The following is a 57671-nucleotide window of genomic DNA, read 5'->3' as shown; positions in this document are numbered from 1 at the left end:
CGTACGGATCGGCTCCAGTGTCGCTTCGCCCGGTAGCCAACGTCGGGAAGATCAACTCCATGTATGGAGTACACATCATGCCTCGACGCAGCATAGCCAGCGCGTCGCCGTACACCAGATCCTGAGCGCTGACGAACCTCTGCAAATTATATTGGTCGTCCATCTCGACTCAGACCTTTTTTGCAAAACAGCTGTATTCGTGCCTGATCACCCTGCAACGACATCCGTGTATTCCGGATGCCTGGCGACGAAGCCGCTCATGAAGGGACACTTCAAGACAGCTTTGCGGCCGGTTTTGCGGAGCAATTCGAAGGTGCCTTGCGCCAACCGCGACGCGATCCCCTGTCCGGAAAATTCCGAAGGCACTTCGGTATGTATCAGCGCAACCTTGCCGTCTTGGAGCGTATAGTAGGCCACTGCGAAGGCTTGACCGGTGACCGGGAGCTCGAACCGATGCTGCCGAATGTTCTCTGTGACCTTTGCATCCATCTCTATCTCTCGATGTGCGTTGCGTGAGGCTGGACGTAGCTTGCCCGATCGCTATCGCATCGCGGGCAACCGTAGCCTGACGGTGGTGCCTGTCCCGGGCGCGCTCTGAATGTCGATGCTTCCGCCTGACTCTTCGGCAAAGCGCTTCACCATCGGCAGGCCGACGCCGCCGAGGCCCTCCGTTTTTGTGGTGAAGAAGGGATCGAATGCGAAGGCAATCGTCTCGGCGGTCATCCCCACACCGTTGTCGGCGGTGGTGATATCCACCTGAGCGGCTGAGGTGCCATCAAAGACCACTGCGGTATCTATCGAGATCAGGCCCCCATTGGGGGATGCGTCGCGCGCGTTGAATACCAGGTTCAGAATCGCGTTCTGCAAACCCAGGCGATTGCACCTCACTGACGGCAAGTCCGGCCTCACTCGAACCTCGAGACGAATCTTGGGGTCCCACGCGCTTCGAATGAGGGTCTCGATTTCAGCCAGGCAGGCGCCGACATTTGCATATTCGCTTTCTCTGCGGCTCTCTCGGGCAGAACTGATAGTCTGGCGGACAAGCGCGCCAGCTCGTTCCAAGGCCGTTCTAGCGCCCGAAATTGCAAGCCCAAGCGTTGGAGCCGCTGAGACGCTCGGGTCACGGGCCAGGTGATTCAACGCTGACGACGCGACCTGGATGAGATTGCCAAGGTCATGAACGATGCCGGCGGTCGCCATCTGGATGGGCAGGCCATCTCGGGGAATCTCGGGCGCGATGTCGAAGACATCCACTTTCACTTCCGAACGAGACATTATAACCCTCATGTTTGCTCAGGCAGAATTCAGTTGCTTGAAGATGGTACAATAGAGGACGGGAGTGGTCGATTAGATCGAGTAAGAAGCCGAACCATACCGCAGTATATGTCCCGCGATCTGCGAACCATCGCCAGTGCGGGACCAACATCTCGCGAGACGGATCTCCCTCTTTCGTGCTCATCGCACCGTCGCGAGATTCTCCTCTATTGGTAGCCAATGCCCCCGATATAGTTGGCGAGCAGCCGCTCCTGGAGTTCTTCCTGTTGGAAGAGCGCCTTCATCGCGTCGCGGATATCAAGGACGCCTATCGGCTTAGCGCCGGCGCCGAGCACCGGTAGGTTCTGGAGCCGCTGTGTTGTCATGGTCTGCCAGACCGAATGCAGGTCGTCATCGGGCCCACAGGATACGAAAGACCGGCTCATCAGCGTGGATACCGGCGCTTCCGCCGGTCCCGAATTCGCCAGATGACGAACAAGGTCGGACTTGCTCAGCACGCCTGCCGCCTCGCCACTGCCATGGCATACGACAACCAGGCCTATGGCCGGCTTGGACAGCCATAGCGCAGCTGCCCGCAGCGACGTGTCGAGGTCGACCGCCGCAAGGCGCGCCGATGTTTCTGGATGTAGACTGTCAATTCGCATGGTGGCCTCCTGAGGCGTCTCGCGGCCGCGGCCGGAGAGATCAGATTCGATGTTTCGCCTACTCTTCGAAGGGAGTGTTCATCACAAAATCGACGGAAGACGGCGCCTTGTAGCCGGCCACAAAGCGCTCACCGAAATCCCGGGCAAAGTTGTCGTAGGTCGTTTCCGGGTTCACCTTGGCGATGTGGCAAAAGCATCGCGTCATCCGCCGCTTCATTTGAAGACGCGGAAATTCGCCGACGATCCTGGCTATCTCGGCGGAAGAGATGAGACTGTATTGCAGGCCGACGACATCAAGGCAGATGCCGGCTGTGCACAGCGCCACCTCGGCTTCCTTGTAGAGGCCAATCGACGGCGTCGAATTGAGAGCGACGCTGTCCCATGTCAACTGAGCACGACGCTCGTCGAAGCCGCCTTGCCGGACGAAGGCGCGGGCCAGATCGGCGCCTTCCACCTCGAAACGGCGCGGCCCGGCGAAGGTCTCGTTGAGCGTGACGTCGTGCAACAGGGTTCCGATGGCAACGACTTCACCGTCGTGCTCGATGTTCTGGACCTGTGCGATGCGGACGGCGAAAAGCCATGATCGAACCACGTGGTTGAACAAATACGGTTCACATAGCTGGCGGGCATGTTCGATCGCCCGGCCGACAAGCGGGGTATCGGGGACCGAAACCCCTGCAAGCGTGCGCCTGGCGATCGCATCCATGTCAGTGCCTTTCCTGCGCCGATTGTGTGTCGGTTTGACGCCCTTACCTTGGCAAGGGCGTTACCAGTTCATTTCGCGTAGGTCGTCAGGTTGGTCTCGTTGGTATCGACGACGAAGACCGCAAGCAGGCGAGCGCGTTCCGTTTTGCTGGCGTTTTCACTGACGGCGTGATGGTCGCCCGGAAATTCCGAGAAGCTTTCGCCTGCACGGTACGTCTTCACGGGCCCACCGTTGACCTGGCTTCGGATCGCCCCCTCCAGCACCGTGGCATAGATGAACGCGGAACTGGGATGGGTATGCGCCGGCGATGTCCCGCCCGGACCGTACACGACGAGCACGGCTTTCAAGCTCTTGCCGGGCACATTTGGAAGGGCGTGGTCGTAGACGAGCTTCACGCTGTCCGCGTCTTTGGCCATTGCTGCGGTGACGGATGCGGCGGCGAGCGCTGCACAGAGGAGTTTCCTGATCATGTCCGATATCCTTGTTGGAATGAGAGCTAGGGAATGCTGGTCTGATGGGTCGCGAACCGGCGTTCAGTTGCTTACGCCGGTGGCGTGTATCGGCTGAGCCAGTCGTCGAAGTGGACGGCGCCGATACGCGCGTTCTCGCCGGGGACAAGCGTTTGATCGTCGATTGCCACTTGACCGTAGTAGAGAGCGCCAGGATCCGAGACGATTTTGCGCGGATCGTTGGTGGCCTTCAGGAAGTGTCCGACTAGTTCGCTCATACGAACGCGATCGGGGCCGGCAATTTCGATCGTGCCGTTCACTGGCGCTGCTAGGGAGACGTCCGCCATCGCATCGGCAACGTCGTCGGCTGCCATTGGTTGGAAGTACGCCGGTGACATGTGGACGGTATCCCCTACGGCGCCGGTGTTTGCGATGGCGGCGGTGAACTCGAAGAACTGTGTGGCGTGCACGATCGTGTAGGGGATAGCGGACTCCTTGATCAGCTTTTCCTGAAGCAGTTTGCCGCGAAAATACCCCATGTCCTGCAGCCGGTCGGTGCCGACCACAGACAGCGCGACGTGATGGCGGACGCCGGCGGCCGCTTCGGCTGCAAGAAGATTACGCCCGGATGCCGCGAAAAATTCGAGCGCGGCCTTTTCCTCGAACGACGGCGAGTTCGCGAGATCGACGACAACCTGTGCCCCGGCAAGAGCGACGGCCAGCCCTTCTCCGGTGACGGTGTTCACTCCCGAATTCGGTGACGCCGCGAGCACGTCGTGTCCCTTCTTGCGCAGTCTTTCCACAGTCTTTGAACCGATCAGCCCGGTTCCGCCGATGACGACGATCTTCATTTCCAATCTCCTTGTTGAGGGTGTTGATTTGCGGGTGTTGGTCGGATGTCAGCTTTACGGCGAGCTACTCGCTGGCCGATGCGGCGTCCTCGATAAGTGAGGTGACCTCGTCGGGGTGCGAGACCATGAGCGCGTGGGAAGCACCCTTGATGACGACTGTCTTCACGGCGTGCGCGCGCTTGGCCATGAAGCTCATGACGGCTGCCGGGATATTTCGGTCATCGGTGCCGTAGATCATGTAAGACGGCAGCGTTTTCCATGAAGCTACGCCCGAGGGCTCGGCCAGGGCTGCCTGCGCGATCGGGCGTTGGGTGGCGGCCATCAGCGACGACTGCTCTTCGGGAACGTCGGCCGCGAACTGGGCTCGGAATTTGTCCGGCTGGATGAAGAGATCCTGGCCGCCGTTCGGCGACGCGACTGGAGCAAGCGCGCTTGCCAAAGTGCTGCCGGGAAACATGCTGGACAACGTGGCGCTCGATTCGCCGGTATCCGGCGCGAATCCGGCCACGTATACCAAGGCCTTCACATTGGGATTGCCGTTGGCGGCTTCGGTGATCACGGGTCCGCCGTAGGAATGCCCCACCAGCACGATCGGTCCGGGAACCGACCGGATGATGGCCGAGACCGCCGCTGCATCGCTGGCGACGCTGCGGAGGGGATTGGCTGCCGCCTTCGCCACATAGCCGTCCCCGCCGAGTTTGGTTATGACCGCGTCCCAACTCGACGATTCGGCGAAGGCCCCGTGCACCAGCACGATCGTCGGCTTGGGCTTCGCTCCGGCCGCCTGCGCCGTTGCGCCACCCGCGACGGCAAGCGCGGCGGCCAGCGCCAGGATTCCAGTGACATTTCGCATTTGCTTTCTCCTTTGTCGGCCTTGCGTTTGACCAATGTGGAGAAGGATGCGCCGATCCGGGGCGCTGACCTATTGTGCGGAATGGTCGGTCATACGATGCCAAGGTGCAGGGTGGGTCATCGCTGCGATCAGGTGACCTGGGTATTCCGCACGCGGATCGCCGGCAGCGCACGAGTTCGTGACCAATACAAATCCATGGAGCTGCTGCCTCCAAACACCACTGCAGCCCCGGCGTAACGGCAAGACTCCCACCGCGAACGACATTGCCCCTGACCTTAGGCCTTCACAGCCCATGCTTTCGTATGGATCAAACAGCCACATCGTCTGATCGTTCCGCAATGGCGCGGCATTTATATTGTTATTGTGAATACGATCCAATATTAACCATGGAGTTACCAAAATGAAGAAGACATCTCTTGCTGCCGCAATCCTTCTCGTTGCAGCAGGAAACGCCGTCGCCGGAAGCGATCACTACGGATCAAACTCGGTCCAGCAACCCGCAACTTCTTCCGGGAGCATGCACACCTCCTCGATCAGGAAGACGGGCAACGATGCCGGCGTGCAGGAGACCGTGCGCAAGCCGAATGCTCCCAGCAAGGACCCGGGCCAGGGCATCTGGGGTCACTAGCACCCGAAAATTGTGGAAGCTGGAAGGATCGGGGCGCCGCCTCGGTCCTCTCCACGCTTTGCAATAACTTTGAACGTCGCGTCGAGCCGCCTGCCACAGGATCTGAGAGCCTGGGAATTTGTAAAACGCCCTTTCACCCTTGGACCTGGCCCGGTGAGATGGCGCTCGACGCTCGACAATCAAACGGCTGCAGCGACTTGGTTACCCCGCTCAAAGCAATGCCATTCCGCCGTCGACCCGCAGATTGACACCTGTGACAAAGCTGCTTGCGTCCGATGCCAGGAACAGAGCGGCTTTTGCCAGTTCTTCCGGCTGGCCCATTCGACCAAGGGGAATTGCTTCCGCCATGGACTTCTCGAAGGATCCACGCATTTCGGCCGGTACACCCAATTTGTCGAGAATAGCCGTATCGACGGGGCCGGGGCTGAGCACGTTGACGCGTATGCGACGCGATTTCAGTTCTATCGCCCAACTGCGCGCGAAGGCGCCGATGGCTGCCTTGGAGCCTGCATAAACGGCATGGCCTTCCAAGACCTTCTCGCTGGCGATTGATCCCGTCAGTATGACTGCGCCGCCATCGCGCATCAGCGGGATTAGTTTCTGCACACCAAAGAAGACGCCGCGCGCATTGATAGAGAACTGCGCATCGTACTCATCTTCGGAAACTGCCGACGAATGCGTGATGGTGTTCACGCCGGCGTTCGCCATATAGATATCGAACGCCCCAAACCTCTGATGGATCTGTCGCGCGACATCCTCGTGGTGCGCCACGTCGGCTACATCACCCTGAATGCCCAGTGCGCCGGCTCCGATCTCGGAGACTGCCTCCTCGACGGCACGCTGTCTCCGGCCGGTGATTACGACCTGCGCCCCCTCCGACGCGAAAGCTTTCGCCGCCGATAGCCCAATCCCACTGTTTCCGCCGGTGATCAACGCGGTCTTTCCTGAAAGTGTACCCATTTGAATTGCCTCTGATGATATTCACGAAAGCCGCTGCAGCTGCCAACCGCAGTTCTCAGCGCGAACTCGGACAGCTGAAACGAGAAAGCACCTGCCAGCAGCTATCGATTCGAGTTTCAGAACCAGGCCGGCCGCACCGGTATGGTGCGGCCGGCCATGATCGCCGCTTGAGAGCACTAGCCTTTGATGAAGGCGAGCAGATCGGCGTTGACCTGGTCCTGGTGCGTGGCCGTGATCCCGTGGGGCGCCCCGGGGTAATATATGGCCTTTGCACTCTTGATCAGCCGCGCCGACTTGACTGACGAATCCTTGACCGGGACGATCTGGTCGTCCTCGCCATGCAGGATCAAGGTCGGTATATCGAATTTCTTGAGGTCCTCGGTGAAGTCGGTTTCGGAGAACGCTTTGACGCATTCATATGCATTCACGAGACCGACCTGCATGCTCCAGAGCCAGAACTGATTCAGAACCCCCTGGGAGACCGTGGCGCCTGGCCTGTTTGCACCATAAAACGACTGTGCGAGGTCCAGATAGTGCTGCGAGCGATCCTTGAGGAGGCCAGCCCTTATGCCGTCGAACACTTCGATCGGCAGACCTTCCGGATTGGCCGGCGTTTTCACCATGATCGGCGGAACAGCGGCGATAAGAACAGCCTTGGCCACGCGTTCCGTCCCGTGCCGTCCGATATAGCGAGCGACCTCCCCTCCCCCGGTTGAATGCCCGACCAGCGTGGCGTCCCGGAGATCCAGCGCCTCGATCACGGCTGCAAGATCGTCCGCGTAGCCATCCATGTCGTTGCCGGAGGTGGCCTGGCTGGAGCGGCCATGGCCCCGCCGGTCATGAGCAACCACGCGGAAGCCATTATGGGCCAGAAAGAGCATCTGAGCATCCCAGGCGTCGGAATTCAACGGCCAGCCGTGTGAGAAGGTTATTGGCGGGCCCCTACCCCAGTCCTTGTAATAGATTTCCGTACCGTCCTTGGTTGTGATGGTGCTCATTGTTTTGCGTCCTGATTGAGGGGTGGGAACATGTGGGTTTTGCTGGGCGCCGGATGACGAAGCGACTGGCAGTCCGGCTATGACCGCCGCTGAAAAACTGGCCAACAGGACGTCGCGGCGGGTTGCACCGAGGGTGAAAAGTCCATCCATACTCATCGTGTCCATCCTTGGTGAGCGGCTTCTCGGGTCGGCTCACCATCACGATCACCGGGTCGACCTGCACCGTCGCTTTCGGGGGGAGGAGCGGGCGAAGGAGCGGCGACGCCCGATGATCGTGATGGCTTGCGAGGAGAAGATGCGCCGATCCGCCCCGCGAACCTATTCTACGCAAGCATCTGTCGTACGATGCCAAGGTGCAGGGTAGGTACGCCGAGGTGCTGGAACTGTCGCTGAGATGGGGCAAATGATGCGATGACGTTGGTTCGTGCGCGACGTGCCGCGTGCGGCTGTCACAAACACGACCTATCAAGCCGTATGAGGATTCTTCTCAAAACGAGGAGGGGCTGATCGCGAGCAAGTCACCGCCCGAACGGACCGCGATAGGTTTCGCCTACGTGGTCTCATGTTGAGTAATCAACTCACCGCCGGCCAGAGCGCAATATGCTTAGGTGTACAACGCGTTATTATAACGACGAATATTTTAAAGCTTTAGCCGTATAGAAATTGCACGGCATTTGCCGCTCTTGGAGGACTTTGGCATCACAACTCCGGAGTGCTTTATGCGCCTTAGCTTTCTTTCTGGTTTCCTCATTGCGGTTCTTGCTGCCGGGCCATCGACTTCTGCCAACGCACCGCACTCCGGCGTGCCGCTCGGGCAATCGACCGACCTGTCGGCACGTATCGTCGACGGCAAGGCCGACGTTAACGGTGTGGCCTATCACTATTTGCTGGCGGCAGGCGGCCCGAAAACCGTCGTGTTGTTGCATGGTTGGGGCACGACCTCATACATGTGGCGCTTTGTAATGCCACAATTGGTGGCGCGCGGTTACACGGTACTTGCGCCCGATTTGCGCGGTTTGGGGGACACCGCCAAGCCTGCGGCCGGCTACGAAAAGGCGGCGATTGCCGAGGATATTCGCGCACTCGTCAATCAGCTGAACCTTGGTCCCGTCGTCAATCTTGTCGGCCACGACATGGGTGGCATGGTCGTTTATTCCTATGCGGCGCAGCACCCGGGGGAAGTCACCACACTGACAATCGTTGACGTCCCGCTGCCAGGGATCGAACCGTGGAACGAATTGATCCAAGGCCCTCGCACTTGGCATTTTCGCTTCCATTCCGTACGCGACGTACCGGAAATGCTCATTGCCGGTCGCGAGCTTGAGTATTTGAAGTGGTTTCACAATGCAGAGGGGGTAAATACTCGCGCGTTCGACACCGAAGCCGACGAAGTCTACGGCCGTTCCTATGCCCAGCCTGGCGCATTGCGCGCAGGCTTCGAGTACTACCGGGCTTTCCCGCGTGACGAAGAACAGAATAAAGCCTTTGCGAAACACAAGCTGACGATGCCGGTACTCGGTATAAGCGGTTCGGGTGGCCTGGGATCGATGTACGAAGGCCATCTCCGCCACGTCGCCGAAAACGTACGCGCCGTAGTAGTCGAAGGCTCAGGCCATTGGGTTCCGGAGGAGCAGCCGGCCGCCGTCACAAAGGCCCTGATCGAGTTCCTGCCACCAGCATACTAAGCTTCGCGGCTGGCTGAAGCACAACATTAGCGATAGTCGCCGCGATGGAGATACGCCGCTCCAAAGCTTTCCCAATGCGCCGCCGTTAGCTGGCGATGCGCGGCACGAGCTTGGCAGTGTAGCCTCAACACCGGGTTACACGCGGCGATTATCGCTCTAAACTTGATAAAATTTGTCTGAGTCCGGATCGTCCCGGGCAGGCTACTCTTGACGGAGAAGCGCCAGCCGTTGACCGATCCTATCGGACGGAGGCGAGGTTCACCCTTTCGAAAGTCCTGGCCGCGCCGGCCTCGCGCATCGCCGGGGGCAGCGTTTCCCAGGCCCGGATCAGCTCACCGATGGAACCAGCTTCCATCTTGCGCATGACATTGCCGCGGTGAAGCTTGACGGTCACTTCACTGATGCCGAGGTCGAAAGCGATCTGTTTGTTGAGGCGCCCGCGCGCCACCTCATGCAGCACCTCGCGCTCGCGCGGGGTCAGCGTCTCGACACGCTCGATGTTGCGCTTGACGACCACCGCATCCGCCCGCCGCTTGGCATCCACCGCAATGCCCGCGATCACGGCGTCAAGGAGCGTTTGGTCGCGCACCGGTTTGGTGAGAAAATCCACGGCGCCCGCCTTCATCGCCTGGACAGTCATCGGTATGTCGCCATGCCCGGTCAGGAAGATGATGGGCTTGGGATTGCCGTTTGTCGCAAGATGGTGCTGTAGATCGAGACCGCTTGCCCCTGGCATGCGCACGTCGAGGATCAAGCATCCGGGGCTGTTCAAGACGTCCGCGTCGAGCAATTCGCGGGTCGAGGCAAAGCAGACCGGCTCAAAGCCCATCGACAGGATCAACTCCGACAGTGCTTCGCGAACAGACGCATCGTCATCGACAATGATGACGAGCGGCTGCTGCGGCTCAGCCTTCCGCTGCCGTGACACCGGCGCCGATCTCTGCAAGAGTGGTTGGTCAACTCTCATGTTCATCCCTCGGTTTCCTGGTTGGCTAAAGCGTTGGCCACCGCCGCAAGCAGGGCCTGGCCGTCGAATGGCTTGCGGAAAAACCCGCTGATGCCCTTGGCACGGTACTGATCCGCTATCTCGTGGCGGCCGGTGATCAGGAACACCGGTAGGTCCGCACGCGTCTTCTTGACCTGGTCACGAAGTTCAAAGCCGTCCGTTCCAGGCATCCCGATATCGGTAATGAGCAAGTCCACGTCGGAGAGCCCGCTGACGAGCAGTGATCCCGCCGACGAGAAGCTGCGGGGAGCATAGCCCGCAGACTCCAAAAGGTTCTCGAGCGACTCGAGCAATCTTGGGTCGTCATCGACAATCGCCACGACAGGTCGCACCTTGCTCACACTCCGTTCCCTCCCGTTCGTCGAGAGTGGCTGATCGGTATCTCCAACCGCTCCGCCATGCGCACGAGATCAGCGAGTGATGCCGCAACCATTTTCTGCATCACGTTCCGTCTATGGATTTGCAGCGTGACCTCGCTGATCCCCAACTCAGCCGCGGCCTGTTTGTTCAGCAGGCCACTCACAACGAGCGGCAGCACCTCGCGTTCTCGCTGCGTGAGCTCTTGATAGCGTTGCCTCAACACGGTGAGTTCGGCGCGCTCTGATCGCCTTTCCCGGTCCTGGGCGATCGCTGCCCGGATCGCGACCATGAGGTCCGTATCGCTGAAAGGCTTTGTCAGGAAGTCCACAGCGCCGTGCTTGATCGCACGCACAGAGGACGGGATGTCGCCATGCCCCGTTATGAAGACGATCGGCGGATGATCGCCCTCGGCGATCTGCTTCTGCAGATCTAGACCGTTGATGTCAGGCAATTCCACATCGAGGATCAGGCAGGCGGGGACGTCCGGCTTGTCGGCAAGGACATAGTCGCCGGCCGATCCGAACGCTACGGCGCGCATGCCATGGGACTCCAGAAGCTCACCAAGCGCTTCCCGAATACGCACGTCGTCATCGACGATGAAGACCATTTGATCGTGGGGCGTCATGCTGCCGCTTTCATTTCAACTGGCATCGTGAAGACGAACGCCGTTCCGTGCGGATCGTTCTTCTCCACCCACAACCGTCCGCCATGGGACTCGACGATCGAACGGCAGATCGCGAGTCCCATGCCCATGCCGTGCTCTTTCGTCGTAAAGAACGGCTCGAATATTCGGTCAGGAAACTCAATGCCCGGGCCACAATCGCTGATCTCGATCTGGATCGCGTCCCCTATCCGGCGCACGCGAAGTCCAAGAACCTTGTCGCCCGGAACAGAGTCCATCGCCTCGATCCCATTGCGGATGAGGTTCACCAGAACCTGCTGAATCTGCACCCGATCGAGCGCGACAATAGGAAGGTCGCTTTCGACATCGAGATCCAGACGAACACGGCGCCGCACCGCCTCCTCGGCGATGAGGTCGCGCGCTTCCGCTATGACGCTGTCGAGTGCTGTGTAAGCCATCGCGTCTGCAGATTGCTTGAATAAGGCGCGGATGCGGCTGACGACATCCGCGGCTGAGTTGGCATCACGGATAATACGCTCCACAGTCTTCTGCGCCCGCTCGATATTTGGCGGTTCGGCCGTGAGCCAACGCTGGCAGGCATATGAGTTGGCGACAACAGCCGCCAGAGGCTGGTTCACCTCATGCGCTATAGAGGCTGAAAGCTCGGCAAGACTCGCCGCCTGGCTCGCACGTGCAAGTCTCTCTTGCGCCAGGCGCAGTTCTTCTTGCACTCGAACTTCACCGTCGATGTCCAGACAGACGACGTTCCACTGAACAATCGCTCCCTCTGCGTTGCGCATCGGTGCCGCGCGCGTATCGACCCAGCAATATTCGCCGTCGAAGCGACGCAGACGGTGCCTGCGCGCATACGGTTCGCCAGTGGCCAACGAATGAGCATAGTTCGCTTTGACGGCCGCCAGGTCGTCAGGATGAACGCCTTCATCGAGTGTCCCGGACAGGCGGGATTTTCCCTTACCGTCCAATAACTCCAACTCATATCCGAGGAATTCGCGGAGCTGACGGCTTCGATATATCGGCTCACCGTTCGGTGCGGCGCAATCGATCATCACCGGCAGCGTTTCAACCAGCTGCCACAGCGAACGTTCTCTCTCGCGCAGCGCCACCTGTGCGCGCATCTCCTCGTCGATGTCGATGGAGACCTGGTACCAGTGAACGATGGCTCCGTCCCGATCGCGCAGAGGCTCGCAACGCCCTTCTATCCATCGATAGCTGCCGTCTTTCCAACGCCGGCGATACCGCATGATGAAGGACTCGCCAGTTTTGAGGCAGTTGGCTGACCTTTTGAGCACCTCGGGAGCATCTTCGGGATGAATCAGTTCTTGCGCCACCCTGGTGAACTCTTCGAAGTTCGCCCCGGAGATGCCGAGATCCTCCAAAGACCGCCTATTCACGTACGCAAGCTTGCCATCGGGCGTCCAGCTCCAGATGTGGACCGGCAAGGCATCGACAAGCTGCTGGAGCTCGCGCTCTCTTTCGCGCAAAGCCTCCTGCGCGCGCATCTCGTCTTCGATGTCGATTGAAGCCATATACCATTGAACGATCGCGCCATCGGTATCCCTTAACGGTTGCGCTCGTGCTTCTATCCAGCGGTAGACGCCATCCTTCTCGCGTCGACGAAAGCGGTTCATGAAAGGCTGGCCGGACGCAAAGCCATTCGACGCCCTCCGAAACATTGTCGGAAAGTCTTCAGGATGGGCCAGGTCCCGGGCCAGGGCATCGAAGTCATTGATGTGCGTCGGTGGCGAACCGACCTTCTCCAGGTATCGCTTGCTGGTGTAGGTGATCCTGCCTGAAGGGGCAAAGCTGAGGAGATTCACGGGCACGGCGTCAATCATTTGCTCCAGTTGCCGGTTGGCTTTCCGCAGCGCTTCTTCTGCCCTCACCTGGTCGTCGATGTCGTGCGAAAGACCGTACCACTGGACGACAGTCCCACACTCGTCTCGCATCGGTTCCGCACGGCCCGACATCCATCGGAAGACGCCGTCAGCACGACGCAGGCGATAGTTCAGGGAGAAGCTCTCGCCGGTGGTCACCGAGTGGTTGATCGCTGCTTCCAGCGTGGCGGCGTCATCGGGATGTACGACAGCCGCAATGGCCGCCCTCAGGCCATTTCCTCCCACATTCTCGTATCCTCCTACGTCGAGGCCGAGATACTCAACCATTCGCTTGCTGAAGAAGACCGGCTCGCCCGACGCAGACAGGCGCCAGAGGAAGCTCGGCACCATGTCGACCAGTTGCGAGAGTTCCCGCTCCCGGTCGCGCAACGCTTCCAGTGCGCGCATCTCGTCGTCGATGTCGATAGAGATCACATACCACTGAACAATCGCGCCGCTGTGATCACGCAGCGGCTCGCCGCGTCCATCCACCCAGCGGTACGCTCCGTCCGCACGGCGCATTCGATACTTCATGGAGTATGGTTCGCCGGTAGCCAGAGAGTGGCGGACGGTTTCCAGGAGGCGTGCCGCATCTTCGGGATAGACGAGGGACTGTATGGCCGCCGCCTGCCGGCTCATCCCCGGCTTGTCCAGATCCGCCACACCGTCGAGACCGAAGAAGTCAAGCAAACGTCTGTTGAAGAAGATCGGCTCGCCTTCAGGCGTCAGCCGTCTGATCTGGACTGGGACCATGTCGACGAGCTGAGAAAGTTCCCGCTCCCGACCGCGCAGCTCCGCCACGGTTTTCTTGTAGACATCGTTGTCGAGCGCGATGCCGTACCATCCTGTGATACGACCCTGGCTGTCGCGCGCGGGCCGCGCGGCGGTTCGAGCCCATACATAGGTGCCGTTTGCGCGCCGAAAGCGAAACTCGACATTGAAATGATCGCCGGTCCTCAGACAATGGCGCCAGGTAACCGCGATCTGCTCATAGTCGTCCGGATGCAGCAAGCGCTTCCAGGCGGTGTATCCCTCGTTCAATGGAGCGTTCAGATCCTCCAGCGTCACTCCTAGGGAGCTCAGCGCGAACGGATGCAGGTAGATCCATCTACCCGCCGCATCGAACGCCCATCCGTTCCCGAATATGCTTTCAACGATTTTCGCCGATCGAATTGGCCCGGCATTGTTCTCAACCAAGGGATCCAGATCCGCCCCGGAAAGCGGCTCCCCTTCTGTCACCAGATCATCAATGTCCACACTGACACTGTAGCCGGGCTCCGATCGGGTCTCGTTCCAGCGATAACTTCCGTCGGCCTGCAGTTGCCTGTGCCTCGTTACTTGGGGGACACCCGTCCAGAAGGCGCGGGCGACTGCGTGCGCCGCCGCTGTCCGGTCATCCGGATGGACCAGACTCAGAGAATGGTGAGCGTCGGAGGCGGCTTCCTTCTCGAGTGCCGCACTGATCACATCAGCGAATCGCTCTGTGGCTGCGGACGGCGCATCGCCTTCAATCAGTGTGCCATACCATGCAACGGCGTTACCTTGGCTATCGCACAGCGGCTGTCCGGAGATTCGGCTCCAACCGTAAGCACCGCTCGCGCGCAAAATGCGGTGCTCCACATTGTAGTGCTCACCTGTCTGCAGGCAGCGACGCCACTCGGCCACGGCTCGGTCATAGTCGTCTGGATGGATTAGCCGCTTCCAACCCGCGGAGCCATCTTCTGACGAAGTGTTGAACTCCTCCAGCGTCGTGCGGAGAAGCGATAGCGTGCTGGGAGTAACATAGCTGAATCTGCCGGCCGCGTCTGTCGCCCACCCATTGCCGACTACGCTTTCGATGAGCCGAGCCGCCCGCAACGCTTCCGCGTCGGGTTCGCCAAGCGAGTTGAACGCTGTCGTCATTGTCTTCTCCTGCCGGACAATGAAAGGCGGAGACTGTCAGCGCCTTCTTTAACTCTCATCGTTGACCATCTGCGCTCGCGAATTGGTTCATGATCTTAACCGGACCACGCAGTAGCCGCACCTCATGGAAATCCATGAGATGTGAGTGACCTAACTTTCGGGGGTGAGGCACCTGGACGTCCCGATTGAAGCTACAGCCCTCAAACAAGGCCTGGTCGGCTCCCTGTATAGCACTTGCTCTCAGCAGCTGGGATCTCGGCTGACGAACCATAAGCAGTGCCGCGCCCCAGCCGTACCTCATGGAAATCCATGAACCGCAGCGCGACGCGTCGCGACGGCCCCGCGTGTTCATCCCTGTCTGATCTGGTGGACGTGGCTCGGAAGCTATGACGATAAGGACATCTCTTCCAAAATGTAGGATGCTCATCCGGTTAGGTTCCCCCAGGGGACTTGGCGACTGAACAATTGCTTGGCGGCAATCAGGCAGGGCGCAGCAACCGCGAACAGCAACACGAGCGCGAAGAAAGCTTCGTCGAACGAGATCGTGGAGGCTTGCCTCTCGAGAGAGCGCTGCAACAATGGGAAAGCGATCCCGGGCGCCGCTAGAATGTCGGCATCGTTCGAAGAGAGAATGTTCGCAGCGGCCCTCAAGCGCTGGTCAAGGGCCGGATCGCCACCGACAAGGTGGCTGGACAACATCGTTCGGTTGAGAGCGTTCTGGTGATCGATATACGTTTGCAACAGCGCCGTGCCGATCAGACCACCAGCCTGCTTGCCGAGGTTGAACAGCCCTATTCCAAACGGTAGGATATCGGCAGCAAGTCCACGCAGCGTAACCAGCGTCAGTGCCACGAACAGAAGACCGAGACCCGATCCTCGCAGAAGCAGAGCCGGGGTCAGGTCGGGCGTGCCGCTACCGCTCGTCGAACCGGACAGGAGCCACATGGCTCCGGAAAAGAGCAGGACTCCAAACGGAACAAGGGCGATCGGGTGAACGCCGGCCTTTTCGATGAGGAGGCCGGAGAACAGAAGTCCCAGCGCCAGCATGGCTCCGCTGGGCAGCAGAAGCACTCCCGCGGCCGTGGCCGTAAAATCGAGAACGTTGAGGGCAAAAGCCGGGATGAGATAGGCGCTGCCCGAAAGGGCAAAGCCCGCGACGAGGCTGACAAGAAAGCCAAAGCGAAAGTCCGGATCGGCGAAAGGCGCGACCGCCTGAAGTGAGCCTGAGCGGAACCGGGCCTCCCGGACAACCACAAGGCCGGCGGCCGCCACACCGATGGTCGAAAGGCCGGTGATACCAATGTCGTCGAACCAATTGAACCTGCTGCCCTGCAGCAGCACGTATGTCAAAAGCGCGGTACTGATGCCGAGCACAATGACCTCGACGACGGGGAGCGTGGTTGCCCGCCAGTATGTCCGATTGCCATCCGCCGCCAGAAGGACAAGGGCGGCGATGCCGAGCGGGACATTGGCGAGGAATATCCAGTCCCAGGAGAGATGATCGACCAACCAGCCCTGCAGAGCCGGCGTAATCGTCGTCGGAGCCATTACGGCGCCCAGGGCAAAAACCGCTTGAACGACCGGTTGCTGGCGAGGCGGGAACCGAAGAAACAGCAGCGTCTGGCCAGCTACGAGAATTGTGCCGCCAGCCAGCCCCTGGACGACGCGGCAGATGTAAATCCAGACAAGATCCACCGAGAGCGTCATTGCCGCGCAGCCCAGCAGAAGTATCACGACCCCCGCGCGCAGGCAGGCGGTCGGCCTGGCGGCTGTGACAAGAAGCGGAGCGACAAGGAAGGCCGTCAGCTTGGCCGCGATGAAGGCGATGTCGACCATGGCCAGTTCATCCGGCGTTGCGTGGATGTCGCCGAGCATGTCGATCCGGCCGATGGACAGTGCGGTGGATGCCACTGCATCCATGAAGGCGGCCAACACAACACCAGTTGCTACTAGCCAGGCACACGGCAGGGTATCAGGATGGCGGAACGCTCTTTTTTCGGCTTCGGTGCGGTGCATCACTGTACCGGGCGTCCGTTGGCACTGTCGCCGGACCGCATTTCCAACGCCACCGCTGGAACGTCGCCCGCTCCGAGGGCGATGGCAACGCGGGCGGAGAGCCCCGGAACGAGGCGGCCAGGCAACGGGTTTCGTATCATCCTGATCTTCACCGGCACACGCTGGACAACGCGGATGAAGTTTCCGGTGGCATTGTCCGGCGGCAGCAGGCTGAACGCCGCGCCGCTGCCGGGAGCGAAGCTGTCGACAACACCGTCGATTTCTTGATCTGGATATTCGTCGACCGTGACGCGCACCCTTTGGCCAATCTTGACCAAGCTGAGCTGCGTTTCCTTGAAGTTGGCGACGATCCAGACATCGTCGACGGGAACGATATCCAAGGCCGCATTCCCTGGAGTGACATAACGGCCGACACGGATTTGCCGATTGCCGACGATCCCGTCGACCGGGGCTCTCACGACCGTGTTGTCGAGGTCGAGCATAGCCAGGTCGAGAGCGGCCTTCGCCTGTGACAGGGCCGCGTGCGAACCGGACAATTGTGCTTCCAAGACGCCGAGCTTCAGCCTTTGAGCCAGCAGATTGGCTTCTGCGCCGTCCAAGGACGCCTTTGCCTTGTCGTAGCTGGCTTGTGCATCCTGCAGTTTCTGATCGCTGGCGGTGCCGTTCTTCTGCAGTGTGACATAGCGGGTCAGGTTGGCACGGGCGAACTGGAGGTCTGCGGCGGCTGACTGTTTCTGCGCCTCGGCCTGCGCGATCAATGCATCTTGCAGTTTTTGGCTTGCCTCGATGTTGGCGATTTCCGCCCGCCGGGCGTCGACATTGGCCTTCGCCTGCTCCACCTTGGCCTTGTAGTCGCTGTCATCGATGCGAAACAGCACTGCGCCCTTCGAAACGCTAGCATTATCGTCCACGTCGACGTCGACGACATAGCCGGGCAGCTTGGGAGCGATACTGGTGATGTCTGCGCGCAGATAGGCGTTGTCGGTCGTTTCCTCGTAGCGACCAACCGTGAACCACTGCCAGCTCCATATAGCTGCCGATGGAATCACGACGAGCGCGACGACGGCGATTGCGATCCTGCGAGATGGGCTCATGATTGCTTCGACCTCAATTCGACGCGCCGCTATCGAGGAGGATTGTCGAGTTCCCGGGATCAAGATGATCGGCAAGCCTGCAAGTCGCGGTTACAGTAGGGGTTCACGAGAATGTTCCGGACCGCTGAAAACAGAAGTGCCGAATAGTCGCGGATTTCAGTGCGCCCGCGCCATCACGCGAACGAACATCTCGGCTCGCTCTGATCGGTAGTTCATACTGACCCTCGGCACAGGTAGATACCTGGCGCGACACCGCTGCATGTGTCGGCTTTCGGGCGACCGCAAAGTAGGTTCTGCGTCCGACTTTGGGCGCAAAACAGCCATCTCGTCAGGATAACACAGACCGCTCGTAGACGTTCTCTGGACAGATTCGAAGCGCTCCTGTCTTCACACGCCGCACTTGGATCAGTTGTTGAGCATTGCCTGACTCACGTTCTCAGCAGCCAGGTCCAAACAACTGGATTTCTAATTCAGCCCCCGGAAATACCCTCACTTAAGTGGGGTGTCGCGGACGTGCGACCAATCAGTGCTTGGTCAGAAACCAGGGGGTTCGAGTCTACGCGGTGGACCTCTTCTGAAAAACGAATAAAATCAAACGCTTAAACAGTCGTTTTGGTGGGCGCGGAGGATGTTTGGAAAGAATGGAAATTCAAAGTCTTAGAGATCAGTGGGACTACACTCCCTTGAAATGTCTTCTAATGTTTTCGATCTTTAGTCCCACCGTCTAAACTGCGACTCGACCCTACCAAACGCGCCTCAGTTATTGTCCACCTTCCTGCGAGATCGCCTGAGACCGCAGGTAATCAGCCGGGAGACAGGCTGGATCCTAGCAGCTCGTCCTCATTGGCTTTGCTTAATCTCGGGCATCTCAAAATGGCCCGCCCCCCAGTTGCCAGCGAATCTTTCTACTTCGACGAGGGCAGACTGAGCCGAGGGGCCCTGGCCGAGGAATGACGTTCCTTCGTCGCGCGTCAGCATGTTTGGGTTTCCATGAAGATCAAGCGCGCCCGGCGTCGCGTAAGCTTCAGGATGGTACCAGGCGCCTGACGCCAGCTGCACAACACCCTCCATGACGTCGCTCGACAGCACTGCGCCAGCCAGACATGCGCCGCGGTCATTAAAGACGCGCACGGTGTCGCCATTTTCGATCCGTCGGGAAGCAGCATCGATGCTGTTGATCAGAATCGGCTCACGTCCGGCCACTTTCGACTCGCGGCTCAGCTTTGCGTCGTCCAGCTGGCTGTGAAGTCGCGTCGAAGGCTGATTTGAGATGAGGTGAAGCGGAAACCGCTGTGCGGCTTTTGCCGAGTGCCATTCCTTCGGCGGCAACCAGACCGGATGGCCAGGGCAATTATCATAGCCGAAGCCCGCAATTGTCTCGCTGAAGATTTCTATCCGCCCTGATGGCGTTCGAAGCGGGTTGGCCACGGGGTCGGAACGGAAATCGCCGAACAGGATGAAGTCCTCCTCTGGCGGCGGCACCTCGACGAAGCCTTCCCTCCAGAAAGTTGAGAACTCAGGCAACTCTACATTGTGCACCCGAGCCTTCGCGCGACATCGGTCGTAAGCATGCTCGATCCACCCACGAATATCGCGGCCCTCCGTGAACTGCTCCTGGAAGCCAAGGTGGCCGGCAAGGTCACTGAAGATGTCGTAGTCGTTGCGCGCCTGGCCAACCGGTTCAATCAGTTGCGGCATCGCGACGATGAAGCGATCGCGGGGCGATGCTCCGACATCATCCCGTTCAAAGGTGGTCGTCGCCGGCAATACGATGTCCGCTTGGCGCGCCGTCGCCGTCCACCAGACCTCATGAACGATGATCGTCTCTGGCCTGTTCCAGGCTTCGACCAGGCGGTTGATGTCCTGATGGTGATGGAACGGATTGCCGCCCGCCCAATAAACGAGCTTGATGTCCGGGAAGGTTACCGTCTTGCCGTTGAAAGGGATTGTCCTGCCTGGCTGAAGCAGCAGATCCGCCATTCGGGCGACTGGAATTGCGAGCCCTAGCGGGTTCTTGCCAGACTCCATCGCCGGAGAGCTGGTCGGCCGGCGTGGCGTACCCATCCCGTTGATCGACCCATAGCCGAAGCCGAAGCCGCCGCCCGGCATTCCGATCTGGCCAAGCATCGCGGCCAGGGCGATGAGTGCCCAGTAAGGCTGTTCGCCATGATCGGCGCGCTGCAATGACCAAGTTGCTGAAAGCATCGTGCGGGCGTCGGCCATGCGCAGCGCCAGACCAGAAATCCTGTCCGCATCAATGCCGGTGAGGCCAGAGGCCCAGGCCGCGGATTTCGGCGTGCCATCCGTGAAGCCGAGGACATAGTCGCGGAAACGCTCGTAGCCGACAGTGTACTTGTCCATGAAGGCGAGGTCGACACGGTCATTGACAATCAAGGTGTGCGCGAACGCCAGCATGAGAGCGGTATCGGCGCCCGGCCTGACCGGCAGCCACTCGGCACCGAGCCAGTCACTACAGTCGCGTTTGAGAGGACTGATCGACACGAATTCGACGCCTGCGTCCCGGGCCTGTTTGAGCCAGCCCGGGCTCTCGTGATTACCGGCGCCTCCGGTGGTGATGAGCATGTTCTTTTCGGCCGCGCCGCCGAACAGAACCATGAGCTTCGTGTTCTTGATGATGCTCGGCCAGTCGGTGACAGGCCCTGCAACGGCTTCGATACCGCCTACGATGTGCGGCAGCAGCACTGCCGCCGCACCCCAGCTGTAATTGGTCACCTGATCGACGCAACCGCCGAACCCGTACAGGAAACGATGGACAAGCGTGCGGGCGTGATTGATCCGCCCTGCGCTCGACCATCCATACGAACCGCCGAAAATCGCCTTGTTGCCATGCTCTTCCTTCACGTCGCGCAGTTGCTGCGAGACCAGCTGAAGCGCCTCCTCCCAGCTTACCGGAACAAACGGCTCGGCTCCGCGCCGCCGGGACACGTCGCCCGGCCCTCGCAGCAGATAACCCTCGCGCACCATCGGCTGCGCTACGCGCGAGGCGGCATGCACGGCGCTCGGAACGGACTGGATCAGAGCCGATGGGTGGCTGTCATGGCCGAAGGGCGAGACAGAATCGATCCGGCCGTCCTTCAGGTTCGCTTCGAATGTTCCCCAATGCGCGTGGCTCAGCCTACGGCTCATTGCACCCGATCGCCTCCAGTGCCGAGCGCCACGACCTGGCTTCGGTAGAGTTCGTCACGGCGTGTATCCATGTGGCTCTGCACCATGGTGCGGGTCAGTGCCGAGTCAGGCCATTCCGCAAGGAGACAGTCGTCGCTGCTTGCCCCAGCCGGACCTGCCAGAAGCCGGCCATTGGGCCCGACGATGAAGCTTTGCCCTAGGAAACGTACGCCGCCCTCCTCGCCGGTGCGGTCAGCGCAGGCGATGGTGATTTCATTGCTGCAGGCGGCGGCCATCGCCAGGTGCATCGCCATCGGCGCAGCGTTTGGGGCATCCTGGGACTGACGTGGCGGGACGGACCAGTTGCTCGGTGAAGCGACAAGCGTTGCACCGCTTGCTGCCAGGGCGCGGGTCACCTCCGGAAACCAGAGATCGTAGCAGACTGCCAGTCCCACTCTCCCCCAGGGCGTGTCGATGCAGGCGAGTTGATCGCCGAGATCGAAAAGGCTCTTCTCGCGGCCAAAGACATGCGCCTTGCGATAGCGCGAAACAGCCCCGTCAGGGGTGGCGATGACGGCGGTGTTGTAAAGCTGTTCTCCATCCCGTTCCGCCATCCCGGCTATCAGATAGATGTTCAGGCGCAGGGCAATCTCGCACCACGCCTTGACGCTCGGGCCGTCGATGGTCTCGGCGATCGCGAGCAGCTGGGACCGGTCAGGAAACACCAGCCCCGTCGTGCAGCATTCCGGCAGGATCACGATCGAGGCGCCGCGCCGCGCCGCTTCATCGATCTTTACCAGGGACAAAGCGAGATTTGCGGCGACCGTGCCATGCACTGGCGCGTATTGGCTCACGGCAACGATCGGTCGCGTGCCGCTTCCTTCAGGCTGCGACATCTGTATCGCTCCATTCAGTAGCCAGGAAGGCGACGCGATCGCCCGAATGCACGACGGGGTCGCGCCTTACCGCGATCACCCAGCTGTCTGTCTCGACCGCGATGTCCTCGATGACGTCACCAAACAGGTTGCGGATGCTACCGATGCTACCGCCCGCTTTGACAGCGGTTCCAGGCAGTACCTTCGGTTCGAACAGACCGCCGGCCTTCGCCAGCCGGTGGGCGCGCCTGGTCACCCGCCTTATCTGGCGGGCGACCGGGTCCGACGATGCGGCCAGGATGCCGATCTTGCCGGCCAGCCGCATGAGACCGGCGACGCCATGTTCGACGTGATCCTCCTCCAGCCGGCCGCCGCCGCCAAGCTCGACCATGAAAGCGATCGCCCCCAGCGAAAGAGACTGGTAATCCAACGCGCCGCCAATGTTTCCCGGCAACTCGCCTGACGCATTGGCGACGGGCATGCGGCAGGCAATCGTGGGCTCGAAACACGCTATGTGCGCCAGCAATTCGGCTTCGGAGATCCTTGCTTCGGGATGGACCTTGTAGACGGCATAGGGCGCCGCATCGAATGGCGTGCCAAGAGTGTGGATGTTGATCACCACATCGGCGGACTTGCCGAAACGATCGAACAGGGCGGCCGCGGCGCGCTCGGTCGCGAAACCGTTCGCCCGGCCAGGAAAGCTCTGGTCCATGTCGATGCTGTCGACCAGCGTCGTCTTGCGCCGCTCGTCGAAGGCCAGCACGTTTGCAACCGGTGTGACCACGACGCTGCCGGTCATGACGGATGGGACGAGCCGGTCGAAAAACCGCTGTGCGGCGAACACGCCATTGATTTCGTCGCCGTGCACGGCGGCATTGACCCACAGACAGGGTCCGTCGCCCTGGCCGCGCTTGAGCAGATAGGGAATGCCGATCTCGCGCCCGCTTGCCGTGGTGCCGGCGTTGATGGTGCCGCGCTCGGCAAAGGACGCGGCCATGGGTTGCGACTGCGGGACACGCTCGTTCATGCTGTTTGATCCGTCCATCTCGCGGTTGTCAGAATGACGCGGCCGACTTTGCCGGAGCAGGCCTGGGTGAAATGCCGGCCGTTCCGAACGGGTAATCGGCGGCGCCGCACTTGATCGACAGCGTTCGCGCTTCTTCATGCAGCAACGCTGTCCACTCGTCCGTCTCCTCCTCCGCGAAGAAGCGGTCAGGAATGATGAGGCCGAGGGCAGCGACGGTATCGTTCGAGCGTCCCAGCACCGGAACGGCAATCGCTGACAGCCCAGGTGCACTCTCACCGCGGGTCAGCGAGACGCCGCTGCCTCTTGTCTCCTCGATCTGGCGCCGAAACACCTCGGGATCCGTCACGGTGAAAGGCGTGATCGGATCGAGGCGGCGATTGGCGACAAACGACTCGAAGCCAGCCGGTGTGAGCCCCGCCAGCAGGACCTTGCCGGCCGACGTCGCATGGAATGGCAGTCTGTTGCCGACGCGCCAGCGCCCGTCGATATAGTGCGGGCCTTCAACAGCGAGGATGTGCAAGATGAGATCGCCACGCATCACGCTGAGCGTTGTCGAATGGCCGGTTCGCTCGACGATCTGTCGCAACACAGGCAGGGCGGCGTGCGCCAGCGGCTGCGACTTGATGTAGTTGGAACCGAGCTCAAACGCGGCAAGGCCAACGCGATAGCGGCGCGTCTGTTCGTCCTGCTCCAGAAATCCGTTGGCGCGAAAATCGGCAAGCAGCCGCGATACCTTGCTTTTCGGCAGGGCCGTCGCTTCGGCGATTTCCGTCACGGAGAGCGTCTGTTCCTCAGTTTCGAACAGCTTGAGCAGTTTGAGCGCTGTATCGAGCGTTTTCATCTTTGATGGCTGCCTCTGGTTTCGAACATGCTGACGCTTTCAGTTCAGGATCTGGAACGCGGCGTCTGTGGGCATCTTGCCCGCGCCATTGACCGTCTGGATGTCCTGCGGGCAAGCCGAAATGACCATCAGCAGATCGGCCTTCACGTCGAAGAGAACATGGTCGCCCGGCCGTGAGACAGGAGGCTCGCGGGTGATTACGCCTGTGCCTGACACCGGAAAGTTCATGAACAGGTTGAGTGGTCCGGGCGTGAAGGCCAACTGCTTGCCCAGGCTGGCCAGCGCGGAGTGAAAGTTGTCGTTGCAATTGTCGTGGTAGCCTTCGTATTTCAGCCGCTCATAGGTCTTGCGGCTGCAGCAGCACATCAACGTGTCATGGATGCCCGGCGACGTGTCCTCGATCACCGTGAGCATCGGTGTGAACTGGTTGCTGACATAAGTGTCGCCAGTGGCCGGGATGATGCGGCTGGTTGCCGATCGCGTATGCTCCATCGACATGTACTCTTTCATGTCATCGAGAGCGAAGGCCCAGGTGTCGAGCACCTGCGACCCGTGAGTGTTGATGATCTTCAGCCGGCTTCCGCGGCGCACCTCGAAGGCAATGCCCTTGCGGGCCGGGATGACGGTCGTTTCAGGATAGTTCATGTCTCGCTCCGCGCTTTTCATATGTCTGCCGTCTCGACCACCGGCTCGCCGCCGAGGAAGGCAGCCTTGATGCGGGGATCATGCATGACGTCCCTGGCGGGGCCGTCGGCGAATTTGCGACCGAGCTCAAGGACGATCGCACGGTCCGAGATCATCAGCGATCCGAAGACATTCTGTTCGGCCATGATGACCGTCACACCTTTGCCGCGGATCGAATTGACCGTCTCGAACACCTCCGACTGCATCCGGGGTGAAAGGCCCAGGGACGGTTCGTCGAGCAGAAGCAGCCTGGGGCTGTTTTCGAGCACCATCGCCGTTTCCAGGATCTGCTGTTCGCCGCCGCTCAGATTGCCGGCAAGCTGGCGCCATTTGCGCCGCAGCATCGGGAAAAGCTCGGTCACGTTCTCGATGGCGGCCGAGGCCCGGCCCCTCGGCAGAAGATAGGCACCCATCTCCAGGTTCTCGTGAACGCTCATCTGCGGGAAGTTGCACCGCCCCTGCGGCACGATGCCGATACCGGACTTGAGCCTTGCCGCCGGCGACAGACCCTCGACGGCCCTGCCCTCGAAAGTCAATTTCCCGGAGAAGTGTTTGTTGAGCCCGAAAATGGACTTGAGCAGCGTCGATTTCCCTGCGCCATTGCCGCCTATCAGGCTGGTCACCGAACCCGTGGCAAAGACCGCCGAGAAATCACGCACGATGGGATGATCAAGATAGCCGACAGACCAGTCACTGATGTCGAGTGCGATGTCACTGGCCATGGAATGCTATCTCCATCGCTACGGCGTCGGCCTTGCCAAGATAGGCGTGCAGCACCCGCTCGTCCTCCTTGATGAGGGACGGCGGCCCTTCGGCTAGCTTTCGACCCTGCTCCATCACCACCACCCTGGAACAGTGCTCCATGATGAACTGGACGTTGTGCTCGACGATGATGAATGTCTGACCATTGCCGTTGAGTGACTGGATAAGGCCGGCGATCCTCCTGATGACCGTCGGGTTAACGCCAGCCAGCGGCTCGTCGAGAATGACGATCTTCGGATTGGACATCAGGGCCATTGCCAGCGCGAGCAGCTTTTTTTGCCCGTAGGACAGGAACGCGGCTGGGAAGGCCGCCATCGCTGCGAGCCCCACCAGATGGATCAGCTCGCGGCCGCGCTCGCTGGCCCCACGCTCGGCGGTGCGGCAGGCCTGCGTGGCGGCCAGCGCCTCCCACCACCGGACGCCGTCATAGGACTGGCGCGCGATCAGCACATTTTCCATGAGTGTCAGCCGGTCATAGACGCGCACATTCTGGAACGTCCGGGAAAGGCCTGCCTGGGCGATCCGCTCGGCGCGTGCACCAGTCAGCCGCTTCCCGTCAAGCAGGACAGAGCCCTGGTCCGCCCTAGCGAAGCCGGTAATGCAGTCGATGGAGGTGCTCTTGCCCGATCCGTTTGGTCCGATCAGGCCCAGGATCTCGCCCCGCTCGACCACGAAGGTCAGATCATCGACTGCCCTGATGCCGGAAAATGACTTGCTGAGGCCCTCAACCGAAAGAAGTGGCTGCTGTGACGGCATTATTCAGTCCTCCTCAGCTTGCGGTTACGGCGATCGGCCAGATATCCGCCCAGGCCCTGGGGCATGAACTGGATGGTTATGATCAGGACAAGTCCAAACAGGATCATGCGCAGTTCCGGTGCGAGGCGCAGCAGCTCGGGCAGCGCGGTGAAGACAAGGCTCATCAACAGCACGAACCATAAGTGACCGGCGCCGCCGACAATGACGATGATCAGCATCATCTGCGCGTAGTAGATATCGAAGATACCGGGATCGACGATGCCGAGCTTGAAGACGTAGAGCGCGCCGGCGAGGCCGCCGATCAGAGCCGAAAGAGCGAAGGCCGACAGCTGGTGAAGGAAGACAGAAATGCCTTGTGATCGCGCCAGATTCTCATCGAGGTTGACCGCGACGAACGCCCTGCCGATGCGCGACCGAAGAAGCCACCAGGTCGCCGCGACGACCAGGGCACCGCAGCCCAGCGCGATCCAGTAGAAACCCGATGCCGTGTTGCCATCCAGCAGGATCGTATCACCCAGGCGAACCTGCGGAGACGGCAGGCCGGGAATGCCCATGGCGCCGCGGGTCAGAGATGTCCAGCTGCGTGCGAGCAGCTGCAGAAGTAGGCTGAAACTGAGCGTGATGACGACGAACGCATCGCGCGAAACGCGCAGCGCGGCAAGCCCGCCGACAAGCGAGGTGACGACGCAGACGGCACCCGCGCAGCCAATCGCCGTCCACGTCGAAAAGCCGTGATCGGTGACCAGCAGAGCCGATACATAGGCCCCAAGGCCCCAGAACCCGACCTGCGCGAACGACAGCAGGCCGGCATAGCCATAGACCACATTGAGGCCGGTGCTGGCGACGGCGAAGAAGATGGCAAGCGTTGCGATGCCGGTGATGTAGTCCGATGGCGACCAGAGTGGGAGTGTAAGCAGGATGACGGCACCTGCCGACAATCCAAGCCGGCGCAAGGGAGGCCAGGGCGAATTCATGCTGGCGGCGGCCATGCTCATATCCTGACCCCTTTGCCGAAAAGACCCATCGGCCGGAACTGCAGCATCGCGATCATCACCAGGAACACGGCCGCATCCTGCAGCGAGGCCGACCCGAGGCCACCGGCCAGGCTTTCGGACACGCCAATGATCAGGCTGGCGACAACGGCGCCCGGCAAGTGCCCGAGACCGCCGATGATGACGATCGCGAAAGCCTTGAACAGGATTGGCGCGCCCATCAGCGGATGGACTGTAAAGACTGGCGCCAGCACCGCACCGGCAAGCCCTGCCAGAGCCGTCCCGATCACGACCGCATGACCGGCGATGACCGTGGGCCGCATGCCAACGACGAGAGCGGCCTCGCGATTTTGCGACAGCGCCCGGATCGCCATGCCGAACCGCGTCCGTGTCAGTACGAGATGCAGTGTGGTGATCGAAACAATAGCGAAACCGACAGCGATCGCCTTGATCATCTCCACCCGCAACCCCAGGAAACTGATGTCCTTGAAGCTGAACTCGGTGTCGACGATTTGCGGCGTGGCGCCGTAGAAGTAGATCAGCGCATTCTGGACAACGATGCCGATGCCGAGCGTTAAGATGATGCCGCGCTCGAACTCACCCTTTCGGATATGCCGCAGGAAAAGCACGTAGAGGAGATAGCCGAACGCGGCGACGCCGAGCGCCGACACAAACGCTGCCGGCAGGAAGCCGAACCCGAAATGGCCAACCAGCAACGCCAGGGCCAATGCGCCGAGCGTATAGATCTGCCCGTGCGCGAAGTTGACGATTTCCAGAACCCCGAAAATCAGCGACAGGCCGACCCCGATGAGCGCGTAGATCGCGCCCATCACCAGGCCGTTTAGAATGAGTGTCGAGACAAGCATGACAACCTCGTTCGCGAAAAGGACCGTGGCCCGATCAGGTGTTGAACAGCCCTTTGACGACCACCTTGCTGTTCTCGATCTGCAGAATCACCGCCGAAGGATGGGCTTGGTGATGATCATCGAATTTCAGCACATCGCCCAGCGTCGCCTTGAAGGACGCACTCTGCAGCGCATCACGGATCTTGCCGGGCTCGGCCGACTTCGCCCGCTCGATCGCGTCGGCAACCAGCCTGATGGCCGTATAGCCCTCATAGCTTTGGGCATTCGGCACCTCGCCAAACTTCTTGCGGAACCGCTCGACAAAGGCTGTGTTGTCGCCGACCGTGATCTGCTCGGAATAAGGGAACACGCTCGTCGCGCCGTTGATCGCACCGCTTTCGACAACGCCTTCCTGGAGCTCCGAGAATTCGACACGCCCTGTCAGCGGGATGTTCAGACCGGAGGCGCGGTACTGCCGCAGGAAGTTCAGTTCGTCCGCTCCATTGAGGTAGACGGCGATAGCGTCCGGCTTGTCCGAGCCCATGCGGGCCAGAAAGGCCGAGAAGTCCTGTGTGTCGCGGCCAAAGAAGTCGCCACTGCCAACCTCGACGCCGTTCTTCTCGAGCACGGTCTTCAGGGCGGCATGACCACCACGGCCGTAATCAGTGTCCTCGCCGGCGAAGGCAACTTTCTTGATCTTGCCGTCGGCGATCAGATAGCGGGCGAGGCCGATTGCCAGTTCCTGGTCGGACGGGTTGATGCGGAACGTCCATTTGTTGCCGCCGACACCCGCCAGTTCGGTGATTTTCGGCGAGGTTGACGTCTCGACCACCAGCGGGATGCCTGCCTTTTCGATGATCGGCATGATGCTCAGCGTAGCCGAACTGCAGAGCGCGCCAACGATGGCGGAAACCTTGCCGACGCTGATCAACTGTTCGGCGCTGGCGGCGCCCTGGGTGGGGTTGCACTGGTTGTCCTGGACTGAGAGCTGGAGCTGCTGGCCAATAGCGCCGCCTGCCGCATTGATTTCCTCGATCGCGAGCTCCGCGCCCCAGCGTTGATGCTGGCCGAGATAGGCCGCGCCGCCGGTCTGCGGGCTGCTCAGCCCGATCATGATCGGATCGGCAGCGGCGAGCTGCGTTCCAAGAGCCATTGCCGCGAGCACGGCTACGATACGGATCGATTTCTGCATGGTCATATCATATTCCCCTTTCTTAAGGTTGCATATAGTGCAACTGATTTTCATTTTATTGGCATGCTTTGGTGACCCTCAAGCTGAGGGTTTCTGTTTTCATCCCGCGTTGGAAAGTCGTTTTTCGCTTTGTCGAGGCATTGCGAACGATTCCGTTCGCGTCGGCAGGCAACGGCTCAGTTCAAGTTTCTCGGCGGCGTCGAGGCGGCCAACCAGACCCGTTTCCCAGGACAGGTAGCGACGAGCCGCCTCAAGGTTCCCGCTGTGACGGTCATGGGTGAAAAAGACGAAATCCAGCGCCTGAGCGTCCGATGGCTGGTCCGGTGTCGAAACCACCTGGAAGCCCGCTTCCCGCCAGCTGGCAGCCGTGCCCGAGAACTCGGCCAGATTGGAAAATCCGTCTGCCCTGAGATCCGAGGCGACAAGTGCGAGGACGTCGCTGTCGTCGGCGCATAACACGACCAGCGCCGCCTTCTCGACATGTTTCAGCCGCTCGCTGAGCTGGTGCCTGAGCGCCCATTGAGCGCCTGAAATGTGAGCTGAGCGATATGCCATGCTTGGCCTGACGTCGAGGACGATGGCATCGCGCGGCAGCGGAACCGCCGCGCGCGGCAGGTCCGGCATCGCGGGGCGCGGCGGCCGTGGCGATACAATGTCGCCCCACGCGTCTTCAGCGGCCGCCAGCACGTGGCAATCGAGCCCCATCATCTTCAGATAACGGGCAACGACCACGGCCCGCAGGCCGGTATCGTCGGCCAGCACTATCCGCGCCCGGCGTACCGCAACCCAATGGTCGGTCGACTGGATGAGCTGGCCGCCTGGTGCGTGCGTGGCGCCTTCGATGTGATGGCTGTGAAATTCGGCATCGCCGCGCACGTCAAAGACATAGGTCGTCCTGAGCCCATCGCCGAGCCAGGCATTCACGGTCGCGACATCGACAAACGGCACTTGCCACGCCTCGCCGAGCGTCCTCGCCCTGGCCCGCATCGTCGTCCGGCTTTCCTCATCTGGTGCCGCCTCGACAGCTCGGTCCGATCCACGTTCCAGGTCGAGGCCGGCAAGCGTCCAGCCCTGGGTTCCGTTTTCCAGCGCGAAGACGGGATTGGGAAAGCCGAGGTCACGAAGTATCTGGGCACCGATGATGGATCTGGTGCGACCCGCGCAATGAACCACCACCGGAATTTCCGGATCCGAGATAATGGCGCTTGCCCGATACGCAAGGTCGCCGTTGGGCAGACAGATGCTGCCCGGAATGTTCATCCGGTGATGTTCCTCAGACGGTCGCCCGTCGAGCAGGACGAGCCTCCTGCCCTCCCCCTGCCAACGATTAAGCTCTTCAGGAGATACATGCGGCACAGAGAAGGCTTGCTCGACCAGTTCGCCGAACGCTTTGCTCGGAACGAATACACCCTCGAAAAGAGACAGTCCCGATCGTTGCCATCCGGTCGCTCCGCCATCGAGAAAAAACACATTCCGATACCCGAGCCGCTGGGCTATTTCCGCGGCCCGTTCGGCTCGATGCGAATAGCCGTCATCCATGAAAACGATCCGGCAAGCCGTCGAGGGCACCAGGACAGGCAATTTGGCCTCCAGCACACCAAACGGCAGCGAAGTGGCAAACAGCGGATGGCCCGAGGCGAACTCTCCCGCCTCGCGAACGTCGAGCAAGGCAAGCTCTTGCCCGTCGGATAGCCACGCCTTTGCCGAGGAGGCACTGATGGGTGAGGGAAATCGCATCCTGCCTGCCCTATTTCTTCGTCGCGACAGCCATCTTCATCGGCTTCGCCTCACCCGCATCGAGATCGAACATCAGACGCTCGCTGAGCGTCTCGAGCGCCTTCCCGTAGAAATGCAAATGCCTGATCGGCTGTTCGCCCCGGATCTCCACCGAGTGGATGTCGTCCGCCAGGAGCGCGATGCCGCTGCCCGGCCGCACGTCGACCTCACCAGTTAAGCGCAGCGTCGCGGGTCCGGCGCCGGTGCGTCCGTCGGTGCGCTCGTAAAGTGTGTTGTGCTCGGCACCCTCGACGGCGGCGATGCAAGCCCAGGTCGTGTGATTGTGGGGCGGTATCCGGTTTCCTGGCCGCATCACATTGAGATAGAGCGTGAAGCTGTCATCGGGATCGGTCGCGATCAGATAGCGGGCCTGCCGTTCCCCGGCATCGGGATCGGGATAACGATCGGGACCCCAGCGCCCGGGCAGGCTCGCGGCCCGCTCGATGACCGCGAGGACATCGGCCAGACTGCCGCGGTTCGCGCCATCACCCTCGATACGCGTCTTTGCCTCGGCAACGAGTGCCTGGACTTCATCGTCAACGATGCTGGACATTGCGTTTCCTTTCGTCATGGCAGTTGGCTTCGTGCATCACGTCAAGGCCGCGCTGAAGGTCATCGAGAAGATCGTCGGGATCCTCGAGGCCGATGTGAAGCCGCAGCAGCGGACCTTTCCAGTGTGGTTCGCTGGCTGTGCGTACCGGTTTTGAAGGGAGGATCAGGCTCTCGAAGCCGCCCCAGCTGGAGCCGATGCCAAACAGCTCGAGGGAGTCGATGAAGGCGCGGACCATATCAGGGCTGGTGTTCACCAGTTCAACGCCGAACAGCCCAGTCGCTCCCGAAAAATCCCGGCCCCAGATCGTGTGCGAGCTGTCGGTATCAAGTGCTGGATAGAGCACTCTCTCGACGGCGGGATGCCCCTTTAGCGACCCGGCTATCGTCTTCGCGCTCTCCTGGTGCTGGCGCAACCTGGCGCCCAGCGAGCGCAGCCCTCGCAAGGCAAGCCAGCATTCATCCGGCCCGGCAAGCACGCCGTGTCCGGCGGCCCAGTCCCGGATCCGCGGCAAGTGGCGTTCGTTCGCCACCGCCACACCCAGCATCGCATCCGAGTGCCCGACGATGTACTTCGTCGCCGCGTGGATCGTGACATGGGCACCAAGGTCCAGCGGCCGGTGGAAGAAGGGCGTCGCCCAGGTGTCGTCGACAACGATGGCGATGTCGGGTGAACGGCAGGCGGCCACAATCGCCGGAATGTCCTGGACCTCGAAGGTCAGGCTGCCTGGCGACTCGCAATAGACCACCCGGGTTTGCGGTCGCACCAGATCGCCAATGGACGCGCCGATGTCGGGAGCGAAGAACGTGACGTCAATCCCGTTGCGGCGAAGCTCGGTTTCGCAGAAATTTCGCGCCGGGCCGTACACCGCGTCGGTGACCAGCAGATGGTCTCCCGGGCTAAGCAGGGATTTCAGCACGCCGGCAATTGCCGCCAGGCCTGACGGATAGAGAACGGCTCCATCCGCACCTTCAATTTCGGCCATCGCCTCGGCGAGCGCGAAGGACGTCTGCGTGCCATAACGGCCATAGCGCAACGCGCCAAATTTGCTGGCCCGGGAGCGTTCGTAAGCGCCGATGTCAGGATAGAGCACCGTCGAGGCGCGGACCACTGGCGTGTTTACGACACCGCCGAAATCGGCTGGGTGGCGGCCGGCATGAACCAGCCGCGTATCCCGTCTCAGCTTCGGGGACTGCATCGTCTAGCTCGCCATCTTTGCATGTTTCGGCAGCGCCCTGCCCGGAACAGCGCTTGCCGGGTGCCCACCCGCTGCGGACACAACAACGACCGGCACAAATCCGTTGAGCGTGGCGACCAGCGCCCGCAAGATTTTCAGCAATGTCTTCTCCCATTTGTTGCACTATTTGCAACTTGATTGCATTATAAACAAAACGCGCTTTGCGTGTCAAGACCGGGCGGGTTGCCTTCATGCTGGATGGCGTTGTCCTGGCCTGCGCACTGAGGCCGGCGCTGATCGGCGATGAACGGAGCAATTCCGTGAGATGACAAAAGGCGGCGATATCGGGCGCGGGCGAAATGCGGGCGGCTTTCGTGGTTAGCCGGCCGCATGGATCGAGCCGCTGTCCGTACCCTAACGGGCTTCCCGATCGAAGACAGTGCCTGTCGCCGCCGGTTGCCGAGTGCCCTTGTTGAACCACACAAGAGCAACCAATGACGCGGCAAAGGGCAGGATCAGAAAGATCTGATAGGGCACAAGCGGATTGGAGAACTGCAATTGCAATTGCAACGCGTCGCACAATCCGAAGAAGAGAGCCGCGACAACCGCGCCGACCGGATGCCAGCGGCCGAGGATGATCGCGGCTAGCGCGATAAAGCCTTTTCCCGCACTCATGCCCTCGGAAAATATGTAGACTTGGCACAACACAAGATGGCAGCCGCCGGCCGCGGCGAACGCGCCGCTCAGTGCCAGCGAAACGTAGCGGACCGCCGTTACGTTGACACCGGCTGAATCAGCCGCCCTCGGGCTCTCGCCGGCGGCCCTTAGTCTTAGACCCGCCTGCGTTCGATAAAGGCAGATCGTCACGGCCGCCATGAGCACAGGCAGCATGTAAGCCAGCGGATCCTGATTAAAGAGGGCCGGACCGATCAGCGGCAATCCCGAGAGGTAGGGGACAGGCAGCGAAGCAAATCCGCTGACCGCGGTTCCGCCGCCCGCAAGCCCGAACAGAGCGCGGGCCAGGAAGGCCGTGAGGCCAGCGCACAGCAAGTTGATGGCAATTCCGGCTACGAGCTGGTTGACCGCCAGGCTGACGCACAGCAGGGCAAGCAGCAGTCCCGCCACCGCGCCCAGCAGTATCCCGACGACGAGCCCCGCGACCGGTGAACCTGTGAGATAAGTGCCGGCCGCCGCCCCGAACGCACCCCACAACATCATCCCTTCCAGGCCGACATTGTAGACGCCGCTGCGCTCGGCAAGCACGCCGCCCAGGGCCGCGAAGCCGATCGGCGTTGCCAGCCTGACCCCGGAAGCCAGCAGGACGGCGATCAGACCAATGTCGGAGAGGAAACTCATGATTGTCGCTCCGTCGGGTTAACCTGGTCGGCCGGCGTCGGCTTTAGCCTGAACCCCTCGATCAGGCCGCCCAGAAGATCGCCTTTCCAGGCCAGGCTGGCGGCGACCAGGATGACGACCAGGCCAACAATGGCGTCGACGACGGTTCCCTCCACGCCGGCGGCCCGCTGCATCACACTGGCGCCGGATTTGAGCGCGCCAAGGAACAGGGCTGACAGCGGGGCAAAGGCCGGATTGGCATTGGCGATGAAGGCGGCAACGACGCCATCGAAACCATAGCCGGGACTGAAAAGATGGAAGAGGCGATATTTCAGGCCAAGCACTTCGATGCCGCCGGCCAGGCCAGCCAGCATTCCCCCCGAGGCCATCGAAGCGACGATATGGGTTTTCACGTTCAGCCCGGCGTACCTGGCAGCCCTCGGGCTTTTGCCGACAATGTCGAGTGACAGGCCAGTCGCTGTGCGAGCGAAGATGAAGGCGATCACGCCTGCCGCGACAAGACCGAAAATGATTCCGATATGAGCGTCCGTCTGCGGCATCAGCAGCGGCAACCGGTATTGCTCGGGAATCTCGTCCGAGTAGGGGTAAGGTGCCCCGCTGGCGATCATCGGGCCACTGACCGCGAAACTCACGACGTGGATGGCGATGTAGTTCATCAGCAGGGTCACGATGACCTCGTTGATGCCCCGCCATGCTTTCAACAAGCCTGCGATGCCCGCCCAAAGCGCCCCGCCCAGCATGGCGCACAGGAGCGCCGAGGGAATTGCAATCATGGAAGGAAGCGCGGGCAGATGCAGCGCCGCCAGCGTGCCGAACAGGCCGCCCATGTAGATCTGGCCCTCGCCGCCGATATTGTAGACGCCAGCCCGCAGCGGCACCATGCACGCAAGCGAGGCAAGCAGGATGGGAGACGTTTTCACGATTGTGTTGGACAGGCCCCAATAGTCGAAAAGCGCCTCGTGAACGAGAGCGGCATAGGCTTTCACCGGATCGGCTCCCGTCACCAGGATCAGGATTGAGCCAAGCCCGAGCGCCACGGCGACGGCCATGACAACCCGCAAGCCGACAAGTGCGTCGCGCAGTCGCGTCATTGTTGTTCTCCCACCGACAAGCCCGACATCAGCAGGCCGATATGCTCGGCCGTCGCCTGCCCTGGAAGGACCTCTCCCGTGAAGCGGCCGCGATGCATGACGGCGATGCGGTCGGCAACCTCGGCGATATGTTCAAGCTCCGTCGAAATGTAGAGGACCGCGACGCCGCGATCCCGCGCCTCAAGTATTTTCCGCTGGACGAATTCGATCGCGCCGACGTCAAGGCCCTTGGTCGCCTGCATGACGACCAGGATCTCGGATCCTGCTTCAATTTCGCGCGCCAGGATGATTTTCTGCTGGTTGCCGCCGGAAAGCTCCCGTGCCGGCTGAGCGGGCGAGCGGGACCGCACGTCGTAGCGTTTCATCATCCGCCGCGCCTGTTCAGCGATAAAACGTGCATTGATCAGGCCCAAGCGTGAAACAGGCCTGCGATGAAAGGATCGCAGCACGAAGTTGGTGGCAATCGAATGGTCGAGCACAAGGCCGGTGCCGTGCCTGTCCTCGGGCACGAACCCAATCCGAGAGCCGCGCATCCGCGCTGAAACACCGAGCCCGGTAATCTCCCTGGCGCCAGCGCGAATGCTGCCGGACTCCGGCTTGCGCAGACCGCAGATAATTTCCGCCAGTTCGCTTTGTCCGTTACCGTCGATACCGGCCACGCCCAGGATCTCGCCCTGGCGTATCGTCAGCGAAACCCGGTCAAGCGCCGTCAGTCCGCGTTCGCCGCGCGCGACAAGATCCACGCATTCCAGAACCGGACCTCCCGGCGCGGTCAGACGCGGAACCCGCACCGGCTCGACATCCCTGCCGACCATCAGTCGGGAAAGCTGCCGCACATCCGTCTGCCCAATGTCGCGCTCGGCCACCAACTGGCCGTGGCGCATGACCGAAACCGTGTCGGCGATCCGCATGACCTCATCGAGTTTGTGCGTGACGAAAAGAATTGTCGTGCCGTCGTCGCGCAATGCCTTCACGCGCTCAAGGAACGAGTCGATCTCGTTCGGCGCCAGCACGCTTGTCGGTTCGTCCAGCACCAGTATCTTGGCGCCCCGGTAGAGCATCTTCAGGATTTCCACCCGCTGGCGCATGCCGATCGGCAGTTTCCAGACCGGCTGGTCCGGCTCGACAGCGAGGCCATAACGCTCGCTCAGCGCCGCGATTTTCGCGGAGTGCCGGCGCAGGTTGAGCGGGCTGTGCAAACCGCCGAGACCGAGCACGATGTTTTCGGTAACGGTCAGCGCCTCGGCCAGATGCATGTGCTGGTGGATCATACCCACGCCATAGGCGATCGCATCGGCTGGCGACCTGAAAGAGACGGCCTTGCCATCGATCTGGATGCTTCCCTCGGTTGGCCGGTAGAGGCCGAAAAGCACGTTCATCAACGTGGTCTTGCCTGCTCCGTTCTCGCCGAGTACCGCACGAGCCGTCCCCCGCTCGACGGAAAGGCTGATATTGGTCAGTGCATTGAAGCCGCCAAACCGCTTGCTGATCCGATCAAGAACTAGGTACGACAATCACCTCTCCCACCTTGTTTCCCGGATTACCCACCGGTGCCGGCGCGACATTCGCGCAAAGCTAGGCACGGCCTGAAAGAGCCGGCCTAGCCGCGATCGCGGCGCTCAGGCCGGTTCGATGACAAGTTGGCCGGACCTGATCCTCGACATCAGGGTTGCAACCTCGGTGGCGGTGTCGGCGGGAATCTCGGATGCGAATGTTCCCAGCCGCACTACATCGGGATTGTTGAAATCGTACCTGTAATTCTTGCCCGTCAGCCCTTCATCCCTGGCTGTCGTCAGCAGCGCCACGATCAGCGACTTCACATCAAGGATTGACGACTGCAGCATGATATCGGGCCATTTCGTGATGGCGTCGTAGTAGAGGCCGAACGCCTTCACGCCCTTCTCGCGGACGGCCTGCAGGGCGCCCTGCGTGGCACTGTCCATTGTTGGCCAGATGATATCCGCTCCCTGTGCGATCTGGTTCAGTGCCGCCTCCTTGCCTTTGGCGACATCGTCCCAGTCGCCGGTCCAGGTGGCGAACACCGCGCCATCAGGCCGCGCGGTCTTGAATCCTGCCTCGAAGCCAGCCAGCGTGTCGTTGGTGAACTTGAACTTCTGCGCCTGGATCAGGCCGACCTTGCCGGACTTCGACAGGCGCCCGGCAAGAAAGCCCAGCACATAGGCTGGTTGGCTGAAATAGAAATCGGCAGTGCTGACATTATCGGCGGCATGAAGGCCATTGGTGACAATGAAGCGGGTGTCGGTGAACCGTGCGGCCACGCGGTCGATCGCATCCTGGAACTCTCCGCCGTGCCCGATCACGTGGGTGAAGCCGCGCCGCGCGTAGTCCGAGAGAACCTCGACGTGGTCCGGTTGCGTTACCTTCTCGCTGTAAGCCGTCTCGATACCGAGTTTTTCGGTGACGACCCCCATCGCCTCGTAACCCGACTGACTCCAGCCATGGTCGGTGATGGCGCCCGGCATGACAATCGCCGCCTTCAAGGTCCCGCTGGCTGCGAAGCCGGTGCGTGCCAGCAAAAGCGCCGGCGCCGCCAGGGTTGCTGTCGCAAGCAATCCGCGTCTCGTGATTTTCATCAGGTTCTCCCTCCCAGGAATTGCGCGGTCCAGCGATTGACGCTTCCGCACGCCGGCTACTAACCGTGTGGCGTGCCGGTCGCTCAAGTGAGCAGTTCTCAAGAGGGGTTGAATGGAGGGGGCCGGTGATTGCGCTCAAGCCCTCTTGAGGTCTTCTCACTGGCATCGGCTGCAAGCCCCGCCAGAAGTCACCATCCGGAGGTGAAGAGATGGATACTGGGACGTTAGCCGGGCAGGCGCGCCTGCTGATCGAACATATCGAGACATCGGACATGCTCGTGAGCGCGGCACTGGACAAGGCCAGGGGGTCGGCCGGCGTATTCATAAGCTTGATGGAGGAAGCCGCACTGGCCGAAGCCGCGGCCGCTACGCGACGAAGGTCGGCAGGCGCGGCGCTCAGCGATTTCGACGGCATCCCCTTCGCCGTCAAGGATCTGTTCGACGTGGTGGGCTCGGTTACCTCCGCCGGCTCACGGACAAGACTGGCTCTGCCCACCGCGCCGCACGACAGCGCCATCGTGGCCAACCTGCGCAAGCTCGGCATGATCCCGATCGGCAAGACCAATCTCAGGGAGTTCGCGTTTTCCGGCCTCGGCCTCAATCCCCATTTTGGCACCCCTGCCGCCTTGGGGCAGGAAGACCGTGTCCCCGGGGGCTCCTCTTCGGGATCAGCCATCGCGGTCCAGCGCGGTATCGTCGCGGTCGCGCTCGGGACGGATACGGCCGGCTCGGTCCGAGTGCCGGCCGCTTTCAACGGCATCGCCGGCTTTCGCCCCTCGCGGGGACGGTACGACATGCGCGGCGTCTATCCGCTGGCCGCGAGTTTCGACACCGCCGGCCCGTTGGCGAAAAACGCCGAGGACTGTTTTTTGATGGATGCCCTGATGCGCGGCGCCGCGCCGACCAATACCCCCGCGCCGCGCCACTTCATCGTTGAGCATAGTCTGCTCGATGATCCTGATCTCGAGCCGGCGGTTGCTCAAAATCTGCTTGCGTTCTCCGATCTCCTAAGATCCCGCGGGATGCTTGTCGAACGGAACGTGGTCCCGTCAATCGGTAGCGCCAGGGCCGCTATCGCGAAGTTTGGCTGGCCCGGCGGCGTCGAGGCGGCGGCGCTTCATCGGAATCTGCTGGCATCGCAGGAACGCGCGCTAATCGACCCGCGTGTGTCTGCCCGCCTCGATATTGCGGCTGCAACGCCACCCGAGAATATGATTGCCTTGCGGCGAATCCGGACGGAGCTGATTGGTGCGCTGCGCGGTGAACTCGACGGCGCCATACTAATCCAGCCAACTGTTCCCCAGGTCGCACCGCTGCTAGCCCCACTGGCCAGTGATAACGAACTCTTCGCCAAGGTCAATTTGAAGACCTTGTCGATGGCGATGATTGGCAGTTTTCTCGACATGCCGGGCGTGGCGTTAACCTCCGGAATCGACTCGCGGGGGCTGCCAACATCGGTGTTGCTGACCGCCACAAGCGGTTCTGACGATGCGGTCCTTGCCGCCGGGCAGCTGGCATCACATCGCCACGGCATCGATAGTTTTTTGTAACTGCGGTTGAGAATATCCCATTCGTTCATGCGTCTCCGCAATGGCAAGGATGATTGCCATTGAAGGAGAACAATCATGACACCATCCCAGGCAATGAGCGAACCCAGCATCCCCGACGGCCGCAACGGCAGTTCATCCGGCAGGGTATCCGAAAACGGCATCCCGATCCTCGGACACCTTTATGAAATTCCCGCCCGCGAGGGCCGCGCCGTCGTGGTCGGTGCTGGCCAGTTACTCACCATCATCAACACCCATGGCTCGCAGGTGTGCGATTTCTGGGCCTTCAACGCGGCTGACCTCAACGAATTCTCGTCGATGCCGCACCAGCATGCGGTCGCGAGCGGAATCGGGTTGCGCGAGAAAAGCGCACTGGTGAGCAATGCCCGCCGACCATTGATGACCGTGATCGAGGACACCTCGCCAGGCGTCCACGACACGGTCGTCGCCGCTTGCGACGTCCATCGCTATCGCCAGTTGGGCGCGCAAGGCTACCACGACAACTGCACGGACAATTTCAAGCAGGCAATGCAGGCTGTTGGCCGCCAGCCGGCCACGGTGCCGGCGCCCCTCAACATCTGGATGAACACGCCCGTCGCGGCCGATGGCTCGATCTCCTGGCTGGCGCCGGTCTCATCCAGCGGCGACCGGTTCGTGCTCCGCGCAGAGATCGACGTTGTCGCGGTCATGTCGGCGTGCCCGCAGGACATGGTCCCGGTCAACGGCGCCGACCAGATGCCGCAAAGCCTGGCGTTCATTGTCGGCGAAGGGGAATGATCGGATGATCCTCAACCCTATCGCCTGGCCAAACGGGGCTCGATGCGCATGTTCGATATCGTTCGACATGGATGCCGACAGCCTGATCCACATCGCCAGGCCGCGCGACGGTTTCAACCGGCTCTATCCCATCACGATGGGCCGCTACGGCCCGACGGTGGCGGTGCCGCGCATCCTGGAAACCTATCGGCGCCTCGGGCTGAAACAGTCGTTCTTCATACCCGCCTGGACGATGCAACAGTACCCGGACGCGGTGGAAGCAATCCTGCGCGACGGTCACGAGATCGGCCATCACGGGTTCCTGCATGAAGACCCAACGACCATCGCGCAACCCGAACAGCGCCATTGGTTCGAACGGGCGCTGCAGGTGCATCAGCGCATGACAGGCAGGAAACCCACCGGCTATCGGGCACCTGTCTACAATGTCACCCAGGGAACCGTGGACCTGCTTGTCGAACATGGTTTCAGCTACGATTCCTCACTGATGGCCGACGACATTCCCTACCTGATGAAAACCCCGGCCGGAGAGCTGTTTGAAGTACCGCCGCACTGGGGCAACGATGACTGGCCGGCCTTCGCGCATTTCGAGGAGATCGGCTATATGATGCCCGTGCGCTCCCCTTCGATTGGCTTGTCGGCCTTCTTCGAGGAGTTCGAGGCGCATTATGAGGCCGGGGGCTTGTGGATGCCGGTCTGGCATCCTTTCCTGACAGGCCGGCTTGCGCGATGGCGGCTGGTGCAGAAATTTCTCGAAAGGATTCTTGCCAGCCACAATGTCTGGTTCGCACCGCTCGCCGAAATCGTCGCGCATGTGGATGCCTTCCGGCGTGGTGGTGGCCAGGTACGCGTGGAGAATCTGCCTTATTATGACGGGCCGGTAGCGTTGATGACCGATCGCGGTCAGGCGGCAAGTCCCCTGTAGGTGTTGCCGAAGTCGGATGCTTCGCTGCGCAGCCAATCGGTGAACCGTCCAATGGTGCGCTTGGTCCTGCGTGTCGGAACGAAGGCGACGCGGTAGCTGAAACCGTTCAGGTCGGGACCATCGATCCGCGCGAGCCGACCGCTTTCGAAGCCTTCCGCGACCATCACGTTGGAACACAGAAGTGGCCCGAAGCCGCGTTCCATGGCGTGCAGCGCTAGACTTTCGTCGTTGATCCAGGACAGCCGGTAGTCCTCCGCGCCAGCCTTGCCGGCGGCGCTCAGCCACTTCGCCCAATTGGGACAGTCGATCGACCTGTTGTGCCATTGATAGGCGAGCAAGGGGCGCGACATGTAATCCTCGATCCTGGTCGAGGCACGACCATCCGCCGGGATGGCGACCGCGGGGTGATAGACGTCGGTCAGGAGTGGCAACGAGGAAAGCTCGTCGCTTGCCGGCATGCCGTATCGGATCGCGACGTCGGTATTGGCCGTGCGCAGATCGACCAGCGCATCCGATCCCTCGACATTCACGCTCAGCCCCGGAAACGATCTTGTGAAGCGGGAGAGCCTGGGCATCAGCCAGCGCTCGGCGAAGGCGCGCGTCGTGGTCACGGTCAGCGTGTCGCACTGGCTCCTGTCTTCCAGTTCCTCGAAGGCTTCAGCGAACCGGTCGAAACCCTCGCGCAAGACCGGATAAAGCCTCTCGCCAAGTAAGGTCAGGGTGACGGCCCTCGGGGTGCGCTCGAACAGCTTCTGCCCGATCTGTTCCTCGAGGTGGCGGATCTGGTGCGAGATCGCGGTCACCGTCACGCAAAGTTCCGACGCCGCAGCCGTGAAGCTGCGGTTGCGGGCGGCGGCTTCGAATGCGCGGATGGCGTTCAAAGGGGGAATCTTGCGCATGACTATCTCCTGTTCAGACAATTCGTTGCAGGTATGGCGCCACCTCGGGCTCCGGCAGGACCGAAAGAACCTTGAGACGGTCCAGCGTACGGCGGCCTTCGTTGTGAAGATGCGCCGCATGGGAAGCCGCCGCGTCTTCGAACGCCCCCGCCAGCAGCCTGTCGATGATTTCCAGGTGCTCGGCGAAGGTCGATTCGTCGCGATATATTCCTATGAATTGCGCGAACAGCGCGTCCACGATCATCGGCAGGCGGCACCCGTGCAGTATCTGGCTCATGCGCTTGTTGTCGAAGTGCCGCAGACATGAGACGTGGAGATCCCGCTCGATGCCTTCGATGACATCCCTGGGTATCTTTCCCTCCATCGCCATGGCGCCCGAAACGGCTTCGCGCATCGCCGCCAGTTCTTCATGCCGCAGCTGTGGCGCTGACTGTTTGAGCACGTGTGGCTCAAGCAGCATGCGCACTTCGCGATCATGCGCGATTGCCTGTGCCGTGACCGGCCCCACCAGCCATGATGAGTGCAGGTTTTTTTCGACCAGACCGGATTCGCGCAGGCGCCACAGCACTTCGCGGGCAACCGGGCGGCTGACGCTGAAACTGTCGGCAAGCCCCTGCTCGTCAACCCGGTAATGGCCGAAGGCGATGGCGACCATTATGGCGGCCTCGACGCTGGCGATCATCTGGTCCGCCGCCGGCTTGCCGTCCGGCCTGACCGCTTCATCGAGCATGAAATCCTTCCCGGACAGCCGTCGTTTTGTCAGCGGCGAGCCGTCAGGCCGGCCTGCGACGGCAAATCCGCGCCCGTTGAAACGCTCGATGAGGCCGTCATCGGCAAGTGTCCCCATTGCCTTGCGCACAGTGGCCCGGCTCGTCTCGAAGACGGATGAAATCGGACCTTCCAGCAAGATGAGCCCGGGTTCGAGCGCGCCGGTTCTGATCGCGGACGCGATCTGCAGGGCGCAACGCCGGTACAGTGCGACGCCCGCGTTTTTCTGCTCTGAACTTTCTGAACCCGGGGTCTGCATCGAACCTGCCGCAACGGGAGCGATCAGCCTGCTCCGTTTCCGCTGGAGCTAGGTTCCCATAAAAAATGATGCTTGTAAACAATAGTCGTATTTTTCAGAATGGGGAACGCTCCCGAGGACGTCCGATCATGCCCCGCACCCACGAACCACTCTCCTGTCCCGCTGTCTTCACCAGGCCACGTATCCTGCGGGTGCTTGGGACCGCATCTACGGTGCTGGAGCCCATTCTGCGGCAGGCGAAGGCCGATCTGGGTTTCACCGTCGAGGGCAAGGTGCTTGATGGCAACATTGCCCATCAGGTCGGTGTCGTCGCGCCCGAGAGCTTCGACGTCTACGATCAGTGGTTCCACAATCTCGAATTCGTCTGGACAGCTCATTCCATCCGCCCGATCGAGCTCAGCCGGATCAAGAGGTGGAGTGATGTGGGCGAGCTTGCTCTCACCGGCAAGGCGGACGCAGCCCTGCCGCCGGTCCCGGGAGGCGGACCGAACAGGCTGCTCTACGTGCAGGACGACGGGCGCCTCTCGGAAACGCCAGCCGACCGGATCAGCATGCTGCCGCTTAGCCATTGTGCTGACAGCTTCGGCTATCGTCGGGAACTGCTGCCCGACGGGGCGGATATGGGCGCGGAGAGCTGGTCATGGCTGCTCGATCCAGCTTGGAAGCGCGCGACATTGCAGAGCAATGCCTCCATCGGCGCGATCGATGCCATTCTGGCCGTTCAGGCGGCGGGCCTGGTCCAGTTCCGCGACCCTGGCAATCTGTCTCTCGCCGAAATCGACAGCCTGATGAGTGTTCTTATATCATTGCGCCGACGCGGTCATTTTCCCCATTTCTGGGAAACCCAGTCACAATCAGCGGAGCTGTTCGCAAAAGGCCGCGCCCGCATCGGCAGCATCTGGTCTTCGGCCCTGGTGTTGCCGGCATTGCGCGGCGTCGGCATCAGGACTGCGGTGCCAAGGGAGGGTTATCGTGGCTGGTTTGGCGGCATGTCGATATCGCGACACACTGAAAGATACGCTCTCGACATGGCCTATGAGTATATGAACTGGTGGCTGGACGGCTGGCCGGGCGCGGTCGTGGCCCGTCATGGCTACTACTTCTCTGCCCCCGAACTGGTCCGCAAGCATCTGACGACCGCGGAATGGGACTACTGGTACGCGGGCCTGCCTGCCGCAGAGGATTTAGCTGGCCCATTCGGTGATTCCGTCATCGAGCGCGGCCATGTCAGGGAGGGAGGCTCTTACCGCGAACGCATATCAAGGATAGCGATCTGGAATGCGGTAATGGACGAGCACAATTACCTGGTCAGGCGCTGGCATGATTTCCTCAACTTTCGCCACTGACTTGGCAATGGCGAAGGTTGATGTTGCCCGCAGGCGCGCCGGGATTACCGCCGCAACGCGTTGGCGGCCGCTCGTTGCAAGACCTCAGGCGGCCGCCTTGAGGCCGGAAGCGATCGAACTGGCCAGCGCCCTTGCCTTCGCTTCGGCCTGTTCGACCGATTTTGCACGTCGCTCGCCGCCAAACTCCTCATACTCCGCCGATATGGTGTGGATGTCGGAAGCGCCAAGATAGTGCGCACATGCAGCAATGCCGGGATCGAGTGCATTCATGTGCTGACGGATGCCGTCCTGAAATCCGAATTCGCCGCGCGAAGACACCACCACCAATGTCTTGCCGCGCAGGATTGGCTCGATCGGGAAGTCACCGCGCGAGAGGTCGAAAGAGAAAGTGCGTCCGATCCGCGCGATCTGGTCGAACCAGGCCTTGAGAGCCGCTGGCATGTTATAATTGTACATCGGCGCCCCAAGCACGATCACATCGGCTTTTTCGACTTCGTCGATAAGCTCGTCAGAGCAGGCAAGCGTCGCCTTCATGGCGTCGGTTCGCGCCTCGGGCTTGGTGAAAGCTGCGGCAATCCAGTCTTGGGTCATGAACGGTGGCGGATTGGTGCCGACGTCGCGGTAGATGACTTCATCCTGACCGCGCTCAGCGAGCCAGGCATCGACAAATATCTTGCCGAGCCGGCGGGAGTGCGACCGTGCGACGCGGGCGCTCGAATCTATGTGCAGTATCGTAGGCTTTTTCATCGGGCCACCTTTGTAAGCTGTAGATGGCCGGGGTTACCGTGGTGTCCGCTCAAGAGCAAAATCGAACTGCTCAAGCGCCTATGAATTGCGCTCAACCCTGCCTGACGTCGCCCTGCGCCGCGGTGGCGGAGCAATACCCCGTGCAGAGCCACGATCCGCTGGATGCCGGTCTTGTTCATCCGCTCCAGCGCCCGCGAGATCGCCGAGATGCTTTGCCCCTACCTCCAGCGCTCAGCCCAGCCTTCTGTGCCGTCGTGAACCAGATCCGTGACGTCACCATATGCCACCTCCTCATCCTCACAGATTAGAAGGTGTTCCGTTGACCGGTTGAACCCGCCGGCGCAAAGCAGCCATTCGCTGAAGCTTGATCAGACTGAATGTCAGGAACGAGGCCCTTTTACAGACGCTGATCGCTCGGTCTCAGCAGACTGCTGCCCAGGCATCAATGCGTCGCTGAGCCTCGTGGCAAGTCGAGAACTATGCGCCACGTAGCCAGCTTGATGATCTGAGCGAGGTTGCCGTCATCACCAAGGACAAGGTCAGCCGGGCACTGGCCACGGCGGAACTGCCCAAGCACTCCCGCGATCAGCCGGAACGCCCCGAGATGCCTGACCTCGAGGTCCATATCGATCTTGGCGGCGGCCCGCGTACCGTTGGGCGGGCTTCTAGCCAAAGCGACTGAGAGCCGCGTAGAGCGTTTCGAGCGCTTGCCTATTAAGGGGGTTCGAGTCCACGTTTTGGATAAGGAAATAAAAGTATAAACAAATCAATATGTTATAATAGGGTTATGGTGGGCTCGGAGGATGTTTGGAAAAGAAGCTAAATCAAGCAGTTAGGAACTAGTGGGACAGCAAAGCATTCAAATCTGCTCCAATGTTTTTCGATGTTCTTGTCCCACCTACACCGCTGCATTTCAACCGATGAACGCCTCACTCGCCCTATCTCGCGAAGACGATCGTGACGATGTTTCAGTCTCTCATTGGAAAGTCGCGGCAGCACCATTAACGACGTTCTTCGACGAGCAAGGAGCGTCTCGATTGGAGGAAAGCGGAAAGGCTGCTTCGGGGAGCACGACTATAAAACCGGCCATTCGTTAAAGATGTCGCTGCGCCAATCAGTCGAGGTTCAGCAGTTCGACGCTCTGAATAACCCCTTTCAGCCACCCTGACCCGACCACATGAGCCGCCCGAGCGTACCGACGGATCGATCATGTTATTCGTCGCTTAGATAGAATGAGAAGTGGACGGAGAATCCGATTGGTAACGCGTTCCAAAGAGCAGCTGCGTAAAGCTCATTCGGAAAGCGCAGCGAGCGACGCATCGACCTCTGCAATGTTGCCAAAGCTCTGGGACAGCATGGCAGAAGACATGGGGGGTTGAGCGGAAGCGTGCCGCCTCTTGCCGCTCCAGCTTGCCGTTGGCGATTTCAAGCAGCCAATTGCCGACAGCCTTGCACCACTCGTGCTTGTCCTCGCGCGAGGCGAAGCCACTAGCGCAAACCGCATCTGGCTTTCAGCATCCGCGATTAGATCCCCGCGGCGGGCTAACGCGCGTGTCAAAATCCGTATCTCGTCTGTGAGTTCGGCATGTCGCGCTGATCCAGCGATGGCGGCAAGGCCCATGATGAGCGTGAAAGAAATGTCATGTCCTGCGTGAATGCCAGCGATACGGCACTTTGCGCAGCAGGCCAGCGATATGGCTGGCTATCTCGGTGTCGAAGCGAAAAGTCAGAGAGAAGTTTACAACGCTTGCAAAGACTCTAGCTTCGAGAACTTTTGCACCATTGGATTTGCGCAGCTCTCCCAGCGGATCAGCAGTAGCGATCTTGGGACGGCGAAACCGGCACCCCACGAACCTGGGGACGTTCAACTTGACGATGTGTGCGCATTGGCACACGTTGGCGCCAGCAGCCACATACTTGTTTTGATGTTACGGCAGAGAATGAAAACCGGAGCGGCACCTGAACTGACCCAACGCCAAGTTCTTGTGAATTTGGGCAATCGCTACGTGCTCTTTGGTCCTGATGCTACGCGGCCAGAAGCTCTCAAATTTCACCCTGACAAAGACTCCGAACTTCTGCCTCGGGTGTCAGACGAAAGTGAAGTCGCCAGCGAGAGGATCATCGAAACCGCTCGGGCATCCGACGCTGATACGCTTCAACCTGCCAATGATGCGACCGGCTACGACCTCGTTGCTCAAGATAGCAGAGGTCACCGTACGTATATCCAAGTCAAGGTAAGAGAGCGCGACCCAAAAGCGAGGGACTTCGAGGAGCTACTAAAGCAAATCACTATCGTTCCAGAAGCCGAGTCAAGCTCTGAGGTCTGGTACTTCAATATCGAGCGTTTAAAGCTTGCGATACTCACGCAAGATTCTAAAGGTTACCTAAAAGAAACCATTCTAAGACCTCTCGACGTTTGGGAAAAAACAGAAAGTGGAATATTTCGAAGAGAGCAAGTCGTTGAGAGGGTAGAAGATTGGACTCAACGAATTGCAGCACTTTATGCAGACATCGAGCGCTGGCTTTCAGATCGGGCCAATCTGAAGATTGAACAAGCCAGGTCAGTTGTGATGTCTGAGGAGCTAATGCAGAAATATGCGGTTCCAGAACGCGAAATTGCAATCCTGGACGTTCTCGAAAAAACCGAGCCAGTTTTAAGCTTCGTACCCCGTGCTTTATACGTCCTCGGAGCGCGCGGCCGTGTCGATGTTATCACGAGGAACGGGACTCATCTTCTTGTAGACCAAGGCGTGCAAGGCAGACCGAATTGGCGGCTGGTCTCACAGGAGTCCCGAAGGGAGACGATAGCGTTCGATGAGACGGCACTGGAATCTCTGGTCGGAGCACAATGACCAAGCTCACCGATACGAAGCGGGCATATGACAAACTCGCTGATCTCATAGACCAAGAGATTCGAAAGCGAAGTGGTTCGGCAAAGGACCTTGAACGTTTTCGACAATCATTAGATGTAGCCTTTTATCTACTTGGTTGGGCTCAGTTCGAGTATCTTGTTCGGAAGGAGGCAGAGGATCAAGTATCGAACAATGCGAGAGCCCATGGTTTAGATGGTCATGCATGGCGTTTTCTGAAGGAAAATATGAAGTCACTTTCAGTACGCCGCCGCCTAGACATAATATTCCACGCAGATCAAAAAGCGCGGTCAGAGCTAGACCGGGACTACGATGTTCGAAATGATGCGGCACACGACTATAAACACCTGCCGCAGGAAGTTCGAGATATATCCGCGTGGCTTGGAAAATTGGAAACGCTTGTCGACAAATTCTAGATTATAAAGCTGTCTGGCCTAGTACGGGACAGGCCTCAGATCTGCGATCGCGCGATAAATATGCCGACCTCGTTGCCGTATGCGAATTGCTCGCTCGTGTCAGGCCGCGGACTTGGTCGAGAATCCTAATCTCTAGACCGTCAACCAGCTATCTATGACTATAATGAATCTTAGAAGGCAGTGGAAAGGGCCCTGTTCCGAACGGCAGCGGGAACATCGCCACTGCAGTGTCTTGTTACGGGAAGGCGGGCCAAACAGTCTCTACGGCCGCTATGGGCGCATTGCAGACTGGCTGCTCTTGGGACGTAAGCAGCTCGTCCGTTTTCGGGATCAAAACGCCAACCAGCGGTGACGACCTCACTTGCCGCTGTTCGCCTTGGCAATTCATTCGCGCAATAGCAGACATCCGCGACCCTCTGGCGATCTAGCAGGCCGTCCAGTCTAACAGGATTGAACACATCACTGATTATCACTGATCAACAATTGACAAAAGTTATTACAACGTTTACACCGCCTTCATGCCCGGATGAGCCGGGCCATGGGAAAACCAATGGCTGCTTTTGACCCTACCAAATACCAGCAATTCCCCAATGGACCGCTGACGCCGCAAACGATCCAACGCCTTGTGGCGGTCAAACAAAGGACCGGGATGGCTTATGCCGCTTTGGGTGGCAAACTTGGTTTCAGTGGAACATTCTTGCATAATCTGATGAACAGGAATGCAAACGTTGGCACTCAGCATGTTGAGCGGATCGCTACTGCAATCGATCTCCTGGAAAACCCGGATCAGTTGGCCGAGGCTCCTGCGAATGAGGCGGGTATGCTCCAACACAGCTTCCATCTCCGCCCCGGCCTTCAGATTAGAATCGATCTGCCCGACGATCTGACAGACCGGGAAGCCGATCGATTGGCCCGGTTTGTTCAATCTCTCCCCGTCGCATGAGCAGAAAGCAAGACCATGACCCATATTGCCGCCGCACGCGCCATGAAGATGATAGAGGGGTGCGTTGATCCGAAGAGCCTCAGGCAAATCGCCGCAAATGCCCGTCGAAAAGGTGAGCAGGCTGTTGCCCGCGCAGCTGATTTGCGTCTCTACGAAATCCTTCCATCGGAAAAGCCGGGCACATTTGAGCATGATGTATGGCGAAGCATCCACGCGTTGGAAGGCACCCTTACGGGCGAACGCGAAAGGACGACGCGGTTGGGGCGAACTCGTCCAAAGATCGCCCGAGTGGGCGAGTTAGAGACGATCAAGGATCTGATCCTTGGCGCGAAACCATCGGAGGGTTTCTTCATGCTCATCGAACGCCAAATGGCCGAGCTGACTTTCGAAGCGGTCGCCCTGCGACATCCTGAAAGGTTTGACGACTCGGTGTTGGATGCCGCAGCGGCACGATTGCGATCGGTAGGAATTGAAGTCGATCGGCCTTAACGACGGTTGGTAGCTTTCATCAAGCTGGAACTGAAAGCTGCCCTCCGCAACCCACAAACAACAGCCCTGAAGCCGGACAAACGCCGCAGGCCCGCATGTGATGCAGGCGCAGCTTTACTGCGGAGCCCACATGAACGACGTTATGGGTGACCACCGCGTCTGGAGGCAGCACGTTTCTCATTTGTGGTCGCACGGAGCCAATGGAACGAACGCCTGTCTCGAAGCACCCGGGCAACGGATCGGTGCGCGCCAAAGAAGAAATGGCGGATAAGCGCAGTCCTGCGCGCGTCCGCAACAGCGAACGATTGGCGAGCACTGGACGAAGAAAATTCGCTTTCGCCGCTGGCGGCCCCCTTTGGGTAGACCGATCAAACCACCTGTAACGCCCGTGTCACGCCACTGGTGAGACAACGCGCTCTGTCAGCAACCCGCAAGCGAACGGCGGGCTGCAGCCAAGGCATCCAATGCCGGTTCGTCCCCAGCACAACGGCTTCTTCCGTCGCGCTGGCATCCTCCCAGGCGAATCGGCTTGCCTTGCGATCTTGAAACGCGGTCGAGGCACAGGTGGTTCAAATGCGCGTCCTCACATTGCTTCTCTTCATCTTCTCCGCCGTAACGCCGACTGGCGCGGCAGGAATTTTCATCGGTGACTTCTGCATCGACGGTGCGTCCACCCAGGCAGAAAGCGACCAGACGATTTATATGGCCGACGCCAAATGGACACGCATGGTTCTAAAGCCGCGTACGCGTCAGGCGTTGAAGATTCGGGCGCTCGCCTGCCCAGGGCGCGATATCGAGACCTGCGATGCGGAACTGTCGCGCCAGCTCAAATCCGGCGGTTGGAACCTCGATGGGACCACGATCGACGTCGCCAAAGGGCTCTCCGCGAGGGTGCCGCGCCCTCGCGCCGGCGGCGTGGATTTTCCTGCCGCGTTAACCAACTCCGGCGCCTTCATCGCTGAACCACTGACCGGCGCTATCACACCCTCTCCGCTCTAGGCGAACTCTTCACCGTCGGCGCGATCGTCGCGCCCGACGATTAGCGTCTTCTCAGCCGCATGCTGGGTATCTCGCAGAATCAGCCGGCTCTGTCATGAACAAACCAAGGAAGAGAAAAATGCCAATATCGCTCCGCGTATTTCCCAAGATAACCAATGTTTGTGTGGGTGCAGCTTCGCTGCTTGGCCTGTGTTCCTGCGCAGCCTATACCCCCGTTGACGTGGCAAAACCTAGTAACATAACGCTGGTCGACGCGACGCGCGAGATCGGCAAGAGTTTGGTCGTGTTGAAGCAGGAGCTCGACCAAAATCATATGCGGGCAGGCCTTCTCATCGACGAGGTCAACGCGACATTGAAGGTGACGGCAAACGCCACCCAGGGCGGCTCGCAGAAGCTCACCGTAGACGTCGCCAACACGGCCTTGGCGGGTGTTGGTCTGGGCGCCACCGTGACTGGCGAACAGACCTCTACGGGCTACCGCGAGAACACGATCAGCCTGAAGTTCAAGAACATTTACACGACGACGCTTAATGCGCCGGGGACCGCCAAAATCGGCAAGGACGGCGGCGGCATCACAATATTTTCCTGCACCGAATCCGGTGCATGCGGAGGCCGGTGATGCGCTCCCCCAAAATGATCCTCTGGACGATCGCGGCGCTTGCCTCCATGCTCCCCAGTCACGTTCTGGCTGCGGATTTCTCGATCTCGTCGACGTCGACGAACACTACGTTTTCCTCAGTATCCGACGGCCAGCCGCAAACCGCCAGCGGCACCGGCCCGGTCAGCGCACGGGCCGACGGGACGATGGCGAGCATGTGCACCCCTTATGGGCGCATCAGTACGGCATCCGCCGACGCCGGCGTCTCCTACTCCGATCAGAACGCCGATGGTATGTTTGTCGAGCTGCGTGCCTCCGCCTTTGCTGCGGGTGGACATTACCGCACATGCGGCTTCTGCGGTCCGAACGATCAATGCGTTCTTATCGACGGACACGATACAACTGCGCGCAGCGAGGGCGGCGCCGTCAGCGTAACCAAGATCGAGTTCAGCAAAGAGCTCAACCATTCCGCCTATACGATAGCCGTGGCGGCGACCGGCGCCACGAGCGAATTGTCGATTGCGCTCAAAGCGCCGGACGGCACGACCACCTCGGTCGACCCAAGCCACACGGCTGCGTTGAACGTGGAGCCCAAGGAAGGGGACGTCTACTTCCTGACGGTCGGCACTCACGTGGCGGCAAGCAATGCCGGCGGTTGTTGCGAGAGCCGAGCTGAGCACTCGTCGGCCGTCAAGGTCAGCGTTACCCCCCATGCGATCATTGCGTCCGAAGAGCCGCTCGATCCGTACATTCTTGGCGGAACGCCGGTGGCGGACGGCCTGTACGATTCTGTCGTCGGTATTCTGCTTGACGGCAGGATCCATTGCTCGGGCGTGGTGGTCGGCAAACGCACGGTGTTGACTGCGGCGCATTGCATCGAGGGCTACGAAACCGCGATAGCTGAAGGAAAGGTTCAGCTGTTTCTTGGCAATAGCATCTTCGAGCCTGGCGCCCTGAAACAGGTAGTCGACGCGGCCTTTCCGAAGGGCGAAATGGGCATCCAATACAAGCGCACCAGGAACTCAATTCAGCATGACATCGGCCTCATGTACACCGCCGCGGACATCGGCGCTCCCAATGCCGCGCTACACAAACTCGACCCGACCTGGTCCGATATCAAGAAGAGCTATTCCGCCGAGCTTACCTTTGTCGGCTTTGGCCTCAAGGTTATGAAAGGCGGAAAGGGATCTGGCGCCGGCGTCAAGCGGGAAGCGACATGGCGTTACTCGGACCTCGATACCTTCAATTTCTACTTCAAGGGGCAGGCATCAAACACCTGTAGCGGCGATTCAGGCGGACCAGCCTTTCTGCGTGAGCAGAAGAGCGGTGACCTTATTTTGGTCGGCATTACCTCGGCTGGAGATCAGAATTGTACGCGCGGAATCGAGATGCGTGTTGATGCGCATAACCAGTGGATCGATAGCCGATTGCAATAGAGGCCGGATCGGCTGCCAGTAATTGTCCTTCCAACTCACCGGCTTCTCGACTACCGGAAAAAAGGGCACCCGAGCGACCGGTCGGTCCCAAAAAAACAGCACATAAACCGCAGTCCTGCGCAACCGCTTTCCCAAAGTAGCCGCTCGAAACCAGTCCGTATCCCGCCTCATCTCAGACGTTAGTGTCGGTTCCGACATCCCGCAGATCCGAAGTCAGATCCTGAGGTCGTTTCGGCGCCGGTAGCGGAACGGCGGCTTATGGAGAATATCGTCGAAAAAGCGGTTTGCGTATGATGAACCTCAAAAGCGGGTTAAACGGCTCTAACTGTTGATGAGCCAAAAATGCGGAGGTATCGGCAGTCGATAATGCCGACAAGCTGCCATAAACAACACACTCAACCCAGATTTCACGGCGCTTATTTCGTTGATGTCCGTGCAGTTCTCCATAGCCAAGTTGAGGGTATCAGCGACCTCTTCGAAGCCTCTCTGAGGCGACAAATCGGTTACACACACACCGTGATCGGTCTCTCCCCGCCATATTTGTGCATCTGTCTCTGCGTCAGGGAGCCACGCCTGGTATGTACAGTTCGGTAGAAATCTCGCGAGGCGCTCTTTGAATACCACTTTCTCATCATCGCTTGCTGCCAGATGCTCCAGCCAAACGAAGAGATAGGGGTACAAGACGCTCCCACTGCACGCTTCCGCGCGGTAGGAAGCGTCAGCGCTCACGGGATGATTAAGAAGGTCCACATAATCGCGGAAGCAAGTCGGGTAATGTGAGTTGATACTCAATGCCAATGTAGTTTGATGGGCGACTGATTTCAGCCAAGGCACAAATTTCGGGGTCGAGCCCGTCATTTGCGCAAGGTACATGACCAACGCAATTTCGATCATGTGGTCGTCTTTGAAGGGCGAATTAAGTGTTGGGTTGGAATTAATTAGGTGGACCATCGTGTCCAAGACAAGGCCGGTACTTTCTGTCAGGGCCCTCGCAAACTCCGCGTCTTCGTCCGCAAAGTTCTGAGCTAGTGAGGCTGTCCAGCACCCCCGAATGGCCAGGCGGCCAAGGAGCTCGAATAACGCCAGATTGACATCCACCGCCTCGCGTGACCGAACCGACGTTGAAAGGGCATGAAGCCACTTGCTATGTTCGAATGCAGTCTTAGCCAGATACCGTTCGGAACATGCCAGGTAGAGCTTGATAAATTGATCGAGTAGGACTTCTAATGCTCGATCATGCTGGATTGGTCGGCGTCTTGGCGGCTGGGTGCGTACTACATTCCAGCACAGCATAACGCCCAACTCAGAGACAGCGTAGATACTCTCCAAATTGCCTGCTTCGATAGCCCAGGTGGTTACTGCATTCAGGCAGATATAGGCTTGCCTCAGGCGAAGAAGCTGGATGTTTGGCGCTAGCTCCTCCTCAACCAATAGATTGTGCAGAAATGCACGAGAATACTCGTAGCAAGCACTCGGCTCATTCACCATCGCGACCGCTTTTTGGAAGCTTCGCCGGGGCGCTTCATCCAACAATTCGCGCGCGAGCAAGCTGCGCATCATGAGATCCGCCAAACGGTCTCCATTCCATTCCTGATACTTGACCTTGTCCGTTTCGTTTTGCGTTGAATAACCGGCCCAGTTCATGAGAACGGTTTCATCTAGCTCACCGCCGCAACACAGAATTATTCGGACAGGAAGTCGCGCATGTTCGGCCGCCACATTTGCGCGCAGGTAAACGTCGCGAATCTCGTTCAGCTCAGGGCGCACCGCCTGTACCCCGTCATCCCAATCGCGCCTTGTGATATTCCCTGCCTTTATGCAGAAGAGGTATAAGAAACGCTCTTCATCCTCGCCTTTGATTTTGCCCACTGCTGCAATGTCCACGCCGTTCTGGCGCGTGCCGATCATCGGCGTGTTCAGCACCCGTAGGCCGATCTCCGAGAGCAGGTTTGGGAGTACAGATTTGTCCAAGTCCCCCCGCTCTTTAAGCGATGCGAGGTACTCCTTGAGGATGATTTTCATGCTGACCGCCGCTTCATCGCGCGAAAGAATGTGAGCCTCGCATTGAAGCCAACAGGGTCGATGACCATCAGCCGGGGCAATTCGACGCTGTGTGAAATCTCGGAAAGCGCTGAAATGTTCGGATGTTTCTTCCCTTCCGCGCCATGAACAATCGAAAAGCTCTTTCGCCCATATAGCAGCGTATGACGTGTCACCAGACTGGCAAAGATTGACCTTTCTTGAGCTAGTTTCTGAATGTCTCGATTACGATCCCGATCTTTCATCGCAACTGCGCGCCGGTGCTCAATCGATGGAAGTAGTTCAACCAAGTCCCGGGCCCTCTCAAGACCGGCAATATGCGTGTCATGTTTAGAAAGCAGCCTCTTTGCGCAACTCGAGATGCGCTTGGAAGCGTTTGAACACTGCTTCTCAAGGAAGTCCCGCAGATTCCCACCGTAGCTCAAGAGCAATGGATCAAACAAAAGCTTTTCAGCCGCCGATTGCGCTTGCGGCTGCCCATACTTGATGATGCTCAAGAGAATTGCAGCTGCCGCCACCTCATGGTGCCACAGGAAACCGACGCACTTTTGCGCTATGAAAATCTGGTCATTGGCATGAGCTGGCAGATGCTGTTTCTGGATCCAAACGTCAGCCCCTTTGGGACCTCCGCTCAGCAGATCCGCCAGAAACGAGCACAGAGCAAACTCCCCCCCATTAAGCCATGCTGCAAAGAGATAAGAGGCATGTTGCGGGCTGCTCATGGCCCAGCTAGCGAAGGAATGGTAATCCCGCTTATCGGCCTTCTTATCCAGACCAGGAATTAACGCAGCGAAAACGGGAGCAACCCGCTTGAAATCCCAACGGCCATCATTCTTTTTGATGGCATGGTCTAGATTGCTGAGTGTCGCGGCGCTGTTTGACGGCAACGTCTCAAGCATGCCAAGCACCTGATCGATATTGTCTTTCGGCAAGGCTCGTTCGTAATAAAACAACATTGCAGAAAGGAGGCTCAGCTCATTTGCGCCCCCTTTCTTCCCGATGGTTTCGATGAATTCCCGCTGTCGATAGGGGTTCGAAGGCCCCAACTTCTCCCAGAGCCTAAAAGCGGCCTCCATGGCCGCAGCCCGAAGGTCGGGATCTGTTTCGCGTTCGACGAAGCCGAACGCATCATCCACGCCCTTTTTTATGTCACTCACGGACATTATTTCTATTCGGCCAAGTGCTCGCAGCCCAATAGCGCTCACGGAGCTGTTGGTGTTCCGGATAAGATCAAAGGCCAGCGCCGCACTACCAACGCCTGCAACCACGAAAACCCCGTGCGCCAAGCATCGATCGTCCAATCCCTTGATACCATCAATGATCTTGCCAGCCTCCTCAGGATGATTTTTGGACCAGATACCGAGCGAAAGGTTTGGCATGCCCGCCGCACCATCCGATCCCGCCTTTTTAACCAGCATATGGACAATAGCTAAAATCTCGCGATGCGGGCAGTTGAGGTGTGGAATAGCCTCATTCAGCGGATGCACTGCGATCCAGAACTCATTGTGTGCAAGTTCTTCGATTGCTAGCAAATTCCGATCAGATGTCAGCTTGACTAAGCCCGCATTGTGCAATTCGCACAAAATATCGCCTAGCCCGTTTCGCTGAGTTCGCAATTCTTCTAGCGCCAAAGCTTGTACCAAGCGGCCTTGCTGTTCGGCATTGATCAAATCCGGGCGCGGGTCGCGTGAGTTGTTCATCTGTTAGAACCGAATCGTTGAGCTAAGCTGACACTAACAATTCCCGCCTGTCGTCGGTCCTCAATTCCATCGAGATATGGCTGCTTTCGCGATGAAAAATATCGATCCAAACGTTCGATTCGAGGCGCAAAGCCTCGGGGAGAATCGAGTCCCCGTTTACTCATGCAATCCGCTCATGGACGCGAGATGGCTCTCGGTGTGAAAATACTCTTTCACACACAAATGCTCGCTACGCGGCCTGCCACACTTGGTTCAAGATCCGCGCAGCGAGCGCGGCCTTATCTTGCGGCAAAAAGCGACCGTAGTGGTGCGCGACCATGTCGGGTGTGTCCTGGATAGCGTAGCTTGCCTGCTCATAAGAGCCGGTCTGTTTCAAGATATGCGTCGCCAGCACGTCACGGACATTGTGCGGACCGTGAGGAAGAAGACCGAGAATGGCGCCGCGCTGGGTGTATGGATTGTAGATGCCATATCGCTGAATGGTCAGGCGCCATGCCTCGTAGAATGTATTTCGATCGTATGAAGCATCCTTGCTGGTCGCCTTCACTGTCTTGATGAAGAAGGTGCCGGGGTCTTCGGTTCCTCCAAGCAGCACTCGGCGGTGGCGATCGATGTACGCCTCGATGTGCTCGTAGAGACCGCCGAGATTCGGCAGGACGAGCCGAAACGGCTTGCTTCCGAAATAGGACGAGTTCGCGTTCTTGAAAGCAACCGAAGGAATCAGCACCTCCCAACCCTTTTCGCGTTCGCTCCAGCGGAGTTCACCCCGCTTCATGTCGGCAAGCTGGCGCTCGGACCGCGGCAGTTTCCCGCGTTCACTGACCATCAGCTGACGCAGGTTCTTCTGCCGCAGGCCAAGGTGCAACCCGAACCGAAGCATCAAGAACGAGCGGACTGCCTCGGCGGCAGGACGGCGATGAATGCGTTCATCTGGCATGAGCCGGAGAATCTCTTCAGTGATCTTTCGATACTCGCTGACCGGGCTATCGGCCTCCAGCACAGGCATGATCGGTTCAAAAGGATCACGATGCACACGCGCGACCCGCTGAATCTCCTTCACGCGGGAGGAGGCGTGCTTGAAGTAGACATCGCAGGCGTCATCCCAGTCAGCGCGGGCGCGATCAATGTCGGTCTGCGAAACCAATCCATTGATGGGACGGACCCTCGACGCCAGATGAGGTTGCTGCCTGAGCCAGCCCGTCTCCTTGCGGGTGAGCGCGAGCGAAATTCGCAGCATGTCCACCTCCCATGCGGTGTAGAACCCGCGCCGCCTCTCGCGCCATTGCACATACCAATCCCAGACAGATGGGAAGACGAGCAGGCCAAA

General features: G+C 59.9%; 53 protein-coding genes (2 of these 53 running past the window's edge). 13 read left to right on the top strand and 40 right to left on the bottom strand.

From position 1 onward, the window contains the following. The 8 genes from M729_RS0114500 to M729_RS0114465 all read right to left on the bottom strand — a co-directional run. Positions 1–163: the start of a DUF1810 family protein gene (locus tag M729_RS0114500; RefSeq protein ID WP_027161980.1), read on the bottom strand. 269 nt of this gene lie to the left of the window's left edge; only the first 163 of its 432 coding nucleotides appear in the window; it begins with the start codon at positions 161–163; its stop codon lies off the left edge, out of view. Positions 164–207: 44 nt separating this feature from the next. Next, a complete protein-coding gene (locus M729_RS0114495; RefSeq protein ID WP_027161979.1) occupies positions 208–489 on the bottom strand; it encodes a GNAT family N-acetyltransferase in 282 nt (93 codons plus the stop codon). A 51-nt stretch (positions 490–540) separates the two neighbouring features. Then, positions 541–1275, bottom strand: coding sequence for an ATP-binding protein (locus M729_RS0114490; RefSeq protein WP_027161978.1), 735 nt, complete (start codon positions 1273–1275; stop codon positions 541–543). Positions 1276–1481: 206 nt separating this feature from the next. After that, on the bottom strand, positions 1482–1919 hold the full coding sequence (locus M729_RS0114485; protein WP_013896609.1) for a CBS domain-containing protein: 438 nt from the start codon (positions 1917–1919) through the stop codon (positions 1482–1484). Between the two features lie 58 nt (positions 1920–1977). Beyond that, a complete protein-coding gene (locus M729_RS0114480; protein ID WP_027161977.1) occupies positions 1978–2625 on the bottom strand; it encodes a hypothetical protein in 648 nt (215 codons plus the stop codon). 68 nt (positions 2626–2693) lie between these two features. Continuing rightward, positions 2694–3095: a cupin domain-containing protein gene (locus tag M729_RS0114475; protein ID WP_027161976.1), complete on the bottom strand. Its 402-nt coding sequence runs from the start codon at positions 3093–3095 to the stop codon at positions 2694–2696. Between the two features lie 71 nt (positions 3096–3166). Beyond that, on the bottom strand, positions 3167–3925 hold the full coding sequence (locus M729_RS0114470) for an SDR family oxidoreductase (RefSeq protein WP_027161975.1): 759 nt from the start codon (positions 3923–3925) through the stop codon (positions 3167–3169). A 64-nt stretch (positions 3926–3989) separates the two neighbouring features. Further along, positions 3990–4778 (bottom strand): alpha/beta hydrolase, encoded by a 789-nt coding sequence (locus M729_RS0114465; RefSeq protein WP_027161974.1) that lies wholly within the window; start codon positions 4776–4778, stop codon positions 3990–3992. Positions 4779–5178: 400 nt separating this feature from the next. Between M729_RS0114465 and M729_RS1000000137210 the strand changes: the two genes are divergently transcribed. Continuing rightward, on the top strand, positions 5179–5406 hold the full coding sequence (locus tag M729_RS1000000137210) for a DUF680 domain-containing protein (protein WP_084652636.1): 228 nt from the start codon (positions 5179–5181) through the stop codon (positions 5404–5406). A 210-nt stretch (positions 5407–5616) separates the two neighbouring features. Here the strand turns inward: M729_RS1000000137210 and M729_RS0114455 are convergent, their stop codons facing one another. Next, complete coding sequence (locus tag M729_RS0114455; protein ID WP_027161973.1) at positions 5617–6366, bottom strand: glucose 1-dehydrogenase; 750 nt, start codon at positions 6364–6366, stop codon at positions 5617–5619. Between the two features lie 176 nt (positions 6367–6542). Then, entirely contained in the window at positions 6543–7520 is a 978-nt protein-coding gene (locus M729_RS0114450) for an alpha/beta hydrolase (protein WP_032808540.1), read from the bottom strand. A gap of 563 nt (positions 7521–8083) precedes the next feature. Between M729_RS0114450 and M729_RS0114445 the strand changes: the two genes are divergently transcribed. Beyond that, a complete protein-coding gene (locus tag M729_RS0114445; protein ID WP_050596251.1) occupies positions 8084–9049 on the top strand; it encodes an alpha/beta hydrolase in 966 nt (321 codons plus the stop codon). A 238-nt stretch (positions 9050–9287) separates the two neighbouring features. Here the strand turns inward: M729_RS0114445 and M729_RS01000000135135 are convergent, their stop codons facing one another. The 23 genes from M729_RS01000000135135 to M729_RS0114320 all read right to left on the bottom strand — a co-directional run bounded on the left by M729_RS01000000135135 (position 9288) and on the right by M729_RS0114320 (position 37588). Continuing rightward, a complete protein-coding gene (locus M729_RS01000000135135) occupies positions 9288–10016 on the bottom strand; it encodes a response regulator transcription factor (RefSeq protein WP_032808538.1) in 729 nt (242 codons plus the stop codon). Between the two features lie 2 nt (positions 10017–10018). Further along, on the bottom strand, positions 10019–10396 hold the full coding sequence (locus M729_RS0114435; RefSeq protein WP_027161970.1) for a response regulator: 378 nt from the start codon (positions 10394–10396) through the stop codon (positions 10019–10021). Beyond that, positions 10393–11040 (bottom strand): response regulator, encoded by a 648-nt coding sequence (locus tag M729_RS0114430; RefSeq protein ID WP_023767341.1) that lies wholly within the window; start codon positions 11038–11040, stop codon positions 10393–10395. The genes M729_RS0114435 and M729_RS0114430 overlap by 4 nt, the downstream gene beginning before the upstream one ends. After that, entirely contained in the window at positions 11037–14834 is a 3798-nt protein-coding gene (locus M729_RS0114425) for a PAS domain-containing protein (protein ID WP_027161969.1), read from the bottom strand. The genes M729_RS0114430 and M729_RS0114425 overlap by 4 nt, the downstream gene beginning before the upstream one ends. Positions 14835–15257: 423 nt before the next feature. Next, entirely contained in the window at positions 15258–16850 is a 1593-nt protein-coding gene (locus M729_RS0114420; protein WP_027161968.1) for an MFS transporter, read from the bottom strand. Next, positions 16850–18019: an HlyD family secretion protein gene (locus M729_RS01000000135130; protein WP_245267575.1), complete on the bottom strand. Its 1170-nt coding sequence runs from the start codon at positions 18017–18019 to the stop codon at positions 16850–16852. The genes M729_RS0114420 and M729_RS01000000135130 overlap by 1 nt, the downstream gene beginning before the upstream one ends. Before the next feature lie 765 nt (positions 18020–18784). After that, positions 18785–21091, bottom strand: a complete 2307-nt coding sequence (locus M729_RS01000000135125) for a molybdopterin-dependent oxidoreductase (RefSeq protein ID WP_032808451.1) — start codon at positions 21089–21091, stop codon at positions 18785–18787. Next, a complete protein-coding gene (locus tag M729_RS01000000135120; protein WP_050596249.1) occupies positions 21088–21966 on the bottom strand; it encodes a nitrilase-related carbon-nitrogen hydrolase in 879 nt (292 codons plus the stop codon). Before M729_RS01000000135120 ends, M729_RS01000000135125 begins: the two co-directional genes overlap by 4 nt. Next, positions 21953–22972 carry a M14 family metallopeptidase gene (locus M729_RS0114400; RefSeq protein WP_198032096.1) on the bottom strand — a complete coding sequence of 340 codons (1020 nt, stop codon included), beginning with the start codon at positions 22970–22972 and terminating at the stop codon, positions 21953–21955. Before M729_RS0114400 ends, M729_RS01000000135120 begins: the two co-directional genes overlap by 14 nt. A 28-nt stretch (positions 22973–23000) precedes the next feature. Continuing rightward, positions 23001–23813 (bottom strand): IclR family transcriptional regulator, encoded by an 813-nt coding sequence (locus tag M729_RS0114395; RefSeq protein ID WP_027161966.1) that lies wholly within the window; start codon positions 23811–23813, stop codon positions 23001–23003. A 39-nt stretch (positions 23814–23852) separates the two neighbouring features. After that, positions 23853–24458 carry an urea carboxylase-associated family protein gene (locus M729_RS01000000135115; RefSeq protein ID WP_032808449.1) on the bottom strand — a complete coding sequence of 202 codons (606 nt, stop codon included), beginning with the start codon at positions 24456–24458 and terminating at the stop codon, positions 23853–23855. Positions 24459–24475: 17 nt separating this feature from the next. Beyond that, on the bottom strand, positions 24476–25219 hold the full coding sequence (locus M729_RS0114385) for an ABC transporter ATP-binding protein (RefSeq protein WP_027161965.1): 744 nt from the start codon (positions 25217–25219) through the stop codon (positions 24476–24478). After that, a complete protein-coding gene (locus M729_RS0114380; protein WP_027161964.1) occupies positions 25209–26015 on the bottom strand; it encodes an ABC transporter ATP-binding protein in 807 nt (268 codons plus the stop codon). The genes M729_RS0114385 and M729_RS0114380 overlap by 11 nt, the downstream gene beginning before the upstream one ends. Continuing rightward, positions 26015–27004 (bottom strand): branched-chain amino acid ABC transporter permease, encoded by a 990-nt coding sequence (locus M729_RS0114375; protein WP_050596247.1) that lies wholly within the window; start codon positions 27002–27004, stop codon positions 26015–26017. The genes M729_RS0114380 and M729_RS0114375 overlap by 1 nt, the downstream gene beginning before the upstream one ends. A gap of 2 nt (positions 27005–27006) precedes the next feature. Continuing rightward, positions 27007–27873, bottom strand: a complete 867-nt coding sequence (locus tag M729_RS0114370; RefSeq protein ID WP_027161962.1) for a branched-chain amino acid ABC transporter permease — start codon at positions 27871–27873, stop codon at positions 27007–27009. Between the two features lie 34 nt (positions 27874–27907). Next, positions 27908–29050, bottom strand: a complete 1143-nt coding sequence (locus M729_RS0114365) for an ABC transporter substrate-binding protein (protein ID WP_027161961.1) — start codon at positions 29048–29050, stop codon at positions 27908–27910. Positions 29051–29143: 93 nt separating this feature from the next. Further along, entirely contained in the window at positions 29144–30781 is a 1638-nt protein-coding gene (locus M729_RS01000000135110) for a rhodanese-like domain-containing protein (RefSeq protein ID WP_084652632.1), read from the bottom strand. A 10-nt stretch (positions 30782–30791) separates the two neighbouring features. Beyond that, positions 30792–31373, bottom strand: coding sequence for a cysteine dioxygenase family protein (locus tag M729_RS0114355; protein WP_027161960.1), 582 nt, complete (start codon positions 31371–31373; stop codon positions 30792–30794). Continuing rightward, positions 31357–32568, bottom strand: coding sequence for a cystathionine beta-lyase (gene metC / locus M729_RS0114350; protein ID WP_245267574.1), 1212 nt, complete (start codon positions 32566–32568; stop codon positions 31357–31359). The genes M729_RS0114355 and metC overlap by 17 nt, the downstream gene beginning before the upstream one ends. Before the next feature lie 393 nt (positions 32569–32961). Beyond that, entirely contained in the window at positions 32962–33903 is a 942-nt protein-coding gene (locus M729_RS0114335) for an ABC transporter permease (protein WP_050596244.1), read from the bottom strand. Continuing rightward, a complete protein-coding gene (locus tag M729_RS01000000135105) occupies positions 33900–34994 on the bottom strand; it encodes an ABC transporter permease (RefSeq protein ID WP_084652631.1) in 1095 nt (364 codons plus the stop codon). The genes M729_RS0114335 and M729_RS01000000135105 overlap by 4 nt, the downstream gene beginning before the upstream one ends. Continuing rightward, positions 34991–36508, bottom strand: a complete 1518-nt coding sequence (locus tag M729_RS0114325; protein ID WP_027161957.1) for an ABC transporter ATP-binding protein — start codon at positions 36506–36508, stop codon at positions 34991–34993. The genes M729_RS01000000135105 and M729_RS0114325 overlap by 4 nt, the downstream gene beginning before the upstream one ends. A 105-nt stretch (positions 36509–36613) precedes the next feature. Continuing rightward, the gene (locus tag M729_RS0114320; RefSeq protein WP_027161956.1) at positions 36614–37588 is read right to left on the bottom strand and encodes a BMP family protein; all 975 of its coding nucleotides are present in this window, start codon (positions 37586–37588) and stop codon (positions 36614–36616) included. A gap of 209 nt (positions 37589–37797) precedes the next feature. On the opposite strand from M729_RS0114320, the gene M729_RS01000000135100 reads away from it, so the two are divergent. From M729_RS01000000135100 to M729_RS01000000135095, 3 genes are all read left to right on the top strand, one after another. Beyond that, on the top strand, positions 37798–39138 hold the full coding sequence (locus M729_RS01000000135100) for an amidase family protein (RefSeq protein ID WP_084652630.1): 1341 nt from the start codon (positions 37798–37800) through the stop codon (positions 39136–39138). A 75-nt stretch (positions 39139–39213) separates the two neighbouring features. Continuing rightward, a complete protein-coding gene (locus M729_RS0114310) occupies positions 39214–39912 on the top strand; it encodes an urea carboxylase-associated family protein (protein WP_050596243.1) in 699 nt (232 codons plus the stop codon). A gap of 67 nt (positions 39913–39979) precedes the next feature. Further along, positions 39980–40834, top strand: coding sequence for a polysaccharide deacetylase (locus tag M729_RS01000000135095; protein ID WP_245267573.1), 855 nt, complete (start codon positions 39980–39982; stop codon positions 40832–40834). Here M729_RS01000000135095 and M729_RS0114300 read toward each other — a convergent pair. Together M729_RS0114300 and M729_RS0114295 are read right to left on the bottom strand one after the other, a co-directional pair. Continuing rightward, positions 40813–41733 (bottom strand): LysR substrate-binding domain-containing protein, encoded by a 921-nt coding sequence (locus M729_RS0114300; RefSeq protein ID WP_027161954.1) that lies wholly within the window; start codon positions 41731–41733, stop codon positions 40813–40815. The two genes, M729_RS01000000135095 and M729_RS0114300, sit on opposite strands and share 22 nt — an antisense overlap. Before the next feature lie 13 nt (positions 41734–41746). Beyond that, positions 41747–42415, bottom strand: coding sequence for an FCD domain-containing protein (locus M729_RS0114295; RefSeq protein ID WP_245267572.1), 669 nt, complete (start codon positions 42413–42415; stop codon positions 41747–41749). Between M729_RS0114295 and M729_RS1000000139235 the strand changes: the two genes are divergently transcribed. After that, the gene (locus M729_RS1000000139235; RefSeq protein ID WP_245267571.1) at positions 42390–42812 is read left to right on the top strand and encodes a hypothetical protein; all 423 of its coding nucleotides are present in this window, start codon (positions 42390–42392) and stop codon (positions 42810–42812) included. The two genes, M729_RS0114295 and M729_RS1000000139235, sit on opposite strands and share 26 nt — an antisense overlap. Positions 42813–42825: 13 nt before the next feature. Beyond that, the gene (locus M729_RS0114290) at positions 42826–44106 is read left to right on the top strand and encodes an extracellular solute-binding protein (protein ID WP_198032095.1); all 1281 of its coding nucleotides are present in this window, start codon (positions 42826–42828) and stop codon (positions 44104–44106) included. Positions 44107–44190: 84 nt separating this feature from the next. Here the strand turns inward: M729_RS0114290 and M729_RS0114285 are convergent, their stop codons facing one another. Further along, positions 44191–44853 (bottom strand): NAD(P)H-dependent oxidoreductase, encoded by a 663-nt coding sequence (locus M729_RS0114285; RefSeq protein WP_027161951.1) that lies wholly within the window; start codon positions 44851–44853, stop codon positions 44191–44193. A 1694-nt stretch (positions 44854–46547) separates the two neighbouring features. On the opposite strand from M729_RS0114285, the gene M729_RS1000000136495 reads away from it, so the two are divergent. Together M729_RS1000000136495 and M729_RS0114270 are read left to right on the top strand one after the other, a co-directional pair. Beyond that, the gene (locus M729_RS1000000136495; protein ID WP_156949298.1) at positions 46548–47705 is read left to right on the top strand and encodes a hypothetical protein; all 1158 of its coding nucleotides are present in this window, start codon (positions 46548–46550) and stop codon (positions 47703–47705) included. Beyond that, the gene (locus M729_RS0114270; protein WP_027161949.1) at positions 47702–48139 is read left to right on the top strand and encodes a hypothetical protein; all 438 of its coding nucleotides are present in this window, start codon (positions 47702–47704) and stop codon (positions 48137–48139) included. The genes M729_RS1000000136495 and M729_RS0114270 overlap by 4 nt, the downstream gene beginning before the upstream one ends. Before the next feature lie 505 nt (positions 48140–48644). Here M729_RS0114270 and M729_RS1000000138405 read toward each other — a convergent pair. Next, positions 48645–49064 (bottom strand): hypothetical protein, encoded by a 420-nt coding sequence (locus M729_RS1000000138405; RefSeq protein WP_156949297.1) that lies wholly within the window; start codon positions 49062–49064, stop codon positions 48645–48647. A 33-nt stretch (positions 49065–49097) separates the two neighbouring features. Between M729_RS1000000138405 and M729_RS0114260 the strand changes: the two genes are divergently transcribed. The 4 genes from M729_RS0114260 to M729_RS0114245 all read left to right on the top strand — a co-directional run bounded on the left by M729_RS0114260 (position 49098) and on the right by M729_RS0114245 (position 52604). Further along, positions 49098–49571, top strand: coding sequence for a hypothetical protein (locus tag M729_RS0114260; RefSeq protein WP_027161947.1), 474 nt, complete (start codon positions 49098–49100; stop codon positions 49569–49571). Positions 49572–50144: 573 nt separating this feature from the next. Continuing rightward, entirely contained in the window at positions 50145–50570 is a 426-nt protein-coding gene (locus M729_RS0114255) for a hypothetical protein (protein WP_027161946.1), read from the top strand. Between the two features lie 94 nt (positions 50571–50664). After that, positions 50665–51189, top strand: a complete 525-nt coding sequence (locus M729_RS0114250; protein ID WP_156949296.1) for a hypothetical protein — start codon at positions 50665–50667, stop codon at positions 51187–51189. Further along, positions 51189–52604, top strand: a complete 1416-nt coding sequence (locus M729_RS0114245; protein ID WP_027161944.1) for a trypsin-like serine protease — start codon at positions 51189–51191, stop codon at positions 52602–52604. Before M729_RS0114250 ends, M729_RS0114245 begins: the two co-directional genes overlap by 1 nt. A gap of 321 nt (positions 52605–52925) precedes the next feature. On the opposite strand, the gene M729_RS0114240 is transcribed toward M729_RS0114245, so the two are convergent. The 3 genes from M729_RS0114240 to M729_RS0114230 form a co-directional block, all read right to left on the bottom strand. Next, positions 52926–54626 (bottom strand): hypothetical protein, encoded by a 1701-nt coding sequence (locus tag M729_RS0114240; RefSeq protein ID WP_027161943.1) that lies wholly within the window; start codon positions 54624–54626, stop codon positions 52926–52928. Beyond that, on the bottom strand, positions 54623–56344 hold the full coding sequence (locus tag M729_RS0114235; protein WP_027161942.1) for a hypothetical protein: 1722 nt from the start codon (positions 56342–56344) through the stop codon (positions 54623–54625). Before M729_RS0114235 ends, M729_RS0114240 begins: the two co-directional genes overlap by 4 nt. Before the next feature lie 229 nt (positions 56345–56573). Further along, on the bottom strand, positions 56574–57671 hold the 3' end of the coding sequence (locus tag M729_RS0114230) for a hypothetical protein (RefSeq protein WP_027161941.1). Its footprint extends 1263 nt past the window's final position; the window shows 1098 of its 2361 coding nt (coding positions 1264–2361); the start codon falls outside the window, past its right edge; its stop codon occupies positions 56574–56576.

The organism is Mesorhizobium sp. WSM1293, from assembly GCF_000513875.1.
Lineage (GTDB): Bacteria > Pseudomonadota > Alphaproteobacteria > Rhizobiales > Rhizobiaceae > Mesorhizobium > Mesorhizobium ciceri.
Note: the sequence above shows the minus strand (reverse complement) of the source record. Positions and strands in the feature narration are given on the sequence as shown.

Coding starts and splice junctions, on each gene's coding strand:
- M729_RS0114495 (WP_027161979.1), bottom strand. CDS start 489: ATGGATGCAAAGGTCACAGAGAACATTCGGCAGCATCGGTTCGAGCTC.
- M729_RS0114490 (WP_027161978.1), bottom strand. CDS start 1,275: ATGTCTCGTTCGGAAGTGAAAGTGGATGTCTTCGACATCGCGCCCGAG.
- M729_RS0114485 (WP_013896609.1), bottom strand. CDS start 1,919: ATGCGAATTGACAGTCTACATCCAGAAACATCGGCGCGCCTTGCGGCG.
- M729_RS0114480 (WP_027161977.1), bottom strand. CDS start 2,625: ATGGATGCGATCGCCAGGCGCACGCTTGCAGGGGTTTCGGTCCCCGAT.
- M729_RS0114475 (WP_027161976.1), bottom strand. CDS start 3,095: ATGATCAGGAAACTCCTCTGTGCAGCGCTCGCCGCCGCATCCGTCACC.
- M729_RS0114470 (WP_027161975.1), bottom strand. CDS start 3,925: ATGAAGATCGTCGTCATCGGCGGAACCGGGCTGATCGGTTCAAAGACT.
- M729_RS0114465 (WP_027161974.1), bottom strand. CDS start 4,778: ATGCGAAATGTCACTGGAATCCTGGCGCTGGCCGCCGCGCTTGCCGTC.
- M729_RS1000000137210 (WP_084652636.1), top strand. CDS start 5,179: ATGAAGAAGACATCTCTTGCTGCCGCAATCCTTCTCGTTGCAGCAGGA.
- M729_RS0114455 (WP_027161973.1), bottom strand. CDS start 6,366: ATGGGTACACTTTCAGGAAAGACCGCGTTGATCACCGGCGGAAACAGT.
- M729_RS0114450 (WP_032808540.1), bottom strand. CDS start 7,520: ATGAGTATGGATGGACTTTTCACCCTCGGTGCAACCCGCCGCGACGTC.
- M729_RS0114445 (WP_050596251.1), top strand. CDS start 8,084: ATGCGCCTTAGCTTTCTTTCTGGTTTCCTCATTGCGGTTCTTGCTGCC.
- M729_RS01000000135135 (WP_032808538.1), bottom strand. CDS start 10,016: ATGAGAGTTGACCAACCACTCTTGCAGAGATCGGCGCCGGTGTCACGG.
- M729_RS0114430 (WP_023767341.1), bottom strand. CDS start 11,040: ATGACGCCCCACGATCAAATGGTCTTCATCGTCGATGACGACGTGCGT.
- M729_RS0114425 (WP_027161969.1), bottom strand. CDS start 14,834: ATGACGACAGCGTTCAACTCGCTTGGCGAACCCGACGCGGAAGCGTTG.
- M729_RS0114420 (WP_027161968.1), bottom strand. CDS start 16,850: ATGCACCGCACCGAAGCCGAAAAAAGAGCGTTCCGCCATCCTGATACC.
- M729_RS01000000135125 (WP_032808451.1), bottom strand. CDS start 21,091: ATGAGCCGTAGGCTGAGCCACGCGCATTGGGGAACATTCGAAGCGAAC.
- M729_RS01000000135120 (WP_050596249.1), bottom strand. CDS start 21,966: ATGTCGCAGCCTGAAGGAAGCGGCACGCGACCGATCGTTGCCGTGAGC.
- M729_RS0114400 (WP_198032096.1), bottom strand. CDS start 22,972: ATGAACGAGCGTGTCCCGCAGTCGCAACCCATGGCCGCGTCCTTTGCC.
- M729_RS0114395 (WP_027161966.1), bottom strand. CDS start 23,813: ATGAAAACGCTCGATACAGCGCTCAAACTGCTCAAGCTGTTCGAAACT.
- M729_RS01000000135115 (WP_032808449.1), bottom strand. CDS start 24,458: ATGAACTATCCTGAAACGACCGTCATCCCGGCCCGCAAGGGCATTGCC.
- M729_RS0114385 (WP_027161965.1), bottom strand. CDS start 25,219: ATGGCCAGTGACATCGCACTCGACATCAGTGACTGGTCTGTCGGCTAT.
- M729_RS0114380 (WP_027161964.1), bottom strand. CDS start 26,015: ATGCCGTCACAGCAGCCACTTCTTTCGGTTGAGGGCCTCAGCAAGTCA.
- M729_RS0114375 (WP_050596247.1), bottom strand. CDS start 27,004: ATGGCCGCCGCCAGCATGAATTCGCCCTGGCCTCCCTTGCGCCGGCTT.
- M729_RS0114370 (WP_027161962.1), bottom strand. CDS start 27,873: ATGCTTGTCTCGACACTCATTCTAAACGGCCTGGTGATGGGCGCGATC.
- M729_RS0114365 (WP_027161961.1), bottom strand. CDS start 29,050: ATGACCATGCAGAAATCGATCCGTATCGTAGCCGTGCTCGCGGCAATG.
- M729_RS01000000135110 (WP_084652632.1), bottom strand. CDS start 30,781: ATGCGATTTCCCTCACCCATCAGTGCCTCCTCGGCAAAGGCGTGGCTA.
- M729_RS0114355 (WP_027161960.1), bottom strand. CDS start 31,373: ATGTCCAGCATCGTTGACGATGAAGTCCAGGCACTCGTTGCCGAGGCA.
- metC (WP_245267574.1), bottom strand. CDS start 32,568: ATGCAGTCCCCGAAGCTGAGACGGGATACGCGGCTGGTTCATGCCGGC.
- M729_RS0114335 (WP_050596244.1), bottom strand. CDS start 33,903: ATGAGTTTCCTCTCCGACATTGGTCTGATCGCCGTCCTGCTGGCTTCC.
- M729_RS01000000135105 (WP_084652631.1), bottom strand. CDS start 34,994: ATGACGCGACTGCGCGACGCACTTGTCGGCTTGCGGGTTGTCATGGCC.
- M729_RS0114320 (WP_027161956.1), bottom strand. CDS start 37,588: ATGAAAATCACGAGACGCGGATTGCTTGCGACAGCAACCCTGGCGGCG.
- M729_RS01000000135100 (WP_084652630.1), top strand. CDS start 37,798: ATGGATACTGGGACGTTAGCCGGGCAGGCGCGCCTGCTGATCGAACAT.
- M729_RS0114310 (WP_050596243.1), top strand. CDS start 39,214: ATGACACCATCCCAGGCAATGAGCGAACCCAGCATCCCCGACGGCCGC.
- M729_RS01000000135095 (WP_245267573.1), top strand. CDS start 39,980: ATGGATGCCGACAGCCTGATCCACATCGCCAGGCCGCGCGACGGTTTC.
- M729_RS0114300 (WP_027161954.1), bottom strand. CDS start 41,733: ATGCGCAAGATTCCCCCTTTGAACGCCATCCGCGCATTCGAAGCCGCC.
- M729_RS1000000139235 (WP_245267571.1), top strand. CDS start 42,390: ATGGCGGCCTCGACGCTGGCGATCATCTGGTCCGCCGCCGGCTTGCCG.
- M729_RS0114295 (WP_245267572.1), bottom strand. CDS start 42,415: ATGATCGCCAGCGTCGAGGCCGCCATAATGGTCGCCATCGCCTTCGGC.
- M729_RS0114290 (WP_198032095.1), top strand. CDS start 42,826: ATGATGCTTGTAAACAATAGTCGTATTTTTCAGAATGGGGAACGCTCC.
- M729_RS0114285 (WP_027161951.1), bottom strand. CDS start 44,853: ATGAAAAAGCCTACGATACTGCACATAGATTCGAGCGCCCGCGTCGCA.
- M729_RS1000000136495 (WP_156949298.1), top strand. CDS start 46,548: ATGGCTGGCTATCTCGGTGTCGAAGCGAAAAGTCAGAGAGAAGTTTAC.
- M729_RS0114270 (WP_027161949.1), top strand. CDS start 47,702: ATGACCAAGCTCACCGATACGAAGCGGGCATATGACAAACTCGCTGAT.
- M729_RS0114260 (WP_027161947.1), top strand. CDS start 49,098: ATGACCCATATTGCCGCCGCACGCGCCATGAAGATGATAGAGGGGTGC.
- M729_RS0114255 (WP_027161946.1), top strand. CDS start 50,145: ATGCGCGTCCTCACATTGCTTCTCTTCATCTTCTCCGCCGTAACGCCG.
- M729_RS0114250 (WP_156949296.1), top strand. CDS start 50,665: ATGAACAAACCAAGGAAGAGAAAAATGCCAATATCGCTCCGCGTATTT.
- M729_RS0114245 (WP_027161944.1), top strand. CDS start 51,189: ATGCGCTCCCCCAAAATGATCCTCTGGACGATCGCGGCGCTTGCCTCC.
- M729_RS0114240 (WP_027161943.1), bottom strand. CDS start 54,626: ATGAAAATCATCCTCAAGGAGTACCTCGCATCGCTTAAAGAGCGGGGG.
- M729_RS0114235 (WP_027161942.1), bottom strand. CDS start 56,344: ATGAACAACTCACGCGACCCGCGCCCGGATTTGATCAATGCCGAACAG.